A 47,970-nucleotide genomic window follows, 5' to 3' on the forward strand; every position below is an offset into this window, starting at 1 on the left:
AAGGGCTGGGGGTGGGACTGCGCATGGGCTAGAACGCCGGCGATACGCTGTTTCCTTTTTTGCAAGGAAGCAAGCTGATGCCGGCCAACAGCCCAGGCGGGCGGGTGACGCCGGACGTCCCCTACCTGCATCGCGAACTGCGCCGTAAGGGCGTGACACTGCAGTTGCTGTGGGAGGCCATGCCCCGGGCGCCGCTGCCAGGTTGGACCCCGCAGGGCGCCGCCAGTCGAACGCAGCAAAGGGGGCTCCGGCACCGACACGCGTCGCTCGCTGCTACGCCTGCCATCAAGTAGGAGAGCAGGTTCCCTACTCCCGGTAGTCATGGGCTGACATCGCGTCAGCAACTTAGTGCATAGGCCATGTAGAGTTCACGCGCACGGCTCGCGACAGGGCCATGCGGCAAGCTGCGGTCCTCAATACGGTCGCAATGAAGAACCTTGCCATGATTGCCCGTACTGAACAGCTCATCTGCCTCCAGTACGTCCGTGGGGGTCAAGCGCACTTCGCGAACCTCGATCCCGTCCTCGCGTAGTAGTGCCATGACACGCTGCCGCGTAATCCCATTCAGGAACGCTCCATTCAGTTCCGGGGTCATGGCAACGCCATCTCGCACTATCCACAGGTTCGCGACGGCGAACTCCGCGACATGGCCGTCCGGGCCGAGCACAACCGCCCCATCAAAGCCCCGCGCCGTTGCATCCCGCAGGACACGCTGCGTGTTCGGATAGAGGCACGATGCCTTCGCATCCGTAGGCGCCATAGATGGCTCGGGGCGGCGGAATTGGCTGAATGTGGCGCTGAATCCGCTGTCTTCCGGCAGGGGGGACTCGAAAATATGCAGAGCCAATGCGGTCGATGCCGGATCCGGAAGCAGAAACCCGTCGGAACAGAAGAACAGCATCTTGATGTAGTAGTCGAAATGCCCCTGCGGCAGGCGCTTGAGGCCCTCGCATACTAAACTCTCGACTTCCTCACGGTTGATCTTCGGATGCATACCCAAGGCAACCGCGGAACGGATCAGGCGCTCGCTGTGCGCCGCAATGTCCGGCACGTGGCCTTGAATCGACCTAGCCCCGTCAAACACCGTAGACGCCATCCAGAAAGCGTGATCGGTCGCGCCAATCAAGGGCACCTTGGTGGTGCTCCAGCTACCGTCAAACCATGTGATCTCAGCTCTGCTCATGCGTGCTCCATAACACGGGCGGCATACCAGGGAACCGCCCTGTTGCCGCTTCGCTGTACTATTCAAACCATCTATAATATATGGCAAAAATGTGCTGGAGTTTTCCCCATCTTGGTATCTAATATTTACAAATCATATAACTGGACGCTTGCGGAACTACATGCTTTCTGCCTCATCTGCGAATGCCAGAACCTGAGCCAGGCGGCCCTGCGTTTGGACATGAGCCAATCAGCTGTTTCCGTGATGGTCCAACGGTGGCGCCGGGCGATCGGCGATCCGCTCTTTGTGCGGGTTCGCTATGGAGTCGCCCCCACGGACATCGCCATCGCGCTCAGGGACAAGCTGCGGCCGTTGTTGGAGGGTGTCACACTGGCACTGACCCATCCGCAGGGGTTCAATCCAGCAAAGTCCACGCGGGCCTTCAAGATCCACATGACCGACATCGGCCAGCTCGTATTCCTGCCGGGCCTGAACAACTTCCTCGTCCGCCGAGCACCGGGCATCCGACTTACGGTCAAGAATCTTGCGTGGGAAACGTTGGAAGCAGGCTTGAGTTCCGGGGAGATTGATGTGGCCATTGGCTCCCTGCCGATGATCAAGGGACGCGTGCATTCGCGCCTCCTGCGCCACGAACACTATGTCACGGCCATGCGCAAGGGCCATCCTCTGGCAAAGAGCGAACTGGATCTAGCGGCCTTTACCTCGGCGGATCACTTGGCGATTGACGCCACAAGCAGCGGGCATTCACTGGTAGAGAGCGCATTGCGTTCGATGAGCATGCGTCGCAACATCGCGCTGGCAATCCCTCACTATTTGGCTGCTGAGCAGATTCTGTCGAAAAGCAACTACTTGCTGACGGTGCCCGATGTTGCGGTTCTGTCGTTTCACGATCCAAAGGCGTTTCACATTGTTCCGACGCCACTGGAACTGCCAACCTTCGACATCCGCCTACATTGGCACGAAAGAAGCCGGCAGGACGAAGGCATCCGCTGGCTGCGAAACACTATTTCGAGCCTGTTTGAGAAGCGATAAATTCAGGATCGTCACCGATTTCCAGGGAAGACTGGTGATCCGATTGCAGCACTCGGCCATTGGTTGACATCTGACACTTGGAATCCAGAAGGCCGATGCTTTGAGATGATGACGGCTACCTCCCGGATGGTCGGCCCAGATATCGGAGGCACGCAGCCCCAGGCCAGCCTGCCATGTCAGCGCAGAGCCCGATCCGGAAGGACAAGAGTCCGGCTCTGGTATGGCGAGCAAGACTCGATATTACCTCTCAGCGACGTCACGCACGCAAGGACGCGGGCGGATCTACTTGAATTTGACATCGATCTGGCAGCTCAACGGTCGAATACGCAAGCCAACCGTAGCATCCACCATGGGACGACATGCATCGACTCGCATAGTCGGACGAGTTCCAGGTCGAGACAGCACTAGCCTTCTCCGGCCACTCAAACCTGCCACTTGCTCGACCACCTGCACGCGCGACCGCGCATTCCAAAGCACCAACCAAGAGCGCAATCGCTGTCCTTGCCGCCAGCAGCGGCGAGTTGAACCGCGGTGATTATGCGCGGCACACTCATGCTATGTATATCGACCTGATTGCGGAATGTCCGCGCTCCTTTTTTTGTGCGTCAGGCACGACCGCTCGCTCACAAGGGAACACTCCAGATGACGGCACAAAATCGGATGGTCGCATCCGGCACGTCCATGGCCTCTCCAGCAGCGAGCCCCGAGGAAATACCAACGGCGACAGCGAACGCCAAGAAAAGGATCGGCATCGTGATGTTCCCGAGTTTCGAGACGCTGGACGTAGTTGGACCAGTGGAGATGTGGGGCAATCTTCCTGATTATCAGATTCTGATGGTGTCCGAACATGGTGGTTCGGTGAGGTCAGCACAAGGTGTCGAGACTGTTGCGACCTATTCATTCGATACCGCGCCGCAATTCGACATCTCGATTGTTCCCGGTGGCGTGGGTACGCGTACCGAAGTCGGCAATCCCGCTATGCTCGAGCTCATGCGAAAGCAGGACAAGGAACCGCATGGACTCCTGCCGTTTGTACAGGCTCAGCAGTTCTCGCGAAGGCCAGCATTTTGAAGGACACCGGGCTACATCGAACAAGTGGCCTATGCGTTCACAACAAGCCAGGATCACGACGTGCAATGGCATCGCGGCGATGGTGACTGATCGACTTCCGGACATGCACCGTCCCGCGCCCTCGCCCGGGGGACAGCACGTTGCCCCAGGCAAAGCCGGCCCAGTCATTTCTGATCCTGACCCGAAGCACTGCCCGAATGGGCAAGACCGGCTTGCCAAACCCACAAGCTGCTGGGGTCGACTCGGCCACATGCGCAAGCGTCCATGCAAGCATATCCGGGCATCGAAGCAGGGTGAGGTCACGGATGAACGCCCGGCATTTCGACCGTAGCCTGCCTCTGAGCGTGCCTCCCTCCTGGTCACTCGATCAGGACCTTTTCGCCGCTGCGAAAAAGTCGGCCGGCATTCGATCGTCGCGCAGCACTTCTGCTACGGCTGTAACGTCTTGCGCACGATTCGCCGAAGCATTGGCTCATGCACGTATGAGTCGAAACCGCGATCGAAAACAACACGCCCTACAGCCCCTTCAGCAAGGGCAATCAGCCATGTCGCTACCAAATCAGATTCCAGCGTCGTGTCTATCGTGCCTTGAGTGATACCTCGTTTGATCAACGAGACCATACGACCCTTGACTTTCTCTTCGTTGGCCAAAAACAGTGCGTTAACGTCTGGATTGCGCGTTGCTTCAGCGCCAATCTCGATGCTGATGCGCGCGTACACAGGTTCGCTCGCGAGCCGCATGAACTCGAGAACGATCTCCTCGATGGCCGTCAACGCGTCGTCCGTCTCAGACCACCGAGCAAATATCTCAGCGGTTGCCAACTGATCTTCCTGTGCGATCGCCTCAATGATCGACGCTTTCGTCGGGAAATAGTGAAACAGATTTCCCGGACTCATGCCCGCCGCTGCACAGATCGCTGCCGTCGAAGTGCCATGAAACCCGTTGCGTGAGAAACAGTCGATTGCAGCATCCAAGATATGACGTCGCTTCGCCTCCATCTTTGCCGGGTCAATCGTTCGCATGCGACCCCCTAGACGCTTGCCAAAATATTTAATAGACTGACTACTCGATCTATTATTAAACATCATCCGAAGCGTGTCAATATGCGCCGGTCTACATAGAGGGAAAGAATTGAAGAAGCGAATCAGCCCCCTCCTCGCCACAGGCGCCGCCCTCCTCCTGTTGCTTTGCATGTTGGGAGCATTTGCCCTGCACGGCCTGTCCGATTTCGAATTGAAGAACGCGCGCGTCTCGGCTCTGACGTTTCATGCCGGCAATGCCGAACTGTCCGGCACCCTTGTGATGCCCAGAAATGCACCCAATGCGCCGATTGCCCTGCTCATCCACGGCGACGGGCCTCGCGATCGCTTCTCTGAAGGCGGCTACCTGCCGCTCATCAATGCGCTTCTGGACGCCGGCATCGGGGTATTTACGTGGGACAAGGCAGGCATTGACCAAAGTAGCGGTGATTGGCTTGCACAATCGATGCAGGACCGGGCAGACGAGGCCGTCGTGGCGATGACCCGTGTACGCCAGGCCATAGGACCCAACCACAAGATCGGTCTACTCGGGTTCTCACAGGGCGGCTGGGTCATTCCGCGCGTAGCCAGCGAAGTACGGCCAGCGTTCTCGGTCATCGTCGGCGGCGCAGTCAATTGGCGCAGGCAAGGTGTTTACCTGACGCAGCAGCGGTTGCGAGCCCAAGGCGTCCCGCCGACCAGCATCGACGCAGCGATTGCCGCCGAACTGAAGTCCAACGACCGCATTTTTTCTCGCCAGGGTGAGCCTGCGGACCCGAATGCGCGACCGGATATCGAACCCCATCGCTTCGCTTTTATTGCGCGCAATTACGCCGAGGATTCCTCCACCGCGCTCGCGACAATGCATGGCCCGGTACTCGCCGCATGGGGTGCATTGGACAGGAACGTCGACCCGGTCAATGACGCCAACTCGTATGCGCGAGCTTTCGCCGACCACAGTGACCGGACTATCACGCTCGTACGAAACGCTACTCATGCGTTGCTGCGCGCGCGTTGGTTCGACTATCAGCTCGAATCGCAATGGCCCAAATGGAAGGTTGCACTGTTCATGTGCCTCGGGCGGCATGCATATGCGCCGGGCGCACTAACGCTGATCACCGACTGGATCAAGTCGCAATGAGGCGGTAATGCAAGGGGGCGCCACCAGGGTAACCTGGGGTTAATCAATCATGAATGAATCTGAAACAACAAAGATAAACGCATATCGCGAACTGGCAGCCAAACACGTCTCGGCAGGCCGGATCATTGCACTGTTCACGCCCTATACGCGCCAGATAGCTTGGGTTGTCAGCCTGCTGCTGGTCAGCTCGGCCATCGGAATGGCCTCGCCTTTCATGTTGCGAGCGATCATCGACGAGGCACTCCCTCAGGCTAACATCACACTACTGATGTATCTGGCGGGTGGACTTATTGGCATTGCCGCACTCTCGGCCGTGCTGAATACATTGCAGATCGTCATGTCAACGAAGATCGGGCAATCCATCATGCACGATTTGCGCGTACGGTTGTACTCGCACCTGCAATCGCTACCGCTGTCCTTCTTTGCGGCGACGCGCTCTGGCGAAATCCAGTCGCGCATCGCCAGTGATATCGGCGGATTGCAGGCATTGGTCACCAATACGGCTAATGAGCTCGCACGAAACACCAGCATCGTTGTCATGACCGCCATCGCCATGTTCGTCCTCGATTGGCGTCTCGCGCTCTTTTCGATGATCGTAGTGCCGTGCTCCATTCTCCTGAGTGATCGTGTCGGAAAGCTGCGAGAATCCCTCACACATGAGCAGCAGGTCCGCCTCGGGGATATGTCAGCAGCGGTTCAGGAGTCGCTCTCGATTGCGGGGATCATCCTTGCCCGCACGATGGGCCGCGCCGAGCATCTGATTCGGCGCTTCTCACGGACATCGCAAGATGTCGCCAAGCTGGAAGTTCGCTCACACACCACGGGTGAGTGGCAATGGCAATTGATATATCTGATGCTGGCCATGCTTCCGGCGCTCACCCTGTTGCTGGGCGGACTGCTGCTGAATTCCGGCGCTCCAGCCACCATTGGCACGCTTGTGGCAATGATCGCATTGCAGGAACAACTGTTGTGGCCACTCGAGCAACTCTTGGTCATTGGCCGAGAAATGCGCACGACGCGCGCTCTGTTCGCTCGCGTCTTTGAGTATCTCGACAAGCCCGTCGAGATCGTCGAATCGCCCGATGCCGTGCACTTCGGCCGACCTCAGATGCGGGGAGCGGTTCGCGTCGAGAATGTCCAGTTCACCTATCCTGGAGCACTCCAGCCTACGTTGTCGGACATTTCCATCAACATCCCTGCCGGATCCAGTGTCGCCATCGTTGGCACGACTGGATCTGGCAAAACCACGCTAGGCTATCTTCTTGCGCGTCTGTACGATGCAGATAGAGGCGCAATCCGATATGACGGCGTCGATGTACGCGATCTGAGTTTTGAGACGTTGACAGATATGTTGGGCGTCGTAACGCAGGAACCCTATTTGCTCTACGCGTCTGTCGCCGAGAACCTCCGATTTGCAAAACCAGACGCCACAGACGAAGAACTGATTGAAGCGGCCAGGATTGCACAGATTCACGATAGTTTGGCTGCGCTGCCTGACGGCTACGATACGCTCGTTGGAGATCGAGGATATCGATTCTCTGGCGGAGAGAAGCAACGGCTCGCCTTAGCGCGCACGATTCTGAGAAATCCGCCCGTGCTTCTCCTCGACGAGGCAACCAGCGCGCTCGATACCAAGACGGAACGCGCCATGGAATCCGCACTTGCAAACCTGTCTAAGGGGCGAACCACGATAACGATCGCTCATCGCCTATCCACCATCCGACGCGCAGATCAGATCGTCGTTCTGCAACGAGGTCGAATCGTCGAAGTAGGCACGCACGAGGAATTGACGAGTATCAATGGCATCTATGCCGCGCTTGTGAAGTCCGGAACCTGACATGGCCCCGAATCGGCCTGACGCCTGGCGCTCCCACTTGCCAGGCATCAGGCCAGATGGTCGGGGCAGGTTGCCGATGGTTCTCTATCGCGTATCAATAGACGTGAAGCAGGCGAAGTTGCAGGGAGAGTACCCCCCCAACTCATCGGTGGCGAGCCAATGCCGACATCCACCTCCTCATTGCCGAGACCGGCTTCAGACACCTCCTCCACGCGAGACTCTCGATGTGCAGTAGGACATTAGGCCCTTTGCCCCGTCAAGACACTATTGAGCCCCAGCAAGAACGCCATCCGGCAGATGTCCGTCATGTGGAGCGGAGATGTGCGCTCAGAGTTCTCCCGAACGAAACCTTCTACGTTCGACGGCGCAAGTGACATTCCGTCCGGCGACGGCTCGAGCTCCGCTCGAATACGATCGCCGCGTCGCCCGGCAAAACGTCGTAGCGAGCCCGGCACGGAGCTCTGCCAGCGATCAGTTATGAACATTGCCAATATCAGATACAACTTCCAGCCACTCTCTGACGCCTTCGTTGGCATCTATTATCGATGCGACTAACACTACGCACTTGCTCACTGGGTGCGAATGCCAAGAAGCCAATGTCTGCCTACCTGATCGCACGCGTGAAGATCGACTATCCCGATATCTACGCCAAATACACCGCATTGACTCCCGCCATCGTCGAGGCTCATGGCGGGAAATTTCTCTCCAGAGGACGACCGCCCCTTACGCTTGAGGGCCCTCGGGAAGACCGTCGCGTGGTCGTTGTGGAGTTCCCTGATATGGAATGCGCGAAGGCATTTTATGAGTCCGCCGAATATCAGTCAGCCAAGGCGATCCGGGAAACGGCGTCAGAAGCCGAATTCGTGATTGTCCCTGGTACGCCCTCGTAGTGCGGGCAAGCGGAGCGTTAGATGGATCTTGGAATTACTGGACGTCGTGCATTGGTCTGCGGTGCATCGACAGGACTCGGATTTGCGTGCGCCAAGGCACTGGCCGCCGAGGGTGTTCATGTGACGCTTGTGTCGCGCGACGAAAACAAGTTGCGCACGGCAGTCGACCTGCTTTCGGCAAATACAAATCAAGGTGTCGATTGGCTAGCTGCCGATCTGTCTAGACCCGACGAGCGGGCAGCCGTGCTGACATCGTGCCCCACGATGGATATCCTGGTAACCAATGCCGGGGGGCCTCCCGCCATGCCCTATCTGGACGTCGATGCCGCCCAATGGCATAGGGCATTGGAGCTGAATTTCCTTTCCGCCATCGACCTGATCCAAAGCGCACTGCCCAGCATGATTGAACGCCGCTTCGGACGGATCGTCAACATCACTTCCGTGGCCGTAAGGAAGCCCGTGGAACACTTGGAACTTTCCACTGCGTCGAGAATGGCGCTGACAGGCTATGTGGCGTCCGTATCGAGACAAGTGGCGAAATTTAACATCGCGATAAATAACCTGCTTCCCGGCACCATATTGACCGAGCGTATTCGCGAACTTGGACCTGTGGCGGACAAGATGATCGAAGATGTGCCAGCAGGTCGATCTGGAACGCCTGAGGAATTTGGCGCCGCGTGCGCCTTTCTGTGCGGGGATAGTGCGAGCTTCATCGTTGGTCAGAACTTGGTGATCGACGGTGGCCTGTATAGAAGCACGCTCTAGGTCGAGACAGCCTCCTTTCCCACCTTGTCACGATTGGAGATCCCTAGCAATCCGCCGTATGGGACGACTCTGGCAGGATTCCCGCGGCTTGCGTGGCAGGCAGCGCGCCGAGCGCAATGGCGCGCGGATCGATGCCGGGCAGCTTTGTCTGCTGGTGGCGGGCGTGGCCAGCGCGCGGCTTCTGCTCGACGACGGCACAACGGTAGATGGTATGGCTGGGCTTTCGATCGGGGCCTACGCGGCAGCGGTGGTTCCCAATGCCCCGACTTCATAGAACAATCGGTCCGCCGGCATGCACTGGGAATGCTCCCCCCGGCGTCCGTCATTGATGCGACTCTTTGTGAGTGGGCTGCTTGCGCCGGTCCGGGGCGGACGGGCTCCGCGCCACCGTGGAGAACTCGATCGGCGTGGTGACGGCGCTGAACCCTTACATCGGGTACGCGAACGCAACGGCCGTCGCGCAGGAGGCTCACTCCACCGGTGGCAGCGTGTATGAGATCGTGTTGCGCGGGGTTGCCGTCGAAAGCGAATCCTATGATCGGAGACGTCGATGCAGCCGGTGCTACTGGAGGTGCACGCAAAGCCATGCTAAGCGCCACAGGCCCGTTCATCTTCATGCCGAAATTGATGCCAGGAAACGGCGTTGCCCAAAAACCATGCCGACTAGTCGGTGAACTGCGCGGCGGTGAACTGGCTGCCCTGGTCGGTGTTGACGATCTCCGGCGTGCCGTGTTTCGCAAAAGCCTCCTCAAGCGCCTCTACAGCATGGCAGCTCTCCAGAGTCAGCCACCCGGTAGGCCAGTACTTTGCGGCTGGCCCAGTCCACCACCGCCGTCAGATACACGAAGCCCCCGCGCCATCGGAATGTGGGTCGTGTCGAGCGCCCACACCTGGTTGGCGCGATTTGACAGGGTTCTGGATACTTCCATGGCTTCCTTCAGAGAAGGAGAGGAAGCAGCGACGTCGAATCGAGCCCCTTCACCATCCGTTTTCCCTTAATGTAAACCAAGCTTTCGGTTCGCCGCTATCAACGCCGCAATGCTCAAGACAGCGGCAAAGATCAGATAGTAGCTAGGCGCAAGATGTGAACCCGTGAGCGAAATGAGGCCCGTAGCAATTACAGGTGCAAATCCACCGAAAATTGTTACGCCCAAGTTGTAGCTCAACGACATTCCCGTTACGCGCGTCCGCACTGGAAAGACGTCCGCCATAAAGCCAGCCAGCGGTGCAAAATATACCGCCTTGATCAAAGCCATTAGCCCTACGACAACAAGCAGGGAAGTCGTCGTAGCGGTTTTGTTGAGCCACATAAATGCCGGGAAGATGGCAACGGCATAAACCAAGGCCGCGGACAACATGATCTTAACACGATTTATCTTACCTGCGAGGTATCCAACAATAGGGGTCACGAAGGTCAGAAGAAGCCCTCCCGTCAGCGTCGCAAGAAAACCTGAAGACTGCGGGATATGCAGCGTAGTGGCGGCATACGAAGGCATGTACTTTATAATAAAGTTCGAGGCCGTCGAAACAACTAAAGTCCCCATTGCGATTAGCAAAAGGGTTTTCTGCGAAACCACGACTTCACGCAACGGCTTGTTTCCCGGTTCGCTTTCTTTGAAGTCTGGCGATTCGTCAACGGTGCGTCGAATAAGGTAACCGACTGGACCAAGCAGGAGACCAAAGATAAACGGGGTACGCCATCCCCAATCCAGCATTTGCTGTTCAGTGAGGTTGGATGTCAACACGTAGCCGAAAATGGATGCCAGTACAACGCCAAAACCTTGACTCGCGAATTGTAGGCTCGCGACGAACGTCCTGGTGCTTTTGGGTGAATGCTCCATCATGAATGCAGTTGAACTGCCGAATTCCCCACCTGCCGAGAACCCCTGAATGAGGCGCGCGAGGAGAATACCAATCGGTGCTAGTACACCGATGGCTGCGTAGTTGGGCATCACGGCAATCATCAAAGTTCCCGCCACCATTAGGATGATGGAAAGTGATAGTGCCTTCTTTCGCCCATGCGTATCGGCATAGGAACCGATGACCGCAGCACCTAGCGGACGGATCAAGAAGGAAATTCCGAATGTCGCAAACGCCAAAAAAAGAGAAAGAGTCGGATTGGCAGCCGGAAAGAAAACATGACTGATCGTCAGCGCAAAATATGCGTAGACGGAAAGGTCAAACCATTCCAATGTGTTTCCGACAAGCGATGCGGTAATTGGCTTCCAAAATGAACGTATCTCATGTCCCTCGGCATGGTCGATGGTGGCGGACAGGTTTGTCATGTGTGTTCTCCAGATTTATTATATATATGGTTTCTCATCTGTCACGTTCACGTCTCTTCATGCAGAGACGTTGCCCAGTTCCCAGAAAAGACTTGTCATCATTTGAAGTCCCTCTTCTGCAACAGACCGCAGCAAATGCTCGTTGGGAGCGTGCTGAGAACAGCCGGGATAGGAGTGAGGTATCCAGACAGTAGGAAGTCCGAGGACATCAGCAAAGATGTCGTTAGGAACTGTGCCGGCGAGATTTGGCACCAGAGCGACCTTCTTCGGTGTTACTTGCGAGATTGCATCGCGGGACAGAGTCACCCATTTGTTGTTCACATCCAGACGTGTCGCTGGTGTCACGCGATCTACAACGACTTCGACATTTGAATATCCGTGCGCATCAAGATGCCTGCGCAATATCGCTGCGAGGTCCTGCCAGGGTGTCCCGACCACAAACCGAAAATTACAGAATGCTTTGGCTCGCGGCGGGATGGCATTGACAGGTTTTTGGGCATTTCCGGCCGACAGTGCCAGGATTTCTAGTGTATTCCAACCGAACAGGCGTTCACCAAAGGTAAGACCTGGTTCTCCCCAGTCTTCGTCGAGGGATCGACCAAGCGAGTCCTTTGTTACCTCCAGTTCTTCAATAGCCTCTCTAACTTCCTCCGCGATGGGGGGAGGAGTAAGCTCGCGGCAGGCTAGCCGTCCCTTGCCATCAATAAGGCACGCCAACGCGTTCGACAGGACCACAGCAGGGTTCGTCATCACCCCCCCCCAATTGCCGGAGTGCAAGCCGTGCTCTCGCGCAACGACTTCCAGTGAGAAGAGGGCCGTTCCGCGCGAGCCTAGAAAAATAGTCGGGCGACTGGCGTTCAGGCGCGGGCCATCGGACGCAATGAACAGATCCGCAGACAATAGCTCTTTGTTCTCTTGGCAAAACTGCCGCAAGCCTGGCGATCCACGCTCCTCGGCGGTCTCAAAAATGGCTTTGACGTTGAAACCTAAGCGACCATTTCTCGACTTGATGACTTGTTCGAGCGCAACGAGATTGATGGTGTGCTGCCCCTTATTGTCCGCCGTGCCGCGGCCATACCATCGGTCTCCCTCAATCGTCAAATTCCATGGAGATAGGCCTTCTCGCCACTGCTGGTCGTAACCAGGTACAACGTCGCCGTGACCGTAGGTGAGGACCGTCGGGACGTTTTGCGACTCGTGACGGTGAGCGACAAGAATCGGGCCTGCCCCAGCCGGATTCTCCATAATCCAATGCGTAAAACCGAGCGCCGCCAACTGGGGAACGAGTTCCTCCACCAAGTACCGAGTAAGTTCTCCGCCGTGTTCAGGAGTTTGGCTATCACTCTTTACGGCTACCCGCCGACGGAGTTGGTCTTCAAACTGCCCCTCCGCAAAGTATCTCCGGACGCCTTCAAGCGCTTCATTCTTTTGCATGCCGCCCACCTGCATCATATTGGAGAGCGGACTATAGAAGTTCGGTATGCTTCTGTATATTTCCGTTTTCGGAAGAGATGCATCTAATTTTTAGAATCCCAGCACCTCTCTACAGCATTCGACATTAAGTACCTAAAAAAGCACTTTTCATAGCACATCAATGGACTACAAGTACTTCTTGGCGGTGGTCGATTCTGGCTCACTAGCCGCGGCGAGCGAACGGTTGCACATTGCCCCGAGCGCCATTAGTCGGCAGATTGCCTTGCTCGAGGAGGGGATAGGCGTGCTTCTGTTCGAGCGACGACCTCGTGGAATGGTATTGACTGCGGCTGGGGAAGCGTTGGCGGCACACGCGCTTCGGGTGCGGCTGGAGGAGGAGGCCATAGTGAACAGTCTCCGCACCGCCAGCTATACCAAGGCGCATGTCGTCCAAATTGCTTCGACGGAGGGATTGTCGCGTTACTTCCTTCCTCAAGTCATGGCGGAATTCGAAGTGACGAACCCGGCGGTGCAGTTCGTGTTAAGCGTCAGTACGCCATTTGACTGCGTGAAGATGGTAAGGGCCGGTGAAACAGACATCGGAGTGGTCTTCAGCACTGCCCCTGTGACTGATGTGCGCGTTGACTATGCTTGCCGTTCCCCACTCTGCGCCATTATGCGCCCTGATCATCCTTTGGCTACTTTTGGCGGTCTCTCGCTCGCCGCCTTGCAACCATATCCGATCGCAATGACACGTCCGGGTACGACCCAACGGCAGCTCTTTGACCATGTCTGCCAGATGGAAAAGCTTAACTTCACCGAGGTGCTTACCTGCAATTACTCTGGTGCTCTTCATGAGTTTGTACGTCGTACCACGGCCGTGGCGCTGGGCAGTCTCATCAGCCATGAGAGCGACCGGGACTATGGCCTCATTGCTGTGCCGCTAATCGACAGTCGATTAAACCGAGACATTCAAATATTGTCCATGGCTAAGAGAGCGCTGCCACCGACCATCAGTCTTTTCCGCGACAGCTTGATTCGCCGGCTCGAGGAGGTCAACGTCCCTGAAGCAATGCACTGAGCCGCCAGCCTGTCTGTGTTGGCCGCCGAGGTAACGCAACTCCTGCTAAGTTCTACCCGCAGCCGGATGCCTATTCTCCTGCTCGGACCGAAGCTCTGCAGGACGCGGATGCGGTGTCGAATGCCGCGGTTTCAAAGCGCCGGCGGCCGCTGCCTTGAGCAGCCGTTGAAATGTCGGACATTCTGCGTGGCTAGGAGCGGGGCATGCGGCAGCATGCCGCAATCCCCGGCTCATGGCCTGAAGTTGCTTGATAGTCGCATCAATCTCATCTGCCTTGGCCAAAAGCACGTCTCTGTCAACGAGCGGCTCCCCGCACGGGGAGAGCATGGCGCGTATTTCGTCCAGCGAGAGACCGCCAGCCTTACCGAGCGCGATAAGGGCCAACTGGTCCAGCACGGCAGGCGCAAACTGGCGGCGAGCCCCGCGCGGGCCGACTGACGCGATCAACCCCTTCCTCTCGTAGAAACGCAATGTGTGGGCGGGAACTCCCGTGCGCTTGGCGACCTCGGCAATATTCATTTACAGACCCATTGACTTGAAGTTGACTTCAACTTCTATCATGCGTCTGGAAGGTAAATTGGTCAATGAAGAAGAGGTAAGTATGGCATCGCCGGAAGACATTACTCGAGTTGTTCTGATGGGCATCGGTGCCACCGCCATCATGGACGTGTGGCTGACCCTCATGAAGGCGCTAGGCGTTCCCACGCTCAATTTCGCGCTAGTCGGGCGCTGGGTGGGGCATCTATGTCACGGCAAGTTCGCGCACGCCAGCATTGGACAGGCACATCCCATCCAAAGGGAGTCGGAACTGGGTTGGGTCACGCACTATGCCGTAGGTATTGCATTCGCGCTGCTACTGGCATGCATCCAGGGCGTTGCATGGTTACATGAACCAACCTTGGCGCCTGCTATCGCAGTGGGTGCCGCGACTGTTGCAGTGCCTCTGTTCGTTATACAGCCCGCCATGGGGGCAGGATTTGCAGCCGCCAAGACGCCCACACCAGCCAAGAACTGCCTTCGCAGCGTGATAACTCATACAGTCTTCGGGCTGGGCCTCTATCTGTCCGCCGTATTGATCGCCTGGGCCTGGAAGTGAGCAAATCTGGCCTCCAGGGGGCCAAGATGAGTTCCGACAAACCTTACACCGATCCGGAACTAGCAGGGTGAGCACTATACTCCGTCATCACCAGAAATAATTCCTTTCGGAGGTCTTGCCATCTGATGTGTCCAGTTAGCTGGTCGCAGCTGTCATGGGGCGACTGCAAGATGACCGGACAATCAAAGGACTTCGGATCACCGTGAAACAGAACATCCATGACGACGGATCCTTCTTCAGCGGGTACAAGGCTCTACGACAGAAGGACACGGGTCTAAACGGCGCGCTGGAGATGCCAGCATTGCAGGCACAGCTGCCACACCTTTCCGGCTTGAACGTCCTGGATATCGGTTGCGGCTCTGGGGAATTCGCACGCCTGGCACGTCACCGTGGAGCGGCTGCGGTCACGGGCATCGGCGTCTCCGCCCACATGATCGAAGAGGCTCGGGTGCTGACGGACGACCCATGCATAACGTACCGCCAAGCTGCGATTGAGGACTGCGTTCTAATCGAGGATTCTTTCGATCTGGTGGTATCTTCGATGGCGCTGCACTACGTGGCCGATTACGCGCAGGCTGTCGACCGTATCTATCGTGCCTTGAAGCTTGGTGGCTGGCTGGTGTTCTCCGTTGAGCACCCTATCTGCACGGCTGCCCCAATCGTGTCGATCACAGACGAAACCGGTCATATGCGGCACTGGCCGGTGGACCGCTATAGTGACGAATCAATGCGCTCTACGCGCCGGTTTGCCGGCGGTGTAATCAAGTACCACCGAACAGTGGCAACGTATGTGAACACCCTGCTTCAGTCCGGGTTCCAGCTACTGCATTTGGGCGAGCCAGAACCCAAGTCAGAGTACATTGCCAGCAGACCTGAACTGCAAGGGCACCTGCGTCGACCTCCGGTTCTTCTGCTAGCAGCGGACAAGCCCGCACGGTGACCCTGGGTTGCCCGTGCGTTCAAGTTCAAGTTCAAGTTCAAGTTCAAGTTCAAGTTCGAGGACGTCGACGTGCTCAACAAGCCGTGCACCACTCCAGCGAATCCCGCCAGAAAACTGTGTAGTGACAATATGCATATTCCGACCAGATGGTATGAGAGGTTCGCTGGGGCGCTTATTGAACGACAGGCTATTGGAGAGTCGCGAGCAGACGTTTTTCGCATCCGCTGCGGCAACGGGGAGGATCTGTTCCTGAAGTCGGAGCCCATTGGTGCGCTAAGTGAGCTTCCGGACGAGGTTGAGCGCCTTCGTTGGCTGAAGCAGATCGACCTGCCGCGGCCTACCGTTCTTGATGCTGCGACAGAAAACAATCGCCACTGGCTGCTCATGAGCGCCGTCTCAGGGCATGATCTGGCCGGCGCCAACGACCTGTCTCCGCCCCAGGTCATCAGCATCGTGGCGATGGCACTACGAACCCTGCACCAGGTGCCTATTGCGGAGTGTCCCTTCGACCACCACCTGGCGCAACGTGTAGCAGCCGCCAAGAATCGTGTGAGCGCCGGGCTCGTTGATGAGGCAGATTTCGACGATGAGCGACTGGGACGAACCGCCACGGATGTGTTTGCCGAGCTTTTGTCGACACTCCCGAAGACGCATGACCTTGTGGTGACCCATGGGGATGCCTGTCTGCCAAACTTCATGGCTGAAGGAAATATATTCACCGGCTTCATCGACTGCGGTCGCCTAGGCGTCAGTGACCGCTATCAAGATCTTGCACTGGCGGCGCGAAGCATTGCGCGGAATCTTGGACAGGCGTGGGTGGCGCCTTTCTTTCGCGATTACGGTGTAGAACCAGATGAGCGGCGCATAGCGTTCTACTGTTTACTGGACGAGTTCTTCTGATCCCTGCAATGCGATAAAACAACTATGCCGAGCGCAAGCCCCGATCACCCCACCCAGCCAGCCAAGGCTTGCTTGCGCAGTGTGATGACGCATACCGTCCTTGGGCTGGGCCTCTTTCTGTCCGCCGTATTGATCGTCTGGGTCTGGACGTGGGCAGAAGTTGACCAAGGCAGAGGCCGCTCGCACATAGAGGCCGTCTGTCACGAGGCCGGATAGACACCGGATGAGGTGCTGGCGCCAGCAGCCATCCTGTGCATGCATGGCCGCCCCCACTCTGCCGCGAATTCGCCGCAGGCTGTGGTGGACTCATCTTCACCATGCCGCCACTCCATCCAGCCGCCCAGCGGAGTGCCACTGGGCCGGACAGGACCACAGCACAGGGATATGCCGGTCGCGCTCCCAACCCTGGCGCCGGCACTCCTGACGCTGGACGCCCATTTTCGTTACTGCCTTGCCCGGAAGGGCTTTTTTTATAGGTGCTTTTGCGTACTGAATCCCTACGAATTCACGACACTGGTCGACCGGCCACAGGTTGCGGCTCGCCAGATCGACCGGTGGCCCGTGTCCGCCACCTTGGCGCGCTGCACATAGATCGGATAAGTGCAAGCCTGACGAATCAAGGACAACACAAGATTCCGTGCCTTCGTATTGTCGTCGTCCGTAACGGATTTTCCTGCGCCCTTCGCGGCCAGCCGCGGGACCTCGCCTTCCAGGAACTTGTTGTTTTTGCGGAGCTGCACCACGTCGAACTGCCGGCGCGCAATCTCCTTAGTCGCACCGAGCTACGCGGCTCGAACTCAACTCGACTTGGAGCTTTTCCACCGCAGCAAACGCCGTATTGCGCTCTTCCTCGACCGACTCGATACGCTTGGGCGTTGGATTGCCAATCGTTGAGTTGAGTTGACGCGTACCAGCGGAACCGGACTCAATAGGGGCGGTGCGTCGGCCCAAGAGTAAGGCCCCAGGAGCCAATCCGGGAGATACGACTGTGACGCAAGCCTCGACCGGCCAGTCAGGAAAGGCCAGGTTCAAACACATCCCCCTCCCCGCGTAAACACTAGGTCTCCTGATAAGATTATAACAGTTATGATGTCTTCAATAATCCAATTGACCCGATCCATCGCCGACTATCTCAGGGGTGCATCTTGAGTCCACCACCACGATTTGCCCGCGCGGGAAATGGTAGTCTCGCTTACGAATTCCTGGGATCCGCCGCGGCCCCGCCAGTGCTGCTGATTCACAGACTCGCCCGGCAGCCTACAGGCTAGCCTGGAAACATCCCGGTGTTCAGGACCGGGCGCATTGCGGTCGGATGCCGCTTGCGGAGATGATGCTGCATGTGCCTGGCGTGGGCGCTGTCAAAGCGCGTACCGTGGGTCACTCCGGACCCGTCACGCTGCCAAGCGCGTTCCGATTTATCTGCGAAGGCGTCGACGCGATGGTGCTCCCGCATGGCCTGGTTGGCTTACCGAAGGACTTGCAGGCGCGCGCCGACAAGCGAGGGCAGACTATCGAGCAGGCAGCCACTCTGTTGCGCGGCATCGTGCTCGAGAAGGACCTGTGTTGGCGTTCTTTCGGCGTGTCCACGTTCTTGCTGAAAAGCTCGCTCTGGTCCAGGGACCGCGGCACCGATGAGGCGAATCCCAACGCTGGGCTGCGCTTGCGCCCCATCTGCGGCCTGCTGATTCTCGAGCTACATCAGTTCGACGGAAAAATGTGGAAGGACGGCTGGGTCTATGACCCGGAAGAAGGCAAGACCTTCAAGGCCGCGCTACGCAAACGGGACGGCAAGCTCTTCCTGCGCGGCTTCGTGGGCGCGGAAGTCTTTGGCGAGACCGAGACCTGGAAAACTGCAAGCGGCTCGGAACAAACCTGCAATCCTTGAGGAGTAGCCTTGAGCCATCACATCGCAAATCTGTTGCTCGCGCTTGCCGGTGCAGGAACGGCAGTCCCAGCCTGGTCCCAGTCCAGTGCTGGCCCCACTGAAGGAGACAGCCCCGCGTTCAACTTGAGCTTCAAGCTCGCTGCCGTCACGGACAGCCGCGAGCGCGGTCTCAGCAACAGCGCCAATCGCCCGACCGTCCGTGCGGCAGCCGAGTTGCTGCATTCGTCGGGGGCGTTTGCAGAACTGGAAGTGCTGGGCGTCAGCAAACACCAGTACCCTGGCGGGAATGGCATCAGACTGCAGGCCGTGGGCGGCTACCGCGGGGGCAACCCGGATGGCTGGCACTATGAAGTGGGCGGCCTGTACAGCCGCTTCCCGGGCAGCAGGCTGCCGGGCGCATCAGGCTACAACGTGACGATAGACCCTGAACTGGATGAGATAGTCGATGTCACGGCGATCCCTGGCGACGTCAGCCCGGACACCACCGAACTGTTCGGCCGCATCAGCTATCGTGGTCTTTCGCTGCGCTACTTCCATACCGTTTCCGAGAACTTCTATGGCATCAACTCGAATACGGTATGCGCGGGAATCAATGACCTTGCCAGCTCCCTTGAGTGCTACGAGGGCGGCCTGAAGAATAGCCGCGGCAGTGGCTACTTCGAGCTTGCCTATCTACATCGCTTATCCAAGGTCAGCGCCATCGAAGTACGCATAGGCCATCAGCGTGTGCGGAACTTTCACGACTTCGACGTCAATAGCTTCAGCATCGAGTACCGGCATTCGTGGAAGGGCTTCGAGTTCAGCGCCGCCGCAGTCGGCGCCCGTGCGCGCGACCGGCATGCCTACGACGTGGATGTCGGCAACGGCAAGGCGCGTGATCCAGGAAAGCTCACCTTGCTGCTGGGCGTAAGCCGCAACTTCTGAGTTTCGTTCTCCATGCAAACCAACAGGATCGCCATGCCCCCTGACGATAGATATCCCCATGCAACCGCGAACGCCGAAGACGCGCGTCAGGCGGTTGGCTTTGTGCCGCGGCCTACCTGCGATAAGACAGCAGTTGCGCACCACGGCGACGCCGCGAGCGGCTCGTCCAGGGGGTTGCCCATGAGTGCTGAGCGCGAGGCGATGTTCGCGGAACTGGCAGTGCTTCTGGGTAGACCGATCGCCGGATACGTGTGGGCCTTTCGCAAGATTCATCCCGGACTGCTGCTCACGCTCAGCTTCGTGATCTCCCAAGTGGGCAACGAACTCATTGTCTACGCGCTTTTCGAAGCGTATGGCACACGCAGCGTGGCACGCACGCTCTTCGAAATCGTGTCGCCGCTGACACTGTGGTTCTTCGTCGACACAGCAATCCAGTTTGTACTGACCCTGACGGGCTTTGGCCATCGGATCCTGGTGCAAACCGCGCAGGGGCAACTGCTGGTGCTACACCGGCGCCTCCTCAGTTCCCGTCCCGATCGGCTGGAACGCCAGATTGGTGGCTCGCTCTCGATCGCGCCACATTCCCTCGGCTACGCCATCGATCGCCTCGACACCGAGATCGGTTGCTTCTACATTTGGGCCAGATGGCGCGACATGCGCCTGCATCTGACACTGAGGGAGGCAGCGACCCCTCTCACGGGAGTTGCCACCAGCCTCGATGAGGACCGACGCGTTAGCGGCCCGTTTGATCATTCAAGAATGGGCGACTCTGCATAGCAGCAGCCCGCCCATTGCAATGTTGGCCATGGCCTCGGACACATCAGGGCGCCGCTCGTAGTGCCTGACATGGCAACGCCAACGAATCATCCAGCCAAAGGTGCGCTCCACCACCCAACGTCAGCGAAGCGCCACGAAGCCAATCTGATCCTCGTTACAGCGGACCACCTGCACGACAAGGTCGAGCGTCCCGGACTTACGCATCAACAGTCGATCATTGTATCCACAGCGATATGACGTCTACTGATTGAAGCCGCCACGCCAAGACTGCCAGTGCACGGCTTCGGAAGCACCGCGGAACGCACTGTCATCCGTTCGACTTCGCCTTCGCGCGAGGCAGCACACCATACTGCCGGGCGTATGCGCGCCTTAACTTCTGCTCGTCGCCGAAGCCGCATTCACGAGCGATTTGCTTTAGCGAGACATGGGCCTCGCCGATTCGGCGCGCAGCGGCCTCCAATCGGAATGCCTCCACCGTCTTTGCAGGCGTACGACCGACCTTCTCGACGTAGTGCCGAGCGAAGGTCCGCGGCGACATTCCCAATCGTGCTGCGAGGACCTCCACTGTCATTGCTTCCGACAAATTGCCGACCATCCAGGCGTGCAGCTTGCCAAACTCTCTGTCGCCGGCACCTTGGATTGACAGCGCTTGCGATTGCTGCGGTTGATCGCCGGGACGCTTCAGGAACACAACGAGAAGTCGGGCAACATCGATGGCGGCTGTATAACCCCAATCCTCCTCGAGCAGGGCCAGCGCTAGATCGATACCTGCGCTGAATCCGGCTGAACTCCATAAACGACCGTCGCGCACGAAAACTGGTTCGTGTTCAACCTGGATATCCGGATAGCGTGCCGCCAGGACGTCCGATGCGTTCCAATGCGTTGTGAGCCGCATTCCTTTGGCCAATCCTGCTTCGGCTACCAAGAATGATCCCGTGCAGATCGCGCAGACACGCGGCACTGCTCCGCCATGTACCTTCAGCCATTCCACAACATCGGCCGGCATCGGCGGGTCTTCGGGGGGAGCACCTCCTGGCACCATGAGGACGTCGATGGCCCGAATGTCGAACGATCTGATCGATTCAGTGGCAATCGTAATGCCGCACGACGTGCGGACGGGGCCGCCGCGCATTGAGACGACACTAGTGCGGTATTTGGGTGGCTCCCCGCGCGCCAGATGATCGTTTGCGATCTGAAAGACGTCGCTTGGCCCGGCAATGTCCGACAGAGTGACGCCGTTGAACGAGAGAACCAACACGGATCGGCATGGAGTCTCTGGCAGTAAATGATGCGTTTTTGTCATATCGATTTCCCCAAAGCTAAGGCCACAATAGGTAGCATGAATTCTGCTGCGGAGACACTGATGTTTGCACGGAAAATGGACGACAAGTAGGTGGAGAACAGCCCAGCGTTTACCCCCAATGACCGGTGTTCTTTCTTGGCCATACCGAAGCACCCCCGTCAATCTCTATAGTTCTAGTTGATGAAGGAAGATCAGATGACCTTGCATGATCAGATACAGGATGCCGAGACCGCGCTTGCCGATGCGATTGCGAGCCGGGACAGCGCTGCCGTGGTCGCGCTGTATACGGCTGACGCCCGTTTGTTGCCTGACGGCGGTCCGACAATGGCAGGCTCCCGGGAAATCGCAAGCTTCTTCGACCAAGCCTTCTCACAAGGCATCGTCGGCAGCAACTTCGTCACGCTTGAGGTCGACGGCAGTGCAGAGTACGTCATCGAGATTGGCAAGTATGAGCTCTACGCCCAATCAGGAAACGGACCGAGAACCGTCGCTGGTAGCGGACGGTATCTCGTCGCCTGGAAATGTGTCGAGGGAAAATGGCGCCTTCACCGCGACATCTTCAACCGCGTTGGTGGTGCCGAGTAACGTCAGTTCGTTTGCGGGAGGCCGGCGCCCGCGTTCGCCGGCAGGTTGAGAGATGACATCATGAAAGTTCAAGCGTTGGTATTCCCGGGGTTTACGTTCATCGATCTCGCGGCGCCGATGCAGGCGTTTTCGTTGTTACCAGAGTTTGAGTCGCAGATCGTCTGGCAAGAGAAGGGCGCCGTGGATTCAGACGGCGGCGTTTCCGTCAACGCGACACACGATTTCTCGAACGCGTGGACTAATCCGGACATTCTTTTCGTGCCGGGCAACACGGTTTCATTGTTCGCGCAGCTTGAGGATGAACGCACCATCGATTTCGTCGCAGACCGAGGTGGCCGCGCGAAATGGGTTACAAGTGTGTGCAATGGTTCATTGCTGCTTGGCGCGGCAGGATTGTTGCATGGCTATGCTGCGGCTTCCTACTGGTATACGCGCGAATACCTCTCGCACTTCGGCGCTATACCCACGGCCGACCGCGTTGTGATCGACCGAAATCGCGTCACGGGAGGTGGCATGACCGCCGGCCTGGACTTCGGACTTACAATGCTCGGACATCTCCTCGGCGAGCCGATGGGGCGAGTCTCTGAACTCCTGTTCGAGTATGCGCCGCAGCCACCATACGGCACCGGACGCCCGGAGCTAGCACCGGCAGAAACACTTCAGACGGCACTGGGCATCGTAGGCAAGCTGATGCCGGTAGAGCGTATCCAAAGTCTGAAGGTTCGGCCCGCGCCCGCAGTTGTTTAGTCCCCACATGCTCGAGTTCCGCAAGCAAATGCAGACACATGCATGCACAGGTGCTTTTGGCCTTTACTTTCGAAGACAGTATGCGATGCGATGGCTTTGTCAACTTGACGATATCAAGACAAGGCAGTGCCGGGCGATCCCACTGCTCAGGAGGCGGTTGGCGGATTTTCGGCTGGGCGAACTCGTGCCATGCGGGGAATCTGGCGGCAAGGTGTTTGCGATAGCGCGAAGCACGCACAAGACGCTGCTTCATTGTGCCTGGGGAAGATCGAAGCGTGCGCTGGTGTAGCACAGCAGGTACGCGACGGGCACTCAGGCCGTTTTACCGATTCGAGAGCACCTCGAAATCTTCCTAGCCCGGCAGCCGCGGCAGCCGGAACGTGAACGCTGAACACTTGAGGCGCCACTGCCAAATGCCGCACCAGCAGGCTGCAGCATTTGGCAGAGTCCACTGTAGACGGCGGCACCTCATGCACCAGTGGCCACCATGTGTCGGACAAGCGCGCGACGACGGCAAGCATAGCGGCACCGGCCTGCCTCGTTGTCGGAGGAGATGCGACCCCTCCCTATAGCAGGCCCTGGCTGCGGGCGTGCGCGACGCCGTCGTCGAGCGCGCGTGTCAGGCCGTCCACAAGCTCATCGATCTGTGCTACGGTGATGATCAGCGGCGGGCACAGCGCGATACTGTCGCGAATGGCGCGCACAATCACGCCATATTCCATGGCGCGACCCTGGATCCATGCGCCCAGGCCGGCCGCGGCGGGGAACGCCTTTTTGCCGGGCTTGTCGCTGACCAGTTCCACCGCTCCGAGGAGGCCGACGCCGCGTGCCTCGCCAACCAGCGGATGGTCGGTCAATGCCTGCAGGCGGCCGAGGAAGTGCGGAGCGATCTCGCGCACATGCTCGACCACCTTGCGTTCCTCGTAGATCTTCAAGGTCTCAAGTGCCACCGCCGCGCACACTGGATGCGCGGCATAGGTGACGCCGTGCGCGAAGGTGCCCTGCTTACGGCTCTCGGCCAGCAGCGTATCCTGGATCGCGTCAGTGAGCAGCAGGCCCGAGATGGGCTGGTAGGCGGCGGACAAGGCCTTGGCAACCGTGATCATGTCGGGCTTGAGGCCGTAGGTGTCGCTGCCGAACATATTACCGGTACGCCCGAAGCCGCAGATCACCTCGTCTACGATGAAGAGGATGTCGTATTTCTTCAGAATGGCCTGCACCCGCTCGAAATACCCCGGCGGAGGCACGATGACGCCTCCCGCGCCGATGACGGGTTCGGCAATGAAAGCCGCCACTGTCTCGGGCCCTTCGGCGAGGATCAATTGCTCCAGGTTGTCAGCCAGCCGCGTGGCAAAGTCCGCGGGAGCTTCGCCGGGGCGGCCGAAGTGATAGTGGCTGGGGCAATCGGTATGCAGTACGCGCGCAATCGGCAGGTCGAAGTCGGAGTGCACCGTCGGCAAGCCGGTAAGACTGCCCGACGCCACCGTCACGCCGTGGTAGCCGTACCAGCGGGAGATAATTTTCTTCTTGTCAGGCCGGCCGAGCGCATTGTTGTGGTACCAGACCAGCTTGACCGCGGCGTCGTTGGCCTCTGACCCAGAGCTGGCGAACAACACGTGGTTGAGCCCTTGCGGTGCGATACCAGTCAGGTGCCTGGCCAGTTCGATTCCCGGCGGGTGCGAGCGGTGATTGAACAAGTGGTAGAAAGGCAGCGTCTGCAATTGCTTGGTGGCCGCATCGACAAGGCGTGCCTCCGAAAACCCGAGCGACGCGCACCATAGTCCGGCCATGCCCTCCAGATAGCGCTTGCCCGCCTCGTCGTATACATAGCAGCCTTCGCCGCGTGTGATCACGGTAGGGCCGCGGCCGCGGTGCGCGTCGAGGTTGGTGTACGGGTGAACCACATGGGCAATGTCCTGCTCGTGAGCGGCGCTCTTGGCTTCCATTTCCTGTCTCCTTTTATCTCAGATAATTCTGCGTGGGGGTGAGTTTCGTTTCTGCGGGAAATATTTCTCCCTTTGTATTGAAATTTGGCGAAATGTATTTATTTGTCTTTTATTCTGTCTTAACGAAACCAGTTTTTCCTGGGAAGAATAAATATGGTCTTCCAGACGCAGATGCGGAAAATATATTCTTAAATAGATTCAACATTTCGATGTATTTTTCCATGCAGGACATTCAGGAAAGACGCCACGTAGTAGACGCGCACTGGACCAGCGCTTTGGCCAGCGTGCTGATCCCCTCGTTGTTCCTGGCGGTGCATCGAAACCAACTCAAGCCGCCCAGGCGCAACCTTCTCAGGCGTGGTCACCAAGGAAGCTCAGTAAGCACATTTGGTTCTGCGACGCTTACAGGCGCGCTACCGTGAACTGGAAGAGCCCACCGCCGCGGCGCTACGGGTTCAACGGAGACGGACACGTTGACGTGCCCTGCGAGCTTCGCGTGTTCCACTGATTGCCTGGGCTGCCCTTCCATATCTGATTGACAGGCCGAATGGAGCAGTCGAGGGTAGGGCATCGGCTGCCCTACCCTCGGCACTACGGCTCCTGCCTGCTTTCGGCAGCGAACAGAAGATAGTCATCACACCGGAAGCTCCTGGCTCTGGCCCAGTACTGGGTACTGAAGCCAGGCCAAAGCGTCGTAACCTTGCCGCTGCGCTTGTCCTGATACCAACTTTTGCAACCGGTTACCCATACCGATGTCTTGAGCCGCTGCTGCAATATCCGGTTGTACTCAGCCTGAACCTCGCGCCTGACCTCCACCACAGTGCTCCCCTTCCTCCGAGCCTGTTTGAGTGCTCCGACTATGTGAGCGACATTGGCCTCGATAATGAATACCATCGAGTTGTGGCCGAGGCCCGTATTCGGCCCGGTAATCAGGAACAGGTTGGGAAAGCCACTGACGCTCGCGCCAACGTAGGCTTCTGCACCAAAACGCCACGCCTCGTTCAGTTCCAGTCCCATGCGCCCGTGCACCTTCAGCTTCCCAAGGGCTTCCGTCGCTTGAAACCCTGTGCCGTAGATGATGACATCGGCAGGATGAAGCCTGCCATCAGCCGACAGTACGCCTTCGGGAACGACACGCTCAATCGGGGTCGTTACCAATTCTGTGTTGGCGCGCTGCAAGGCAGGATACCAGGTGTCAGAGATCAGGATTCTCTTGCACCCCATCACATAATCCGGGCTGAGCTTGGCCCGCAGCACTGGATCTGGCACTTGCGCAAGCATGTGTTTGCGTGCGACCTTCTCGCCCCACTCCATGTATTTTGGATTGACCACGGTCCCCAGCGCGGACAACTCGTTCATCCAGTGGATGCGCCAGCGGTTCAGCCTCATGAAGGCGGGCACCCATCTGTTGATGGTCTTGCGCAAGTTCGAGATCGACCGATCGTGTCGCGGCACGATCCAAGGCGGTGTGCGCTGGAACACGCTGAGTTTTCCCGCGCTAGCTGCAATCTCCGGCACGAACTGGATCGCGCTGGCGCCCGTTCCGATCACGGCGATGCGCTTGCCCTGCAAGTTGCAGCCGTGGTCCCAGCGCGCTGAGTGAAAGGACGTTCCTTGGAACTGCTCAATCCCGCGAAGCTTCGGGATAGCCGGCTCGCTGAGCCCACCCGTACCCAAGATCAGGTAGCGCGATCGCAGGCTTCCGTTGTTAGTATGAACGCGCCACGTTTGCGTGCCGGCGTCGAACGCAGCACCGCTAACAAGGGTATTGAAGCGGATACGCTCGATCAGACCATACCGTCTGGCCGTCGCCTGCAGGTATTCGTAGATCTCGGCCTGCCCCGGATAAGTGCGCGACCAGTCCGGATTGAGTGCGAAAGAGAAGGAATACAAATGTGATGGGATATCGCACGCCGCGCCTGGGTAGTGGTTGTCGCGCCAGGTACCACCCACCGTCTCGCCTCGCTCGAGCATCAGAATCGAGTCGAAACCGGCCTCATGAAGCTTGATGGCCATGCATTGCCCTGCGAAGCCAGTGCCAACGATCACCACCTCCGCATCGACGTCCGCTGGCGATTCGTATAAAGACTGATTTATCACAATCCAACTCCAACAGTGCGGGCACGCCGCGCGATTTTAGATCCATATCCGAAGGCCCACACGTGGTGGGCGACCAGCTCGCCGAGCAATGACGCGAGCTCGGAGCGCATCGCCTCGCGATCAGCCGTCATGAGGAAATCCTTCGGCCGGCGGCCCGATGTCGCCACCGGTTGGCACTCAGGCCCCGTGGCCCTCCCTCCGTTGACCCGGCATCCTCGCTCATGTATGCATCAGGCGACTGACCTATGCTTCTCACGGCACTCTTGTATGAGATGAAGGCAGGCCGAACTCAGCATCAGCGACCGAACCCGGCACCAGACTTGTCTCGCCGCTCTCCTGTACCTCGTCGCCCCGGACCACCAAGTCACACACGTCCGGGTCATGAGCATCTGCGCACTACGCCGGCACTCAACTCGAGCCTTGCTATTGCACAAACGCTTCACGAAGTGCGACGACCGGCTGATTCGGATCACGAAGGCGGACAAATGGGCCTAAGTGCCCAAAGAACGCATCGGCCGGTATCGCAGCCTCGGGGGCACTTACCCCCCTTTTGCTGATCTGGTTCCTTGCCAGCATGAGTAACGCAACCGCCGTCGGGATGCAGGTATTTGGCCCCATTCCGCCAGGGATTTCGCCATTCAGCCAAGCGCTGCAGATATGCCGCTTCTCCCCCTTCCTGCCCTCCGCTATGGCAGCCATCTCGGCAGGGATGTAGCGCCTGCCAAACAGAGTCTCCGCGAGTGAGCGTTTCAACAGGTACATCGACTCACCAAACGAGAGCCCGGACAGGTCTTTGCTCACCAAAATCGTATGCAACAGTTCCGCAGCCTCCTTGACCGTCTGCCCGTGCTTGTCCACCCGGGCCTGCAAGACCTTCAGTACACCGGCCAGGCCATGAGAGAGCACCATCGCGTTAACGCTTTCACGGATGGATGGAAAAGTGCCCGGCAGAGTGACAGGTTCGGGGTGACCCACGGTATGGGCCTTGACCGTCCCTACGCCAGGCACGTCAAGGCGGATTTCGGCGAGCGGACTCCCAAATGCGATTTCCCCAGCCCTGAACACTGGAATACGTCCAGTGAGTTGCTCGACCCAGTGCTCCAGTGCTGCGCCCATCTCGGAGTCCGCGTTTTCTTCCTCCTTCGCGCGCGAAGTGCTTCCCCAGGTTGTCACCACACGATGCGGTGCACCCACCTGCCGGATCGCCGTGCTCGCCAGCAAATTAGCAACACCCGGGCTTGCCCCCATACCAATGATCGCAGTGATCCCCGCGGCCTCGGCCTTGGCGTGCAGATCCAGCATGGCCAGAGTCGGCTCGGGATCGTCGCAGATGTCGATGTAGTGGCAACCCGCATCGATTGCGCACTCGAGCACCGCCGTGCCGAAGAGGTAATATGGGCCGATGGTCGATACCACGACGTCGTATTGCCTCAGGACATTCGTCAGGGCCACACGGTCGCGTGCGTCCACCTCCATGGAATCTATGGATGGATGCCTCAGTGCAAGCGCATAGTCTCGGGCCGCACCCACGTTTCTGTCGGCGATGGTAAGCCGGGTAAAGGCCTTGAGCTTGATCGCCGTCTCGACAAAATGCCGGCCCATGAGGCCGCAGCCTCCCAAAGCAATCACGTTCATGCCGGTTCTCCTGCAAGCGGGCCGAGCATGGCCGGAATTGAGTTCAGGCTGACGGTGCCGTGCGCCAGGTCATCCAGGGAGTACGGTGCACTCCCCGTCAACCCCAGTTGCGTCAGCAAATGAAGCGAGGCTAGACGGGGCCTGCCGCTCAGCCGGCTTGACTTGCCAACGTCGCGATTGTCAAACCGGATCACCCGATAGCCCGCCCGCACGGTGCCTTCAACCAGAGCATCCGGCCATCCCGTCAGTTGCTGACAAAGTCCGTGAATCATCACGGCGGACGGGTCCGTGTCCGAGCCCAATGACTCATATGCGAGCCGGACATTGCCAATGCGAGCTAGCCCCAGTGTTGAAACCAAGATGCACTCCTAAGAACGTCATGTTTCGATGATACCTCAATACACATCATAACGGTTATTATGTCTTTTTGCACTGGAGTTCGCTCCAGTGCAAAAAGTTTTCCGATGGACTACCGCCTGCCGTCCGGTACCGGGCGTCGTGCCCTGTCCGGTACGGAGACCGACGGGATCACCGAGCTCTTGGAGCCTTGATTCCGCTCCCGGTTAGCCTGCCGTGTCCGATCTCTGCGCCCCCCGATCCTTCGCTGTCACGGAAGTCACATGGCCAGCCTTGGCGCGGCCCGGTTCCCCAGATCATCCATGCAGGAGAAGCCACCGGCACGGAAACCAGGCTGAGCGGCGTGGAGGCAAGTAGCCCGCCGATGACGGCTTCAACCCGGCCAAACACCCTGGAGCGGAGCCAGTGAGCGCCCAGCATACTCAGCATGTTGGTTGAGTCAGAGTGAGCGCTTTGGCTTTACTGATTCTTCAACGCTTCGGCACAGCAAGCGCCAGTGTTTCAACCTTTCTGATCCAGGCATCTTTGCAATCTCAGTAGGCGTGCGAGTCATTGGGGTGTAGCCGCTGGCATCGCGTCTTCTCTTGATCGTAGGCACGAGAGACGTCAACGTTATTGCGAAGGTAGTCCCGAAACGCAAGGTGCCGGACAATCTCAGGGGAACCTTCAGCGTAGCAATGAAGCTGGACGAGCCTGCTCTTAGAGATTGGATCGGTCTTAGTGCAGTAACGACGGCCTGGCAGGCCGAGTTCGCCCCGCCACTCGTAGCCTAGCCGCTCGATTTCGCCGCTGCAGTGATCCAAATCCGACAAGCTCGAGACTACTGGGATGAGGTCCAGCACCGGTTTCGCGCGGATGCCGGGAATCGCTGTTGATCCCACGTGGTGCACAGCCAACGCGCACGCGCCAATTGCTGCGATCAGTGCTTGGGCCTCCGTGATCGCCTCTGGAACGCGGCGAGGACGCCTGGTCCGGCTCTGCGCAACAGCGCAGGGGGCGGCAAAGCCGCTGCGTCACAGAAGTGAAGCTTGTTGAAGCAACGTCCCGCATTGCCGGTCCAGGAGGGGCCCTGACTAGGACATATTGCGACACCTGGCCAGGCACGACGAGCGGCGTCCCGATGTGTCCGAGGCTATGGTCTAGATCGCAATGGGTGGACCGCGGCTAATGGGCACGGTGTGCGGCAGCCTATCGAATGGCGCCACGATGGGAGCTCGGCGCGCCAACACCGATCGCATCATAATGGATATAATGTCATCGATCGCATGACGTAGAAACGTGATATCCGAGTAATACACCTTGAGACCTCAAAGCTACCAACTACCCAGATCTGCCATGTTCCCTCCCCTGTCGAATCACTGTGTTTTGTCGAGCGCGGGTTCGATTCGACTTCTGACAACGTCCACTATTCGAAGAAAGGAAGACTAGCCGTGCAAGGACCCCTGCCGAACCTGCCCTGGCTCCTCGGGCCGGATACCCGGCGTCTGTTATCCCAGGCCGGCCCTCTGATCTATTGGCGATATCTGTTCACACTGGGCGCCGTCTCGGCGTTCTGCCATCCGGTAGGAGCCAGCCGCTGGTGGATCAAGCGTCTCAAGCTGATCGGCCGTTCCACGTTCCGCCGCATTGCCGTCCAAACTTGGCTTGGGGCGGTGGCATCGTGTGGCCTGCTACGCCGCGTTGTGGCGGCACGCCCGGCCGTGCTCGAGCGCCCGTTTCGACCGCTGGCCCGCTTTGGATTTGATTTCGACGAGCGCATGCGCATCGTGCTGGAGCACTATCGCATCATGCACGCCAAGCTGCCTGCGGCGGTCTGCGAGCGCATCTACCTGTCAGCGGGCCTCGAGTGGCATGTGCCTGGCGCCGGGTATGCGCTGCGGCTTGCCGATTCCGGCCCCAACCCCAAGGAAGGCGAATTGGCCTTCTACTGGATTGACAAAGCCCACGGTGCCTGCTTGGCGCAACTGAGCTTTTACCTGACACAGGGCAAGCACGGCACAGAGGTGTTCATTGGTGGCTTGCAGGGGCCATCGGGCGGATCTAGCCGCGATTGGATCCGTGAGGCAACTCGCGCCTGCGATGGCCTGCGGCCAAAGGATGCGGTGATGGAAGCGCTGCTGGCGCTGGCTGCCACGCTCGGCGTGACACGCGTGGTTGCGGTGTCGCGCATAAACCACGTGGGTCGTCAGCGGCGCACTCCGCGCGCTATCCTGGCCGACTACGAGAGCTTCTGGACCGAGGCAGGCGGTCGGGAACTGCCTTGCGGGAACATGGAGGTGCCGGTAGCGCAGCCACGGCGCGACGTGATGTCGCTGCCGTCAAAGAAGCGCTCGGCCTACCGACGCAAGCTGCAGCGTCAGGAGGCGATCGAAGCGTTGGTCCGCGGTTGGCTGGGCGGGCCCAAAGTCGCCGTCCATGGGGATTCAGAGCAGGCTGTGGCAATAGCGTAGCCGAAAAGACCGTACTCATCAGGGTTCCCGCACACTCGCTGGAACTCATCCGTCAATCCGCCCCCAACGACTACCCGGAAGACGCCTTCGCTCGACAGGGTCTCGTTCACTGGCATGGACTATCAACGATCATTCTCACACTCCATGAATTGAGCCTTCCGAGATGCTGATGCGTGGCGCCGGGTCGCTTTGCCTCTCCCCTGCTGCCAACTGCAACGCCGGCGCGTCACAGAACGAGTGGCAATATCACCTATCGTAGGATTGCCGGCGCTATGCTCCGCGCAAGTACCGCATTCTGCGGAACTTGTTCCGACCTCGGCGGTTCCGCCCCCCGGAAGGGAGAGAGGCGGATATTCGTCAGTTTTCCGCAAGCCATGCTGAACTTTCGCTATGCCTCCACGAACCGAGATCGGTACGATTCTCTTTCTGCACGTCCGACCAGCAATTATCGTTAGGCAAGTCAAGCGCGGCAACCATTCTGGCGACCCTCACGCATACCGAGATGACTGCACAACTAAATTCCGGCTTTCCATCAAGCAAAAAAAAGCAAACAATTCGATAGAGGGAGCGAACGGGGAAATGATTGCATCCACACTCCCAATCTCGTGGGCGAAGGTCAATGCAATGGATGTCTTTGTGGGGTCGCTACTCACCCTGCTGATTGTGCTGGCGTCGATCCGGCTTTCGAAGGCAGCAGCAGGAAGACTCCGACAGAGTCCCTTCTGGAATACGGCAGTTGCATATCTTGCGTTTCCGGTCTGCGTTACTATTGGATTGCTCCTCGTTCAATGGCCTCTGAAGTCAGATAGCTATCTTCTGCATGTTTACATCGAAGTGGCCGTGGTGCTTCTTTTGTCGCACGCAATGGCCTGGGCCATCGCGCTGGTCTTTAGACCGACAGTCCTGCTAGATCGGGCACTTCGATTTGTAGCGCTGGTAACAGGGATTGTAGTAGCAGTACAGTCCCTAAAACCGCCAAAGGAACTGCTGCAGCTAGTCTCCGAGCTTGAGCTCAAGGTCGGAGCATCGAGGATCAGTGCAGAGGGTCTCTTCAATGGTGCGAGTTTTGGAGTGATTTTCTTCATCATTGCCATTTCCGTCTCGAAAGCTGTCGAACGGAAGCTGCTTCAAAGCAGAGCTCTCCCGCACAACCTTTTGCTTGCGCTTGCCAATATCAGCCGAGTAGCGATCTGGTCCGTTTCCGTCGTCCTCACTTTGGTGGCCATTGGAATCGATGCGACAACGATGGCTGCCTTTGGAGGCGCCTTGGGCATCGGGCTTGGTTTGGGGATGAAGCGCCTCGCATCAAGCTATATCAGTGGTTTGATCATTCTCTTTGAACAATCGATTCGCATCGGAGATACCATCTCGACCGGATCCCTAAAAGGGAATGTCACACACCTAACGGCGCGCTACACCATGATCCGATCAAGCGATGGTGTGGAAGCAATCATTCCAAATGATGTTCTGACCTCCACTACAATCGTGAATGAGTCGTGGTCAGATCGCAATATCAGGCTGGAAACATCAGTTCTCATAAAATCCGATAGTGATCTCAGCAGTGCGAGATCCAGCATGCTCAATGCCATTACCGATCAACCAAGAGCATTGTCGGAACCGGCACCGAGCGTCTACGTAGCCGGCATCGAGCGACTAGGTATACGCTTGGAAGCGCATTTCTGGATTGCGGACCCGGACAACGGAAAGCTCAATGTCATCTCTGATGTAAATGCTTCGATCATTCAACGCTTCCGCGAGAAGGGTATCCACTTCCCTGGCTCGCTGGACCTACTCTGCACTGGATTGATGCCTGACCCGGACCGGTAGCCACTAGCGACAAGAGCCTCTTGTGAGCGCGACGACGCCACAACCAATCACTTTCAGCATCGCATCGATTTCCAAACAGTTCAGGGCATTCTCGAGCCCGCCCTGGAAGGACAGGCGGGAAGTAAGCGGCGCCATTCTGAAGATAGGTAAGCGACTGTCCAATACCGTCCTTACGCTGAGTCCCCGCTGAGGAAAATAGATGCCCATCAATGGTTGGATGGGCATCTCTGCTCGCTACGGCGACCCTTATCGGAAGTACCTTCTGCAACGAACCGCGGCGACGCTTCACCAACGAGTACAAGCGGCAAGTCGTGCAAACGCTGCTGGCGTCGCCGATGTGGCTGTCGCGTGTGGCGCGTGAGCATGATCTGAACCACAACCAATTGGCCAGACGGCGTCGCGAGTACGAGCAAGGGAAGTGTGGCACCGCGGCCAATGAGGTAACGGAGTTTGTGCCAGTCTGCAACTCGGCGCAGTTCGGGTGGCAGTGGCTGCCGACGCGCTGTGCGCCAATCGAGCATCAGCACTTTGTCGTGAGGCGTCAGCGACAGGAACCGGCGCATCAGTCTGCGAAACCACCAGTACACCCTTTGCCAGGCCGGGCAATCCTTCGGCAGCACGCGCCAGCCAGATCCCGAGCGCATCAGATATCGAAGGCGTCGATGATTTCCCTCAGATCGGGCTTCCTGCGCCGTCCTCACTGGTCGGGCTTGGGCTGCAAACCATCAGTTGCCGCCCGCTGCACGTCTGTCAGGTCGCTTGACTAGCGTTTCGTCTTGGCTGCCATGCTTGCCCTGCCGCTCTCGGTGTCCTCTTTCCACATCCCAACTCTAGAACACATCCGCAGCGAATTCCCAAACAGGCTTTAAGCCCTGGGGACAAGGAAAGCCTGGATATGGCGCTTCACAAGCATGCGCTGCTGAGCCGGCGCGAATCGATCAGGGTCGATGACACGGCCTACGCCCAGGCCGTCGACCAGTGCCACCATTGCGTCAGCTTCCATGGCCAGGTCTAGGCTGCCGCGGATAAGCTTCTGCTTCTGCAGCGCAACCAGTTCTCCGGCCAGAGAGTCCCGCATGAACGCATAGCGCCGCTTGTGCTCGACGGACAGCATCTCGCTGCCCACCGATGCCTTCAAGAAGGCCAGCCAGATGCGCCACCCCGTTTCGCCCTCCTCGTCCAGCGGCAGCGAAGCGTAGAGAATGGTCTCGAGGCGCGCGATGCCAGTTACGCCATTCAGACGGCTCTCGACCTCCGCGACCAAGCCACTGATCAGGTGATCGAGCGCATAAATCAGCACCTCATCCTTGGTACGGAAGTAGTGCACCACCGCGCCGGTCGTCGCACCCATCTCTGCCGCGATTTCTCGGATGGTGACGTTCTCTAGCCCGACGCGGAGGATAGCACGCCAAGTCGCTTCAAGGACTTCAATACGCTTGCGCTCATAGACGTCCTCCTTGGTGTCCGCGGGCGCAGCCGCTTCGGCCTGCTTACCCGCGACAGCCTTGCGATTGAGGGGACGAGGTGCTCGATATGTAACCATGGGTTTCATTTTGTTTGTGCGGCAGCCTGGCTTGCGCCGGGCCCGCGCCATCATTGATGTGAAATCCCAGCCGTCGGGTGTCCGGCTGGACCGCTCCCTAGCATCATAACAATGATGATTCGCAATTTGCAGAAACCTTCACAGGCGGCCATCCTGAATTCGTCCGGTGCCGCCCAAATTACGAAAATAAGTGAAGCGGATTCGATCTGCTATCTGGCCTACGAACAGCCATTCCTGCGCCGGTCAAGGCTGTAGGGCCTAGTAAGCAGCGATAGCCGCACCTTGTCGCTCGTGTTCGATGCGTCGCCGCCAGATCAATCCGTTTGCCTAGAAAGTAGGTTCGTAGGCGGACACCGCCGGTTGAGTAGTTGCCGGCCGCAGCCGGTTCATCGCCGAGGCGAGCTGCTGGTTCAGCGACGCGGCCGAAAACTGATTTTGACACTACCCTATGGCCTTCATCATGCCGCCGCTGATTGCGGTGAAGTCCTTCGCGTTGCCCCGGTCGGCGCCGCGCACCTCGAACTCAGAGCACTCGCGCTTCTCGCCACTGACGGTGTCGAGGATCTGTAGCATGGTCCCTTCGACCGAACCGCGAATCTTCGACTGACCGGCCGGGCGACAGGATTGTCACCGCAGGAGATATGGCGCAATCGTATCGATTCAACCGACGTGAGCCGGCGCAAGACGTCGTCGCAGTTGAATAGCGCCAACACGCCCGCGAGCGTGGTGCAGGATACAACTCGCCCCGTACACAAGGCTCGCTCTCGCGAGTGACGCCGTAGATTTGCGAAATGACAGAGCCAGCATCGCTGTCTTCCTCGAGTTCATCGAGCATGCCGAAGAAGGCTGATAGCCCTACGCAACCACGCCCGTAATGCCGGCGCCCTACTATCGACTGCCCTGGCTACCGGCGGCCAAGTCATCGCGCTGCGGCAGCTTCTGCGACCAGCCGCCCGCCAAAGCTCGGTACAGGGCGACCGCCGCGGTGGCGCTGCGCGCCCTGCCATCGGCGAACGCTTCCTGAGCTCGGAGCTGGGTTCGCTCCGCATCCAACACCTCGTAGAGACTGATCTCGCCCGCCTGGAACCGTGCGCGGGCCAGGCGCGCGGCATGCGCGCTTTCGGCGGCGGCACGCTCCAAGTGAGCATCCTCGTCGCGTGTTCGCGAGAAGCGTACAAGGGCATTCTCCGTGTCCTCAAGGGCGCGAAGCACAGTTTGCTGGAACTGCGCCAGGAGTCCTTCAGCTTCGGCGTCGCTTGCAGCGATGCGCGCGCGAACTCGCCCTATGTCGAGAAAAGACCAGTCCACACCCAGCACGATCGAGTTGGTCGCGCTACCGCTCTCGAAGACAGCACCCGGTCCGAAGGCAAACGTGCCCACCATCGCACCCAGGCTCAGGCGGGGATACAGGTCGGCCGTTGCCACGCCGATGCGCGCCGTCGCCGCGTGCAGGCGCTCCTCGGCCGCCGCCACATCAGGACGGCGGCGCAGCAGCTCTCCCGGCGTCTCAGGATCGATGGCCTCGGGAATACGAGGCAGCGGTCGCGGCGCGTCGAGATCGGCTATCAATGCCGCCGGAGATTGGCCGGTCAGCACCGCAAGCCGGTGCTGATCGACCGCAATCCGCACCCGCAGCGCCGGTACGCGTGCTTGCGTGCTCTCCAGCTGCGCGCGTGCGCGCGCGACGTCAAAGTTGGATCCGCGCCCTGCATCCAAGCGGTTTCCGACAATTCGCAGGGTTTCGCGCTGGTTCTCAACATTGGCAAGGGCTACGCTTAGTTGTTCCTGTGCGCCGCGAAGATCAACGTAGACGTTCGCGACCTCCCCAACGATGACGATCTGCATCGCCTGGAAGTCGGCGGAGCTAGCGGCCACCTCCGCCCGCTGCGCTTCGATGCTACGCCGAACACGGCCAAACAGGTCAATTTCCCAGCTCGCATTGACACTTGCGTCGAAAGGGCGCGAAGTGCGCGGAAAACCATATGACTGGTAAACGCTGACGCGCTCCCGCCCGGCCTGCGCGCTAGCGGTGACGGTCGGGAAGCGATCCAGTCCCACATCCCTCAGGATGGCGGCGTCCTTGTCGACGCGCGCCAGAGCAACGCGCAAGTCGTGGTTCGCCGCCAGCGACAGGGCGATGAGTTCGCTCAGTTGCGGATCGCCGAAGGCATGCCAGAACTCCGCGTCATTGACAGGCAGCTGTGGAGCGTCATCAGTGCGTGCCTCAGCGCGCGCGAATGCCGGAGAATGCGGCATCGCTGGCTGCCGGTAGTCGGGGCCGACCGCGCAGGCGCCCAACGAGAGGACAAGAATCAGGCCCGGCGCAAGGCGGTGTCTATTCATGTACGATACCTCCTCCAACCGTGATGGCCGGCTCCGACGCCTTTGTCGCCCGACGCGTGGCAAGCTTGCGGAGCACTACGTAAAACACCGGTGTCAGGAACAAGCCGAACAGCGTCACGCCCAGCATGCCGGAAAATACCGTGATGCCCGTCGCCTGACGTACCTCGCTACCCGCCCCGTGGCCAACAAGCAAAGGAACTGACCCCGCGATGAAGGCAACCGAGGTCATCACGATCGGGCGCAGGCGCAGATGGCATGCTTCGAGCGCTGCCGCGACAATTCCCCGGCCGTGCATCTCGAGCTCGCGGGCAAACTCCACGATCAGGATGGCATTCTTGCAGGCCAGCCCCATCAGCACAACCAGGCCGACCTGAACGAAGACGTTGTTGTCGCCACCTGTCAGCCAGACGCCGAACAGGGCTGCGCACACGCATACCGGTACGATCAGGATCACCGCTAAAGGCAAGGTCCAGCTTTCATAGAGCGCGGCCAGCACCAGAAAAGCCAGCATGACCGCGAGCGGGAACACGATCATCGCGGCGTTGCTCTGCGTGACCTGCTGGTAGGTCAGGTCGGTCCACTCCAGCTTGATGCCGGGCGGAAGCACCCTGGCCGCGATCTCGGTCAGCTTCTCGATGACCTGACCGGACGATAGCACTCGCGGATCGGAATCGCCGATCAGGTCCGCCGCCGGGTGGCCGTTATAGCGCACTACCGGATCCGGCCCGAAGCTCGGAGTCACCTCCACCATAGCGCCGATCGGCACCATCTCCCCGCGGGCGTTGCGCACGCGCAAGTTGCCTATGTCTGCCTCCCGTTGCCGGAAATTGCTGTCGGCCTGCGCCGTGACCCTGTAGACCCGCCCGAACAAATTGAAGTCATTGATGTAGACGGAGCCCAGATAGGTTCGCAAGGTCTCGAAAAGGTCCGTCAGGGCAACACCTTGCGCCTTCGCCTTGACCCTGTCCACCTTCACTTCGAGCTGCGGGATATTGACTTGGTAGGAGCTTACGGGGAAGGTCATGCCTGGTGTCTTCGCCACCTCCGCCTGGAAGGCGGTCATCGCATTCTGCAGTGCGCCATAGCCGAGGCCGCCGCGGTCCACCAGGTAGAGCGAGTAGCCGGATCCATTTCCCAGGCCTTGAATGGGCGGCGGCAACAACGCATAGGCAAAGCCGTCCTTGATCGCGGCCAGTTTCTCACTCAACTCGGCATTGATCGCTGCTGCGCTACGGCCGCGCTTGTCGAACGGATCGAGCATGATGTAAGAGGCCGCTACATTTGGTGTGTTCACCGATTGCAACGCATTGAGGCCCACATAGCTGGCCGTCGCCTCCACCCCGTCGACGCCGAGGGCAATCTCGTTGATCGTTTGCATCACTGCCTCGGTCCGCGCAAGCGACGCGCCTTCCGGCAGCTTGGCGCCAGCAAAAAGGTACAGCTTGTCCTGGGTCGGAATAAAGCCGCCCGGTACCCCATGCAAGAGCAGCACAGTCCCACCAAGCAGAATGAAATAGACGACAAAAACCACGCCTCGGCGGCCAAACGTGTAGGCCACCACGCCTTGGTAGCGATTCGAGCTGCGCTCAAAAAATCGGTTGAATGGACGAAACAGCCATCCCAGCGAACGGTCGATCAGTCGCGCTAGTGGGTCCTTCGGCGCATCATGCCGGGTCAGCAATTTGGCAGCGAGCGCAGGCGACAAGGTAAGCGAGTTGATTGCCGAGATTACCGTCGAAATCGCGATCGTCACTGCGAATTGCTTGTAGAACTGCCCCGTCACACCACTGAGGAATGCCATCGGAACGAACACCGCGCACAGTACCAGGGCGATGGCGACAATCGGCCCCGACACCTCCCGCATCGCCTGGTGCGCCGCATCGCGCGGGCTCAGGCCTTGCGCCAGGTTGCGCTCGACGTTCTCCACCACGACGATAGCGTCGTCCACTACAATCCCGATCGCCAGCACCAATCCGAATAGCGTCAGCGTATTGATCGAATACCCCAACAGATGCAATCCTGCGAATGTGCCGACGATTGAAACCGGCACCGCGGCCAGTGGAATGATCGATGCACGCCAGGTCTGCAGGAACAGGATGACCACCAGTACCACCAAAACCACGGCCTCAATCAGCGTATGCTGCACGGCGCGGATCGAATCTCGCACAAAGACAGTCGGGTCCCAAACGGGCTGGTACTCGATGCCCTGGGGAAATGTCCGGGAGAGCTCATCTAGCTTGCCGTAGACGGCATTGGCCACGTCCAATGCGTTGGCGCCAGGCGAAAGGAAAATACCCACCGACACGGCGCTCTGGCCGTTCTCCCGCACCCGCATGGTGTAGTCGCCCGCCCCGAGTTCGATCCTAGCCACGTCCGACAGCTTCACGACCTGCCCGTCTGCTCCATTCTTGAGGACAATGTCGCCAAACTCCTTCTCGCTGCGCAGGCGTCCCTGCACATTGATCGGCAGCAGGAAGTCGGTCGCCGGTGGCGTGGGCTCGGCACCGAGTTGGCCGGCCGAGACCTGCACGTTCTGCTCGCGCACCGCATTGACCACGTCCGACGCCGTGATGCCCCGCGCAGCCAGCCTGTTCGGGTCCAGCCAGAGTCGCATCGCATAGTCCCCGGATCCATACAACTGGACGTCCCCCACACCCTTCAGGCGCGATAGTTCATCTTTGATATGCAGGTTTAGATAGTTGCGCAAGTACAGGGCATCGTATTGGTTCCCCGGAGACAGCAGGCCCAGGTACATCAATGGCGTCGCAGATTGCTTCTGCGTCGTTATTCCGTACCGGCGGACATCCTCAGGTAGCCGTGATTGTGCCTGGCTTACCCGATTCTGCACACGCACAGCTGCGGTATCCGGATCGATCCCGGGCAGGAAGGTGACCACAACCTGCAGGCTACCGTCCGAACCGGCAACCGACTTCATGTACATGATCCCTTCTACGCCGTTGATCGCCTCCTCGAGTGGCGTCGCCACAGACTCGGCAATCTCCTTGGGATTGGCACCGGGATACGTCGCGCGAACTACAACGCTAGGTGGAACCACCTCCGGGTACTCCCCGGCCGGCAGCATGGGAATCGAAATCAGGCCAAGGGAAAAGATGATGATGGATAGCACGATCGCAAAGATCGGGCGATCGATGAAGAACTTTGAAAAATCCATGCTCAATCCACCGCGATGGTCGCGGTCCCACCGATGTCCGCGCGCGTTGGCGCTCGGCCCATCGCGACTTCGTTCGGCTTGACGGAAGCACCAGGGTAGTAGACCCGTTGCAAGCCATTGACGATGACTTTGTCACCCGCCTTCAACCCGGTACGGACCACTCGCAGGCCATCGCTATCGCGTCCCAGCGTGACCTCCTTGCGAATCGCCTTGTTGCCTGCGCCCAATACATAGACGTACATTCTGTCCTGGTCTGTCAGGACAGCCTTGTTGTCGACCAGAATCGCCTGGGACTCGCCGCCCGACAGGCGCACGCGCGCGTACAGCCCCGGCGTGAACACGCGATCCTTGTTCGGGAGGATGGCCCGTACTCGGATGCTGCCGGTGCCTGGATCGACCTGGTTGTCCAGAAAATTCACAGTGCCGGCGTGCGGGAAGCCCTGCTCGCTGGCCAGCCCGACGCGCACCTGGTATGCATGCGCGGCTGTGCCCCCACTGGGCAGGCCCCGATAGCGTAGGTAGCTGTGTTCGTCCGGGTCGAAGTAGACGTAGACTGGATCCTGCGAGACAACCGAAGTCAAGAGCGTCTGGTCGGCCACCACCAGGTTGCCTGGTGTCAGCATGGCGCGGCTAGCACGCCCTCTGATCGGCGAACGCACCTCGGTAAACTGCAAGTTTAGCCGTGCGACAGCCACTGCCGCTTCGGCTGCGCGCAGGTCCGCCTGGCCACGTTCGACGTTCGCGCTGCGCGTTTCCGCCTCCTCGCGCGAGCCGGCCTCGGCCTGTAGCAACCTCTGGGAGCGCTGGTCCTGCAATTGCGCCAATGCCAGCGTGGCTCGCGTCCGCGTCAAAAGCGCGAGCGCACTATCCAGCGCAGCGCGATAAGGACGAGGGTCGATCACGAACAGGATCTCACCCTTATCCACCATATCGCCTTCCTTGTATGCAATGCGTTCAATATAGCCGCTCACCCGCGCGCGCACCTCGACCGAATCGACCGCGCTAATGCGCCCATTAAACTCGTCCCACTCCTTGACAGACTGCAGCTGGACTGTAGCGACGTCTACCTCGGCAGCCGCGCCAGCGCCCTCGGCCGGGTTTCCCTCTGAACACCCGGCCATCAGAGCGGCCACGGCTACCGAAGCGGCAATGGCTGAGCGGTAGCGCGCGCGCCTGGGTCTCGGGCCCGGCGCGGGTTGCCCAGCTTGTTGATTGGCTTTCACGTTGCTTTATCTCCATCGACGCCGAGGCCGTAGGCGGACATCGCCATTCTCGACGCACAACGCCCCTCACTGGCTTTTGGATCGACCTGTGAGCAGACAGTCGTTGGGTTTTTCCAGGCAGGCAGTGCTGCAGGCATGTGGAAGGCCGCCATCAGAAAAGGGCGAGCTCCGGCGGCGACACATCATGCTGGTGTGGCTTGCCCGCGCGCGGCCAGCCCGTCTCGTTTCGTTGCCGGTCTGATTGACTCAGTCCGCTCTATGCAAAGTAGCCAGCGAGTGCGTGTTGCGCCGCGCGCCTGGCTTCAGCTAGTGCATCCGGGCCGAAGGCGGTTCCCTCCACTGTGAAGAAGTGGGTACTACGCAGTCCGATGGTTTCCAGGATTGCCCGCAGGTAGGGAGTTAGAAAGTCCGGCTGCCCAGCCGCTTCACCTGAGAACCGGCCGCCGGACGAAACCGCAACATAGACCGGGCGGTCGCGCAGCACGCCAACCTTGCCCGTCTGCGTGGACCGGAATGTGCGCCTGACGCGAACGATATGATCGATCCAGGCCTTTAGTACCGACGGCACCGTGTAGTTGTGCAAGGGCGTGGCGATGATCAGGCAGTCGGATTCCTCCAGTTCCCTGATCAACGCCTCCGATACCTCCAGCGTCCCTGCGACAACACCTTCGTACTCCTCCGTCGCGGATGCCAGGGCCACCGCATAGCCGGTGTCGATGTGGGCAATGGGCATCCCACCGAGATTGCGCTCGATGAGGCTTGCGTGCGGTTCCCCGCCAAGCAGACCTTCCACAATGGCCTGTGAGAGCCTGAAGCTCTCGGATGCCTGCCCCCGATTGCTGCAGCTGACTCGCAGTATCTTCACGCCTGCTCCAGGGATAGCGGCTTGCTGAAGCGGATGGCGCCGGTCAACAAGCCCTCTCGAAAATAGAAGCGCTGTGCCAGCGCATTCGACAGGCCCGTATCCAGCACCAGCTGTGCGCACTCCGACCGCTTTGCGACAGAACTCAACTCATCCAGCAGTCTCCTGCCCAAACGATCGCCGCGGCTGGCGGCAGTCACAACGAGATCGTCCACATAGAGGAAGCGGCCGAAGATGAGGTTTTGCTGGACGCGATATCCAGCCAGTGCGAGCGGCACTTCGTCTTCCCACGTGGCCAGGAGCCGATATCCCTCGCCCATGAGCCGTCGAACCTGCTCGAGGAAGCCAGCCTCGTCCGCCAGATGCGGCCGTAGTTCCCGCATGACAGGGAAGCAAGCGCGCAGCTCACCGTCGGTTTCCGCGTGTCGTAGCACAAAATCGTTCACACCCTCTCCTTCACTTCGTTCAAATACTGTGGCTGTGCGGACATAGCGCCGCGCACCTCGGCCCCTGACAAGGCGCTATGCTATTGCGATTTGATGCACAATGGACAGAGCCACAAACTGCCATCCGAACTAGGCCATGAATCCGACGAAGATTGATACGCGGTTGCCTCTCAACGAGGACGCCCTAGAGCCGCTCTACAGACAGATCTACGCTCGAGTCAGAAATGCAATTGCCGACGGCTTACTCAAGCCCGGCGACCGCATTCCCGCTGCCCGCGGGCTCGCGAAGGAACTGGGACTTGCGAGGGGCACGGTGGATAACGCCTATGCACTACTGGTGGCTGAAGGCTACGTCCTGTCTCGCGGGCAGGCCGGCACCGTTGTGGCGCCTGGCGTAATGCTCCGCACGGCCGCTCCTCGCCCGGAAAAGCGAGCGAAGCCAGAGCCCTTCCCCTTGGGTGCACTCCCTGAGCACATCAAACCGCTGCAGCTAGGGCTCCCCGCGCTCGATGCGTTTCCGCGAAAGATATGGGCCCGGATCAGTGCACGATGCGTGCGTGCCATGCAACCTGCGGACATGGCCTACCCGCCTGTATTCGGCCAGCGGGCCCTGCGCACATCGATCTCGACGTATTTGAACGTTTCCCGGGGAATCGACTGCAAGCCATCACAGGTTATCCTCACATCGGGTTATCGCGAGACGCTTGGCTTGGTGTCCCGCGCTCTGTTGGACCCGGGGAGTCAGGTTTGGGTCGAGGATCCCGGCTATCCGCCGACGCGCGCGCTGCTACAGCAGGCAGGCTACTCGCTTGCACCCGTCCCCGTGGATCACGAAGGGATCGTCGTAGCGGAGGGCGTCCGATCCGCGCCGCATGCCCGCGCTGCGGTAGTCACGCCGGCACATCAAAGTCCGCTCTGCGTGTCGCTCTCTCTGCCGCGCCGGCTGGCGCTGCTGGACTGGGCTTCCCGCAACCAAGCCTGGATCGTCGAGGACGACTACGATGGCGAGTATCGATATGTCGGCCGGCCGCTGCCCGCCCTCAAAAGCCTGGACCGCGACGGTCGCGTGCTGTATTCCGGCACCTTCAGCAAGGTTCTCTTCCCCGGCATCCGTCTGGCATACCTGGTAGTGCCCGAGGCATTGGTGGAGCGGTTCGAGCAGATCTCCCAAATATTTGGCGGCGGCAGTCCGGCCCTGACGCAAGCCATCGTGAGTGCGTTCATGGCCGAAGGTCACTTCGCCCGGCATATCCAGCGCACGCGCAAACTTTATGGAGAACGGCGCGACGTCGCGGCAGCGTCCTTGAGCGCTGTCCTCGCAAAGATGATGCAGGTCGAACCGCAGCCCGGTGGCATGCACCTCGTGCTCCGCATGCATGGCGCGGCACGATCCGATAGTGCCCTGGCTGCGCGGATGCGCGCATCCGGCCTCTATGCGCAATCGTTGACGGACTGGAGCATCGGGAAGCCGCAGGCACGCGCCGTCTTTGTCAGCTTTACGAATATCGAATCCGAAGCTACCGCGGTGGCCCTCGGCAGCCGCATCCGAAAGCTGCTGTGAACGCATGCGAGGGGCTGGCCGTGTCGGACACGGTAAACGCTTGACTATCGCACGCAAAGACTACAAAGCCATAGCGATTGCACACCGCTATCCGCATCATTGCGGACTACCACTTGCATTGATCGAACGCGTCTCTCTCCGGGGAGAAGGCAACGTGTGCCGAGGAAGTTCCACATGCCGATGGCACAAGCGCCCTGCCCGGCGTGCCTGCAAGTCGTCCTTCGTGTTGAACACCAGACTGGGCGCATTTGCCAAGCTCCTCGCACCCACACCGTCGGCGAAATAGCGTTGTACGAATGCCGGACTGGCCGCAGCCCGATAGCGCATCAAGCCCAGCGTGTGGCTGTTGCAGCCTGCGGCAGGGTGGGCTGTGGCCGTTACGGCCGCGAGGACAGCCCCTGCGCAACCACTCGGTGATGTGATCCTGATCGTCTACCGCTACCTCGATCAGTTCAGGGTTCTTCGCGGCGAAGGCTGCTATGCACATGGCTGCCCACGCGGCGAGGCTGTCAGCATTCACTGCGATTGGGAAGCTATACGCGCAATCCCATGCGGAGCAAGGGCCGGTAGGCGCGCGAACCTACCTTGCTTCCAGCGGTGCTCCTCGGCGTACTCAGCGTCCTGGCGCCTTTCCTCATCATGCAGCCGGGCATGTGCGCAGGTGTCGCTGCTTCCAGGACCCCTCCGCCCAGCACGACGCGCTGGCGGAGCCTGATGGCGCATACATCGTTTGGGATTGGAATGTACGTCGCGGCTGTGATTTTTGCCCGTCTATCCGGTTGGTGAGCGGGTATGCGACAGATGAGCGCTCCCGGCAGTCGTTGCCTCGTCTCTTGAAAAGGAGATGAGGACGTCGAACTCCGCCGCCTTCGATGCTTCTCCTTGCTGTAACAGGACTATGCCGAGATCCGAAGGCTGGAAGTAGGCGAGTTGCGAAGATGTTGTAAGGTCGGCTGCAACTCACACGACCCTCGCCATCCATACGTGATATTTTTTCGGATCTTCCGCACCCAAACAGAGCTGACGTCGTCGCAAAGGGAAGTGGCCAGGTGCACGGACGTGCGGGTGGTCGGTTGCATTCCGTCCTCGGGGTGGATGGCTTTCCAGGCCGCTACCTCTGGGCGGGCCTGGCTATTGCACAAAGGCTTCACGAAGGGCGACGACCGGCTGATTCGGATCACGAAGGCGGACAAATGGGCCTAAGTGCCCAAAGAACGCATCGGCTGGTATCGCAGCCTCGGGGGCACTTACCCCCCTTTTGCTGATCTGGTTCCTTGCCAGCATGATTAGCGCAACCGCCGTCGGGATGCAGGTATTTGGCCCCATTCCGCCAGGGATTTCGCCATTCAGCCAAGCGCTGCAGATATGCCGCTTCTTCCCCTTCCTGCCCTCCGCTATGGCAGCCATCTCGGCGGGGATGTAGCGCCTGCCAAACAGAGTCTCCGCCAGTGAGCGTTTCAACAGGTACATCGACTCACCAAACGAGAGCCCGGACAGGTCTTTGCTGACAAAGATTGCATGCATCAGTTCCGCCGCCTGCTTGATGGTCTGCCCATGCTTGTCGACCCGGGCCTGCAAGACCTTCAGTACACCGACCATGCCATGAGAGAACACCATCGCGTTAACGCTTTCACGGATGGATGGAAAAGTGCCCGGCAGAGTAACAGGTTCGGGGTGACCCACGGTATGGGCCTTGACCGTCCCTACGCCAGGCACGTCAAGGCGGATTTCGGCGAGCGGACTCCCAAATGCGATTTCCCCAGCCCTGAACACTGGAATACGTCCGGTGACTTGCTCGACCCAGTGCTCAAGTACCGCGCCCATCTCGGAGTCCGCGTTTTCTTCCTCCTTCGCCCGCGAAGTGCTTCCCCAGGTTGTCACCACACGATGTGGTGCACCCACCTGCCGGATCGCCGTGCTCGCCAGTAAGTTGGAAACACCCGGGCTTGCCCCCATACCAATGATCGCAGTGATCCCCGCGGCCTCGGCCTTGGCGTCCAGATCCAGCATGGCCAGAGTCGGCTCGGGATCGTCGCAGATGTCGATGTAGTGGCAACCCGCATCGATTGCGCACTCGAGCACCGCCGTGCCGAAGAGGTAATATGGGCCGATGGTCGATACCACGACGTCGTATTGCCTCAGGACATTCGTCAGGGCCACACGGTCGCGTGCGTCCACCTCCATGGAATCTATGGATGGATGCCTCAGTGCAAGCGCATAGTCTCGGGCCGCACCCACGTTTCTGTCGGCGATGGTAAGCCGCGTAAAGGCCTTGAGCTTGATCGCCGTCTCGACAAAATGCCGGCCCATGAGGCCGCAGCCTCCCAAAGCAATCACGTTCATGCCGGTTCTCCTCCAAGCGGCCCGAGCATGGCCGGAATTGAGTTCAGGCTGACGGTGCCGTGCGCCAGGTCATCCAGGGAGTACGGCGCACTCCCGGTCAACCCCAGTTGCGTCAGCAAATGAAGCGAGGCTAGACGGGGCCTGCCGCTCAGCCGGCTTGACTTGCCAACGTCGCGATTGTCAAACCGGATCACCCGATAGCCCGCCCGCACGATGCCTTCAACCAGGCCATCCGGCCATCCCGTCAGTTGCTGACCAAGTCCGTGAATCATCACGGCGGGCGGGTCCGTGTCCGAGCCCAGTGACTCATATGCGAGCCGGACATTGCCAATGCGAGCTAGCCCCAGTATTGAAACCAAGATGCACTCCCAAGAACGCCATGTTTCGATGATACCTCAATACACATCATAACTGTTATTATGTAGATTTGCACTAGAGTTCGCTCCAGAGCAAAATTCTTCCCGATGGGATACCGCTACCGAAGCCACCGATGATGGTGGCCGCAAAGGCCTTCAGAGCGATTGGTTCGCCCATATTCACATCAGCAAACTACATCGGCGCAACGAGCCAACCTGCGAATGAAGCGGTTCGACGGACGTCGAAGCGGCAAAACCATCTCGAAAGCAGCAAGAAGAGAACGAAATGCCTCCGTCTCCTGCCATCTCGGTACCTCGAGACGGGCGAATCGACTGACCATCTGGGGATCCGTTTGGAGCGCCATGACGGCGTCTTGAGTACCAACGAGGACAACAGCGATCTTCAAGTCATTGGCGAGAAACTTCAGCAGATTCAAGGATGCACGCTGTTCCCGATAGTTGCCTGCCAACAAGTGATGAACCTCGTCAACGATCAGCATGCGCGCCGAAACTTTTCGAAGCAGTGCGCGACTCAAGTTCTCAAGTGCAGATAGCCTTGCCGTTCTCAGCTTGCTTACGCATGAGGGGAGCCCTCCCGAGCGGACGTAAGACCCTCGCAATCGCCAGTTCGCGCTTCGTTGCAATCCTCATGGCCGTGTTCAAGACCGTGGTCTTACACACTAGGCGATTTACTGAACGGTCGACTCGGGCTGGCGGAATTAGTGGACGCGGCACCCCAAAACGCGTTGCCTACGAACAACAGTGGTGCACGTCACAACGCAGAAAATTGCTTATGGATCAATCAGTTAGATCGATGATCATTGGCGGATTTAATGGTCACCGTTTGCCGAATTAATGGTCGGCAACACCTGTTGTACGAGCGCTTTCTGGCTGGTCGAGGCCGGCTACCTGGCCGGCAACCCGTTGTCGC

The 47,970-nt window shown here is 59.2% G+C and carries 44 protein-coding genes and 4 pseudogenes; 23 read left to right on the forward strand and 25 right to left on the reverse strand.

What is annotated here, in order from left to right:
* Positions 1-337 precede the first annotated feature (337 nt).
* On the reverse strand, positions 338-1,183 hold the full coding sequence (locus P3W85_RS01125) for a branched-chain amino acid aminotransferase (RefSeq protein WP_276263413.1): 846 nt from the start codon (positions 1,181-1,183) through the stop codon (positions 338-340).
* 111 nt (positions 1,184-1,294) lie between these two features.
* Between P3W85_RS01125 and P3W85_RS01130 the strand changes: the two genes are divergently transcribed.
* Both P3W85_RS01130 and P3W85_RS01135 read left to right on the forward strand, forming a co-directional pair.
* Positions 1,295-2,215: a LysR family transcriptional regulator gene (locus P3W85_RS01130; protein ID WP_035812425.1), complete on the forward strand. Its 921-nt coding sequence runs from the start codon at positions 1,295-1,297 to the stop codon at positions 2,213-2,215.
* 642 nt (positions 2,216-2,857) lie between these two features.
* The gene (locus P3W85_RS01135) at positions 2,858-3,286 is read left to right on the forward strand and encodes a DJ-1/PfpI family protein (protein ID WP_276263414.1); all 429 of its coding nucleotides are present in this window, start codon (positions 2,858-2,860) and stop codon (positions 3,284-3,286) included.
* Positions 3,287-3,715: 429 nt separating this feature from the next.
* Here the strand turns inward: P3W85_RS01135 and P3W85_RS01140 are convergent, their stop codons facing one another.
* Complete coding sequence (locus tag P3W85_RS01140) at positions 3,716-4,309, reverse strand: TetR/AcrR family transcriptional regulator (protein ID WP_017227465.1); 594 nt, start codon at positions 4,307-4,309, stop codon at positions 3,716-3,718.
* Positions 4,310-4,430: 121 nt separating this feature from the next.
* Between P3W85_RS01140 and P3W85_RS01145 the strand changes: the two genes are divergently transcribed.
* From P3W85_RS01145 to P3W85_RS01170, 6 genes and pseudogenes are all read left to right on the forward strand, one after another.
* The gene (locus tag P3W85_RS01145; protein ID WP_276263446.1) at positions 4,431-5,447 is read left to right on the forward strand and encodes an alpha/beta hydrolase family protein; all 1,017 of its coding nucleotides are present in this window, start codon (positions 4,431-4,433) and stop codon (positions 5,445-5,447) included.
* A 49-nt stretch (positions 5,448-5,496) separates the two neighbouring features.
* Positions 5,497-7,284 (forward strand): ABC transporter ATP-binding protein, encoded by a 1,788-nt coding sequence (locus P3W85_RS01150; protein WP_276263415.1) that lies wholly within the window; start codon positions 5,497-5,499, stop codon positions 7,282-7,284.
* 596 nt (positions 7,285-7,880) lie between these two features.
* A complete protein-coding gene (locus tag P3W85_RS01155) occupies positions 7,881-8,174 on the forward strand; it encodes a DUF1330 domain-containing protein (protein WP_276263416.1) in 294 nt (97 codons plus the stop codon).
* Positions 8,175-8,195: 21 nt separating this feature from the next.
* The gene (locus P3W85_RS01160; RefSeq protein ID WP_276263417.1) at positions 8,196-8,939 is read left to right on the forward strand and encodes an SDR family oxidoreductase; all 744 of its coding nucleotides are present in this window, start codon (positions 8,196-8,198) and stop codon (positions 8,937-8,939) included.
* Between the two features lie 58 nt (positions 8,940-8,997).
* Complete coding sequence (locus P3W85_RS01165) at positions 8,998-9,213, forward strand: hypothetical protein (protein WP_276263418.1); 216 nt, start codon at positions 8,998-9,000, stop codon at positions 9,211-9,213.
* Positions 9,214-9,310: 97 nt separating this feature from the next.
* Positions 9,311-9,613 (forward strand): annotated as a pseudogene (locus P3W85_RS01170) (hypothetical protein); the annotation flags it as partial.
* On the opposite strand, the pseudogene P3W85_RS01175 reads toward P3W85_RS01170, so the two are convergent.
* From P3W85_RS01175 to P3W85_RS01185, 3 genes and pseudogenes are all read right to left on the reverse strand, one after another.
* Positions 9,609-9,841, reverse strand: a pseudogene (locus P3W85_RS01175) (transposase); the annotation flags it as partial. The pseudogenes P3W85_RS01170 and P3W85_RS01175 overlap by 5 nt on opposite strands.
* 93 nt (positions 9,842-9,934) lie before the next feature.
* The gene (locus tag P3W85_RS01180) at positions 9,935-11,224 is read right to left on the reverse strand and encodes an MFS transporter (protein WP_017227458.1); all 1,290 of its coding nucleotides are present in this window, start codon (positions 11,222-11,224) and stop codon (positions 9,935-9,937) included.
* A 57-nt stretch (positions 11,225-11,281) separates the two neighbouring features.
* Positions 11,282-12,658, reverse strand: coding sequence for a M20 family metallopeptidase (locus tag P3W85_RS01185; protein ID WP_276263419.1), 1,377 nt, complete (start codon positions 12,656-12,658; stop codon positions 11,282-11,284).
* 160 nt (positions 12,659-12,818) lie between these two features.
* Between P3W85_RS01185 and P3W85_RS01190 the strand changes: the two genes are divergently transcribed.
* Positions 12,819-13,718 carry a LysR family transcriptional regulator gene (locus P3W85_RS01190; protein WP_276263420.1) on the forward strand — a complete coding sequence of 300 codons (900 nt, stop codon included), beginning with the start codon at positions 12,819-12,821 and terminating at the stop codon, positions 13,716-13,718.
* Between the two features lie 45 nt (positions 13,719-13,763).
* On the opposite strand, the gene P3W85_RS01195 is transcribed toward P3W85_RS01190, so the two are convergent.
* Positions 13,764-14,237: a helix-turn-helix domain-containing protein gene (locus P3W85_RS01195; RefSeq protein WP_276263421.1), complete on the reverse strand. Its 474-nt coding sequence runs from the start codon at positions 14,235-14,237 to the stop codon at positions 13,764-13,766.
* An 82-nt stretch (positions 14,238-14,319) separates the two neighbouring features.
* Between P3W85_RS01195 and P3W85_RS01200 the strand changes: the two genes are divergently transcribed.
* The 3 genes from P3W85_RS01200 to P3W85_RS01210 all read left to right on the forward strand — a co-directional run bounded on the left by P3W85_RS01200 (position 14,320) and on the right by P3W85_RS01210 (position 16,654).
* A complete protein-coding gene (locus tag P3W85_RS01200; RefSeq protein ID WP_276263448.1) occupies positions 14,320-14,814 on the forward strand; it encodes a DUF2938 domain-containing protein in 495 nt (164 codons plus the stop codon).
* Between the two features lie 202 nt (positions 14,815-15,016).
* Entirely contained in the window at positions 15,017-15,754 is a 738-nt protein-coding gene (locus tag P3W85_RS01205) for a class I SAM-dependent methyltransferase (RefSeq protein WP_276263422.1), read from the forward strand.
* Positions 15,755-15,883: 129 nt separating this feature from the next.
* On the forward strand, positions 15,884-16,654 hold the full coding sequence (locus tag P3W85_RS01210; protein ID WP_276263423.1) for an APH(3')-II family aminoglycoside O-phosphotransferase: 771 nt from the start codon (positions 15,884-15,886) through the stop codon (positions 16,652-16,654).
* A 497-nt stretch (positions 16,655-17,151) separates the two neighbouring features.
* Here the strand turns inward: P3W85_RS01210 and P3W85_RS01215 are convergent, their stop codons facing one another.
* Complete coding sequence (locus P3W85_RS01215; RefSeq protein ID WP_276263424.1) at positions 17,152-17,397, reverse strand: hypothetical protein; 246 nt, start codon at positions 17,395-17,397, stop codon at positions 17,152-17,154.
* 584 nt (positions 17,398-17,981) lie between these two features.
* Here P3W85_RS01215 and P3W85_RS01220 point away from each other — a divergent pair.
* The 3 genes from P3W85_RS01220 (at position 17,982) to P3W85_RS01230 (ending at position 20,240) form a co-directional block, all read left to right on the forward strand.
* The gene (locus P3W85_RS01220) at positions 17,982-18,539 is read left to right on the forward strand and encodes a DUF2147 domain-containing protein (RefSeq protein WP_276263425.1); all 558 of its coding nucleotides are present in this window, start codon (positions 17,982-17,984) and stop codon (positions 18,537-18,539) included.
* A 9-nt stretch (positions 18,540-18,548) separates the two neighbouring features.
* Positions 18,549-19,463, forward strand: a complete 915-nt coding sequence (locus P3W85_RS01225) for a TorF family putative porin (RefSeq protein ID WP_276263426.1) — start codon at positions 18,549-18,551, stop codon at positions 19,461-19,463.
* Between the two features lie 180 nt (positions 19,464-19,643).
* Entirely contained in the window at positions 19,644-20,240 is a 597-nt protein-coding gene (locus tag P3W85_RS01230) for a hypothetical protein (protein ID WP_276263427.1), read from the forward strand.
* Here the strand turns inward: P3W85_RS01230 and P3W85_RS01235 are convergent.
* Positions 20,217-20,462 (reverse strand): annotated as a pseudogene (locus P3W85_RS01235) (transposase); the annotation flags it as partial. The gene P3W85_RS01230 and the pseudogene P3W85_RS01235 sit on opposite strands and share 24 nt — an antisense overlap.
* Positions 20,463-20,547: 85 nt before the next feature.
* Positions 20,548-21,543, reverse strand: coding sequence for a GlxA family transcriptional regulator (locus tag P3W85_RS01240; protein WP_276263428.1), 996 nt, complete (start codon positions 21,541-21,543; stop codon positions 20,548-20,550).
* 195 nt (positions 21,544-21,738) lie between these two features.
* On the opposite strand from P3W85_RS01240, the gene P3W85_RS01245 reads away from it, so the two are divergent.
* Both P3W85_RS01245 and P3W85_RS01250 read left to right on the forward strand, forming a co-directional pair.
* On the forward strand, positions 21,739-22,128 hold the full coding sequence (locus tag P3W85_RS01245) for a YybH family protein (protein ID WP_276263429.1): 390 nt from the start codon (positions 21,739-21,741) through the stop codon (positions 22,126-22,128).
* Between the two features lie 60 nt (positions 22,129-22,188).
* On the forward strand, positions 22,189-22,875 hold the full coding sequence (locus tag P3W85_RS01250; protein WP_276263430.1) for a DJ-1/PfpI family protein: 687 nt from the start codon (positions 22,189-22,191) through the stop codon (positions 22,873-22,875).
* Positions 22,876-23,441: 566 nt separating this feature from the next.
* Here P3W85_RS01250 and P3W85_RS01255 read toward each other — a convergent pair.
* The gene (locus P3W85_RS01255; protein WP_276263431.1) at positions 23,442-24,821 is read right to left on the reverse strand and encodes an aspartate aminotransferase family protein; all 1,380 of its coding nucleotides are present in this window, start codon (positions 24,819-24,821) and stop codon (positions 23,442-23,444) included.
* Between the two features lie 32 nt (positions 24,822-24,853).
* Between P3W85_RS01255 and P3W85_RS01260 the strand changes: the two genes are divergently transcribed.
* Complete coding sequence (locus P3W85_RS01260) at positions 24,854-25,243, forward strand: hypothetical protein (protein WP_276263432.1); 390 nt, start codon at positions 24,854-24,856, stop codon at positions 25,241-25,243.
* Between the two features lie 169 nt (positions 25,244-25,412).
* On the opposite strand, the gene P3W85_RS01265 is transcribed toward P3W85_RS01260, so the two are convergent.
* The 4 genes from P3W85_RS01265 to P3W85_RS45435 all read right to left on the reverse strand — a co-directional run bounded on the left by P3W85_RS01265 (position 25,413) and on the right by P3W85_RS45435 (position 29,854).
* Positions 25,413-26,921, reverse strand: a complete 1,509-nt coding sequence (locus tag P3W85_RS01265; protein ID WP_346430222.1) for a flavin-containing monooxygenase — start codon at positions 26,919-26,921, stop codon at positions 25,413-25,415.
* Between the two features lie 423 nt (positions 26,922-27,344).
* Positions 27,345-28,556, reverse strand: a complete 1,212-nt coding sequence (locus P3W85_RS01270; protein WP_276263433.1) for a saccharopine dehydrogenase family protein — start codon at positions 28,554-28,556, stop codon at positions 27,345-27,347.
* Positions 28,553-28,915, reverse strand: coding sequence for an alpha/beta fold hydrolase (locus P3W85_RS01275; RefSeq protein WP_276263434.1), 363 nt, complete (start codon positions 28,913-28,915; stop codon positions 28,553-28,555). Before P3W85_RS01275 ends, P3W85_RS01270 begins: the two co-directional genes overlap by 4 nt.
* 531 nt (positions 28,916-29,446) lie before the next feature.
* Positions 29,447-29,854 carry a GrpB family protein gene (locus P3W85_RS45435; protein ID WP_430869469.1) on the reverse strand — a complete coding sequence of 136 codons (408 nt, stop codon included), beginning with the start codon at positions 29,852-29,854 and terminating at the stop codon, positions 29,447-29,449.
* Positions 29,855-30,343: 489 nt separating this feature from the next.
* On the opposite strand from P3W85_RS45435, the gene P3W85_RS01280 reads away from it, so the two are divergent.
* The 3 genes from P3W85_RS01280 to P3W85_RS45440 all read left to right on the forward strand — a co-directional run bounded on the left by P3W85_RS01280 (position 30,344) and on the right by P3W85_RS45440 (position 33,957).
* On the forward strand, positions 30,344-31,363 hold the full coding sequence (locus P3W85_RS01280) for a DUF535 family protein (RefSeq protein ID WP_276263435.1): 1,020 nt from the start codon (positions 30,344-30,346) through the stop codon (positions 31,361-31,363).
* Positions 31,364-31,987: 624 nt separating this feature from the next.
* A complete protein-coding gene (locus P3W85_RS01285; RefSeq protein ID WP_276263436.1) occupies positions 31,988-33,190 on the forward strand; it encodes a mechanosensitive ion channel family protein in 1,203 nt (400 codons plus the stop codon).
* Between the two features lie 209 nt (positions 33,191-33,399).
* Positions 33,400-33,957 (forward strand): transposase, encoded by a 558-nt coding sequence (locus P3W85_RS45440; RefSeq protein ID WP_430869468.1) that lies wholly within the window; start codon positions 33,400-33,402, stop codon positions 33,955-33,957.
* A gap of 98 nt (positions 33,958-34,055) precedes the next feature.
* On the opposite strand, the gene P3W85_RS01295 is transcribed toward P3W85_RS45440, so the two are convergent.
* The 7 genes from P3W85_RS01295 to P3W85_RS01325 all read right to left on the reverse strand — a co-directional run bounded on the left by P3W85_RS01295 (position 34,056) and on the right by P3W85_RS01325 (position 42,779).
* The gene (locus P3W85_RS01295; protein WP_276263437.1) at positions 34,056-34,742 is read right to left on the reverse strand and encodes a TetR/AcrR family transcriptional regulator; all 687 of its coding nucleotides are present in this window, start codon (positions 34,740-34,742) and stop codon (positions 34,056-34,058) included.
* Between the two features lie 432 nt (positions 34,743-35,174).
* Positions 35,175-35,306 carry a hypothetical protein gene (locus P3W85_RS01300; protein WP_276263438.1) on the reverse strand — a complete coding sequence of 44 codons (132 nt, stop codon included), beginning with the start codon at positions 35,304-35,306 and terminating at the stop codon, positions 35,175-35,177.
* A 315-nt stretch (positions 35,307-35,621) separates the two neighbouring features.
* Positions 35,622-37,076 (reverse strand): efflux transporter outer membrane subunit, encoded by a 1,455-nt coding sequence (locus tag P3W85_RS01305; protein ID WP_276263439.1) that lies wholly within the window; start codon positions 37,074-37,076, stop codon positions 35,622-35,624.
* Positions 37,069-40,248: an efflux RND transporter permease subunit gene (locus tag P3W85_RS01310; RefSeq protein WP_276263440.1), complete on the reverse strand. Its 3,180-nt coding sequence runs from the start codon at positions 40,246-40,248 to the stop codon at positions 37,069-37,071. The genes P3W85_RS01305 and P3W85_RS01310 overlap by 8 nt, the downstream gene beginning before the upstream one ends.
* Before the next feature lie 2 nt (positions 40,249-40,250).
* Positions 40,251-41,369: an efflux RND transporter periplasmic adaptor subunit gene (locus P3W85_RS01315; protein WP_430869470.1), complete on the reverse strand. Its 1,119-nt coding sequence runs from the start codon at positions 41,367-41,369 to the stop codon at positions 40,251-40,253.
* Between the two features lie 358 nt (positions 41,370-41,727).
* Positions 41,728-42,336, reverse strand: coding sequence for an FMN-dependent NADH-azoreductase (locus P3W85_RS01320; RefSeq protein WP_017224007.1), 609 nt, complete (start codon positions 42,334-42,336; stop codon positions 41,728-41,730).
* Positions 42,333-42,779, reverse strand: coding sequence for a GNAT family N-acetyltransferase (locus tag P3W85_RS01325; protein WP_276263442.1), 447 nt, complete (start codon positions 42,777-42,779; stop codon positions 42,333-42,335). The genes P3W85_RS01320 and P3W85_RS01325 overlap by 4 nt, the downstream gene beginning before the upstream one ends.
* A 136-nt stretch (positions 42,780-42,915) precedes the next feature.
* On the opposite strand from P3W85_RS01325, the gene P3W85_RS01330 reads away from it, so the two are divergent.
* Positions 42,916-44,340, forward strand: a complete 1,425-nt coding sequence (locus P3W85_RS01330; RefSeq protein ID WP_035805190.1) for a PLP-dependent aminotransferase family protein — start codon at positions 42,916-42,918, stop codon at positions 44,338-44,340.
* Positions 44,341-44,484: 144 nt separating this feature from the next.
* Here the strand turns inward: P3W85_RS01330 and P3W85_RS01335 are convergent.
* A pseudogene (locus P3W85_RS01335) lies at positions 44,485-44,910 on the reverse strand (ArgP/LysG family DNA-binding transcriptional regulator); the annotation flags it as partial.
* 27 nt (positions 44,911-44,937) lie between these two features.
* Here P3W85_RS01335 and P3W85_RS01340 point away from each other — a divergent pair.
* The gene (locus P3W85_RS01340) at positions 44,938-45,126 is read left to right on the forward strand and encodes a DUF2938 family protein (RefSeq protein ID WP_346430223.1); all 189 of its coding nucleotides are present in this window, start codon (positions 44,938-44,940) and stop codon (positions 45,124-45,126) included.
* Positions 45,127-45,471: 345 nt separating this feature from the next.
* Here P3W85_RS01340 and P3W85_RS01345 read toward each other — a convergent pair whose 3' ends face one another.
* The 3 genes from P3W85_RS01345 to P3W85_RS01355 all read right to left on the reverse strand — a co-directional run bounded on the left by P3W85_RS01345 (position 45,472) and on the right by P3W85_RS01355 (position 47,683).
* Positions 45,472-46,683, reverse strand: coding sequence for a saccharopine dehydrogenase family protein (locus P3W85_RS01345; RefSeq protein WP_276263444.1), 1,212 nt, complete (start codon positions 46,681-46,683; stop codon positions 45,472-45,474).
* Entirely contained in the window at positions 46,680-47,042 is a 363-nt protein-coding gene (locus tag P3W85_RS01350; RefSeq protein WP_276263445.1) for an alpha/beta fold hydrolase, read from the reverse strand. Before P3W85_RS01350 ends, P3W85_RS01345 begins: the two co-directional genes overlap by 4 nt.
* Positions 47,043-47,224: 182 nt before the next feature.
* A complete protein-coding gene (locus P3W85_RS01355; RefSeq protein WP_346430224.1) occupies positions 47,225-47,683 on the reverse strand; it encodes a TniB family NTP-binding protein in 459 nt (152 codons plus the stop codon).
* Between the last annotated feature and the right edge of the window lie 287 nt (positions 47,684-47,970).

The organism is Cupriavidus basilensis (assembly GCF_029335485.1).
In the GTDB taxonomy this organism is placed as follows: Bacteria; Pseudomonadota; Gammaproteobacteria; order Burkholderiales; family Burkholderiaceae; genus Cupriavidus; species Cupriavidus basilensis_E.

Coding starts and splice junctions, on each gene's coding strand:
- P3W85_RS01125 (WP_276263413.1), bottom strand. CDS start 1,183: ATGAGCAGAGCTGAGATCACATGGTTTGACGGTAGCTGGAGCACCACC.
- P3W85_RS01135 (WP_276263414.1), top strand. CDS start 2,858: ATGACGGCACAAAATCGGATGGTCGCATCCGGCACGTCCATGGCCTCT.
- P3W85_RS01140 (WP_017227465.1), bottom strand. CDS start 4,309: ATGCGAACGATTGACCCGGCAAAGATGGAGGCGAAGCGACGTCATATC.
- P3W85_RS01150 (WP_276263415.1), top strand. CDS start 5,497: ATGAATGAATCTGAAACAACAAAGATAAACGCATATCGCGAACTGGCA.
- P3W85_RS01155 (WP_276263416.1), top strand. CDS start 7,881: ATGTCTGCCTACCTGATCGCACGCGTGAAGATCGACTATCCCGATATC.
- P3W85_RS01160 (WP_276263417.1), top strand. CDS start 8,196: ATGGATCTTGGAATTACTGGACGTCGTGCATTGGTCTGCGGTGCATCG.
- P3W85_RS01165 (WP_276263418.1), top strand. CDS start 8,998: ATGGGACGACTCTGGCAGGATTCCCGCGGCTTGCGTGGCAGGCAGCGC.
- P3W85_RS01180 (WP_017227458.1), bottom strand. CDS start 11,224: ATGACAAACCTGTCCGCCACCATCGACCATGCCGAGGGACATGAGATA.
- P3W85_RS01185 (WP_276263419.1), bottom strand. CDS start 12,658: ATGCAAAAGAATGAAGCGCTTGAAGGCGTCCGGAGATACTTTGCGGAG.
- P3W85_RS01190 (WP_276263420.1), top strand. CDS start 12,819: ATGGACTACAAGTACTTCTTGGCGGTGGTCGATTCTGGCTCACTAGCC.
- P3W85_RS01195 (WP_276263421.1), bottom strand. CDS start 14,237: ATGAATATTGCCGAGGTCGCCAAGCGCACGGGAGTTCCCGCCCACACA.
- P3W85_RS01200 (WP_276263448.1), top strand. CDS start 14,320: ATGGCATCGCCGGAAGACATTACTCGAGTTGTTCTGATGGGCATCGGT.
- P3W85_RS01210 (WP_276263423.1), top strand. CDS start 15,884: ATGCATATTCCGACCAGATGGTATGAGAGGTTCGCTGGGGCGCTTATT.
- P3W85_RS01220 (WP_276263425.1), top strand. CDS start 17,982: ATGATGCTGCATGTGCCTGGCGTGGGCGCTGTCAAAGCGCGTACCGTG.
- P3W85_RS01230 (WP_276263427.1), top strand. CDS start 19,644: ATGAGTGCTGAGCGCGAGGCGATGTTCGCGGAACTGGCAGTGCTTCTG.
- P3W85_RS01240 (WP_276263428.1), bottom strand. CDS start 21,543: ATGACAAAAACGCATCATTTACTGCCAGAGACTCCATGCCGATCCGTG.
- P3W85_RS01245 (WP_276263429.1), top strand. CDS start 21,739: ATGACCTTGCATGATCAGATACAGGATGCCGAGACCGCGCTTGCCGAT.
- P3W85_RS01250 (WP_276263430.1), top strand. CDS start 22,189: ATGAAAGTTCAAGCGTTGGTATTCCCGGGGTTTACGTTCATCGATCTC.
- P3W85_RS01255 (WP_276263431.1), bottom strand. CDS start 24,821: ATGGAAGCCAAGAGCGCCGCTCACGAGCAGGACATTGCCCATGTGGTT.
- P3W85_RS01270 (WP_276263433.1), bottom strand. CDS start 28,556: ATGAACGTGATTGCTTTGGGAGGCTGCGGCCTCATGGGCCGGCATTTT.
- P3W85_RS01285 (WP_276263436.1), top strand. CDS start 31,988: ATGGATGTCTTTGTGGGGTCGCTACTCACCCTGCTGATTGTGCTGGCG.
- P3W85_RS45440 (WP_430869468.1), top strand. CDS start 33,400: ATGGTTGGATGGGCATCTCTGCTCGCTACGGCGACCCTTATCGGAAGT.
- P3W85_RS01295 (WP_276263437.1), bottom strand. CDS start 34,742: ATGAAACCCATGGTTACATATCGAGCACCTCGTCCCCTCAATCGCAAG.
- P3W85_RS01300 (WP_276263438.1), bottom strand. CDS start 35,306: ATGCTACAGATCCTCGACACCGTCAGTGGCGAGAAGCGCGAGTGCTCT.
- P3W85_RS01305 (WP_276263439.1), bottom strand. CDS start 37,076: ATGAATAGACACCGCCTTGCGCCGGGCCTGATTCTTGTCCTCTCGTTG.
- P3W85_RS01310 (WP_276263440.1), bottom strand. CDS start 40,248: ATGGATTTTTCAAAGTTCTTCATCGATCGCCCGATCTTTGCGATCGTG.
- P3W85_RS01315 (WP_430869470.1), bottom strand. CDS start 41,369: ATGGCCGGGTGTTCAGAGGGAAACCCGGCCGAGGGCGCTGGCGCGGCT.
- P3W85_RS01330 (WP_035805190.1), top strand. CDS start 42,916: ATGAATCCGACGAAGATTGATACGCGGTTGCCTCTCAACGAGGACGCC.
- P3W85_RS01345 (WP_276263444.1), bottom strand. CDS start 46,683: ATGAACGTGATTGCTTTGGGAGGCTGCGGCCTCATGGGCCGGCATTTT.